This window comes from Marinomonas sp. G8-14 (assembly GCF_055808935.1).
The window spans coordinates 887,501-945,171 of sequence record NZ_CM147891.1 but is presented as its reverse complement, the minus strand read 5'-3'; the positions used below and the strand labels follow the sequence as shown (position 1 = coordinate 945,171).

50 protein-coding genes, 3 rRNA genes and 1 pseudogene (2 of these 54 running past the window's edge) are annotated in these 57,671 nt (G+C 41.8%); 14 read left to right on the top strand and 40 right to left on the bottom strand.

Features of this window, described 5'->3' with window-relative positions; genetic code table 11:
- The 6 genes in view from AC0L6V_RS04715 to AC0L6V_RS04690 are tightly spaced (at most 49 nt apart) and all read right to left on the bottom strand, a layout consistent with a single transcriptional unit that may run on beyond the window.
- Positions 1-132: the 5' portion of a pentapeptide repeat-containing protein gene (locus AC0L6V_RS04715; protein WP_265217690.1), read on the bottom strand. 936 nt of this gene lie to the left of the window's left edge; 132 of the gene's 1,068 nt are visible here — the first part of the coding sequence; its start codon is at positions 130-132; its stop codon lies off the left edge, out of view.
- 7 nt (positions 133-139) lie between these two features.
- A complete protein-coding gene (locus AC0L6V_RS04710) occupies positions 140-2,779 on the bottom strand; it encodes a DUF2169 family type VI secretion system accessory protein (RefSeq protein ID WP_409419446.1) in 2,640 nt (879 codons plus the stop codon).
- A 2-nt stretch (positions 2,780-2,781) separates the two neighbouring features.
- Positions 2,782-4,539, bottom strand: coding sequence for a serine-rich family protein (locus tag AC0L6V_RS04705; RefSeq protein ID WP_418138807.1), 1,758 nt, complete (start codon positions 4,537-4,539; stop codon positions 2,782-2,784).
- A 49-nt stretch (positions 4,540-4,588) separates the two neighbouring features.
- Entirely contained in the window at positions 4,589-5,218 is a 630-nt protein-coding gene (locus AC0L6V_RS04700) for a hypothetical protein (RefSeq protein ID WP_418138806.1), read from the bottom strand.
- Positions 5,187-5,645, bottom strand: a complete 459-nt coding sequence (locus AC0L6V_RS04695; protein WP_418138805.1) for a contractile injection system protein, VgrG/Pvc8 family — start codon at positions 5,643-5,645, stop codon at positions 5,187-5,189. The genes AC0L6V_RS04700 and AC0L6V_RS04695 overlap by 32 nt, the downstream gene beginning before the upstream one ends.
- Positions 5,632-5,883, bottom strand: a complete 252-nt coding sequence (locus tag AC0L6V_RS04690; protein WP_418138804.1) for a hypothetical protein — start codon at positions 5,881-5,883, stop codon at positions 5,632-5,634. Before AC0L6V_RS04690 ends, AC0L6V_RS04695 begins: the two co-directional genes overlap by 14 nt.
- A gap of 565 nt (positions 5,884-6,448) precedes the next feature.
- On the opposite strand from AC0L6V_RS04690, the gene AC0L6V_RS04685 reads away from it, so the two are divergent.
- Complete coding sequence (locus tag AC0L6V_RS04685) at positions 6,449-6,784, top strand: hypothetical protein (RefSeq protein WP_265217683.1); 336 nt, start codon at positions 6,449-6,451, stop codon at positions 6,782-6,784.
- A gap of 85 nt (positions 6,785-6,869) precedes the next feature.
- Here the strand turns inward: AC0L6V_RS04685 and AC0L6V_RS04680 are convergent, their stop codons facing one another.
- The 20 genes from AC0L6V_RS04680 to aceE all read right to left on the bottom strand — a co-directional run bounded on the left by AC0L6V_RS04680 (position 6,870) and on the right by aceE (position 33,134).
- Entirely contained in the window at positions 6,870-8,021 is a 1,152-nt protein-coding gene (locus AC0L6V_RS04680; RefSeq protein ID WP_409419444.1) for a GNAT family N-acetyltransferase, read from the bottom strand.
- 404 nt (positions 8,022-8,425) lie between these two features.
- The gene (locus AC0L6V_RS04675; protein WP_265217681.1) at positions 8,426-8,560 is read right to left on the bottom strand and encodes a hypothetical protein; all 135 of its coding nucleotides are present in this window, start codon (positions 8,558-8,560) and stop codon (positions 8,426-8,428) included.
- Between the two features lie 109 nt (positions 8,561-8,669).
- The gene (locus AC0L6V_RS04670; RefSeq protein ID WP_409419443.1) at positions 8,670-8,999 is read right to left on the bottom strand and encodes a hypothetical protein; all 330 of its coding nucleotides are present in this window, start codon (positions 8,997-8,999) and stop codon (positions 8,670-8,672) included.
- Between the two features lie 44 nt (positions 9,000-9,043).
- A complete protein-coding gene (locus AC0L6V_RS04665) occupies positions 9,044-9,856 on the bottom strand; it encodes an IS4 family transposase (protein WP_409419442.1) in 813 nt (270 codons plus the stop codon).
- Between the two features lie 1,550 nt (positions 9,857-11,406).
- Positions 11,407-11,835, bottom strand: coding sequence for a hypothetical protein (locus tag AC0L6V_RS04660; protein WP_265217679.1), 429 nt, complete (start codon positions 11,833-11,835; stop codon positions 11,407-11,409).
- Positions 11,836-12,098: 263 nt separating this feature from the next.
- Positions 12,099-13,256 (bottom strand): type VI secretion system protein TssA, encoded by a 1,158-nt coding sequence (tssA, locus tag AC0L6V_RS04655; RefSeq protein ID WP_409419441.1) that lies wholly within the window; start codon positions 13,254-13,256, stop codon positions 12,099-12,101.
- 59 nt (positions 13,257-13,315) lie between these two features.
- Positions 13,316-14,623, bottom strand: a complete 1,308-nt coding sequence (locus tag AC0L6V_RS04650) for a hypothetical protein (RefSeq protein ID WP_418138803.1) — start codon at positions 14,621-14,623, stop codon at positions 13,316-13,318.
- A 31-nt stretch (positions 14,624-14,654) separates the two neighbouring features.
- The gene (locus AC0L6V_RS04645) at positions 14,655-17,405 is read right to left on the bottom strand and encodes a type VI secretion system protein (protein ID WP_418138802.1); all 2,751 of its coding nucleotides are present in this window, start codon (positions 17,403-17,405) and stop codon (positions 14,655-14,657) included.
- On the bottom strand, positions 17,390-18,139 hold the full coding sequence (locus AC0L6V_RS04640) for a DotU family type IV/VI secretion system protein (protein WP_409419439.1): 750 nt from the start codon (positions 18,137-18,139) through the stop codon (positions 17,390-17,392). Before AC0L6V_RS04640 ends, AC0L6V_RS04645 begins: the two co-directional genes overlap by 16 nt.
- Positions 18,136-19,533 (bottom strand): type VI secretion system baseplate subunit TssK, encoded by a 1,398-nt coding sequence (gene tssK, locus AC0L6V_RS04635; RefSeq protein ID WP_265217667.1) that lies wholly within the window; start codon positions 19,531-19,533, stop codon positions 18,136-18,138. Before tssK ends, AC0L6V_RS04640 begins: the two co-directional genes overlap by 4 nt.
- Positions 19,530-20,042, bottom strand: coding sequence for a hypothetical protein (locus AC0L6V_RS04630; protein ID WP_162623509.1), 513 nt, complete (start codon positions 20,040-20,042; stop codon positions 19,530-19,532). The genes tssK and AC0L6V_RS04630 overlap by 4 nt, the downstream gene beginning before the upstream one ends.
- A 9-nt stretch (positions 20,043-20,051) precedes the next feature.
- On the bottom strand, positions 20,052-21,155 hold the full coding sequence (locus tag AC0L6V_RS04625; RefSeq protein ID WP_265217666.1) for a type VI secretion system baseplate subunit TssG: 1,104 nt from the start codon (positions 21,153-21,155) through the stop codon (positions 20,052-20,054).
- Entirely contained in the window at positions 21,119-22,963 is a 1,845-nt protein-coding gene (gene tssF / locus AC0L6V_RS04620; RefSeq protein WP_265217665.1) for a type VI secretion system baseplate subunit TssF, read from the bottom strand. The genes AC0L6V_RS04625 and tssF overlap by 37 nt, the downstream gene beginning before the upstream one ends.
- A 91-nt stretch (positions 22,964-23,054) precedes the next feature.
- Positions 23,055-23,444, bottom strand: coding sequence for a hypothetical protein (locus AC0L6V_RS04615; RefSeq protein WP_265217664.1), 390 nt, complete (start codon positions 23,442-23,444; stop codon positions 23,055-23,057).
- A gap of 4 nt (positions 23,445-23,448) precedes the next feature.
- Positions 23,449-24,063, bottom strand: a complete 615-nt coding sequence (locus AC0L6V_RS04610; protein WP_111607601.1) for a type VI secretion system tube protein Hcp — start codon at positions 24,061-24,063, stop codon at positions 23,449-23,451.
- Positions 24,064-24,106: 43 nt separating this feature from the next.
- Positions 24,107-26,044: a type VI secretion system contractile sheath large subunit gene (tssC, locus tag AC0L6V_RS04605; protein ID WP_265217663.1), complete on the bottom strand. Its 1,938-nt coding sequence runs from the start codon at positions 26,042-26,044 to the stop codon at positions 24,107-24,109.
- Positions 26,045-26,089: 45 nt separating this feature from the next.
- Complete coding sequence (locus tag AC0L6V_RS04600; RefSeq protein WP_265217662.1) at positions 26,090-26,326, bottom strand: hypothetical protein; 237 nt, start codon at positions 26,324-26,326, stop codon at positions 26,090-26,092.
- Between the two features lie 236 nt (positions 26,327-26,562).
- Positions 26,563-27,627 carry a sigma 54-interacting transcriptional regulator gene (locus tag AC0L6V_RS04595; RefSeq protein ID WP_409419438.1) on the bottom strand — a complete coding sequence of 355 codons (1,065 nt, stop codon included), beginning with the start codon at positions 27,625-27,627 and terminating at the stop codon, positions 26,563-26,565.
- An 814-nt stretch (positions 27,628-28,441) separates the two neighbouring features.
- The gene (aceF, locus tag AC0L6V_RS04590; RefSeq protein ID WP_265217660.1) at positions 28,442-30,370 is read right to left on the bottom strand and encodes a dihydrolipoyllysine-residue acetyltransferase; all 1,929 of its coding nucleotides are present in this window, start codon (positions 30,368-30,370) and stop codon (positions 28,442-28,444) included.
- Positions 30,371-30,467: 97 nt separating this feature from the next.
- Positions 30,468-33,134: a pyruvate dehydrogenase (acetyl-transferring), homodimeric type gene (gene aceE / locus AC0L6V_RS04585; protein WP_265217659.1), complete on the bottom strand. Its 2,667-nt coding sequence runs from the start codon at positions 33,132-33,134 to the stop codon at positions 30,468-30,470.
- 981 nt (positions 33,135-34,115) lie between these two features.
- Here aceE and nadC point away from each other — a divergent pair.
- The 13 genes and pseudogenes from nadC to AC0L6V_RS04520 all read left to right on the top strand — a co-directional run bounded on the left by nadC (position 34,116) and on the right by AC0L6V_RS04520 (position 44,909).
- Entirely contained in the window at positions 34,116-34,964 is an 849-nt protein-coding gene (gene nadC, locus AC0L6V_RS04580; protein ID WP_265217658.1) for a carboxylating nicotinate-nucleotide diphosphorylase, read from the top strand.
- Between the two features lie 2 nt (positions 34,965-34,966).
- Positions 34,967-36,157 (top strand): acetate/propionate family kinase, encoded by a 1,191-nt coding sequence (locus tag AC0L6V_RS04575; RefSeq protein WP_265217657.1) that lies wholly within the window; start codon positions 34,967-34,969, stop codon positions 36,155-36,157.
- A 46-nt stretch (positions 36,158-36,203) separates the two neighbouring features.
- A pseudogene (gene pta / locus AC0L6V_RS04570) lies at positions 36,204-38,301 on the top strand (phosphate acetyltransferase).
- A 171-nt stretch (positions 38,302-38,472) separates the two neighbouring features.
- On the top strand, positions 38,473-38,841 hold the full coding sequence (locus AC0L6V_RS04565) for a hypothetical protein (RefSeq protein ID WP_265217655.1): 369 nt from the start codon (positions 38,473-38,475) through the stop codon (positions 38,839-38,841).
- A 68-nt stretch (positions 38,842-38,909) separates the two neighbouring features.
- Complete coding sequence (locus tag AC0L6V_RS04560) at positions 38,910-39,362, top strand: pilin (RefSeq protein ID WP_265217654.1); 453 nt, start codon at positions 38,910-38,912, stop codon at positions 39,360-39,362.
- Positions 39,359-40,294 (top strand): GspE/PulE family protein, encoded by a 936-nt coding sequence (locus tag AC0L6V_RS04555; RefSeq protein WP_409419436.1) that lies wholly within the window; start codon positions 39,359-39,361, stop codon positions 40,292-40,294. The genes AC0L6V_RS04560 and AC0L6V_RS04555 overlap by 4 nt, the downstream gene beginning before the upstream one ends.
- Before the next feature lie 99 nt (positions 40,295-40,393).
- Complete coding sequence (locus AC0L6V_RS04550) at positions 40,394-41,359, top strand: type II secretion system F family protein (RefSeq protein ID WP_418138801.1); 966 nt, start codon at positions 40,394-40,396, stop codon at positions 41,357-41,359.
- A 6-nt stretch (positions 41,360-41,365) separates the two neighbouring features.
- Complete coding sequence (locus tag AC0L6V_RS04545) at positions 41,366-42,145, top strand: prepilin peptidase (protein ID WP_409419435.1); 780 nt, start codon at positions 41,366-41,368, stop codon at positions 42,143-42,145.
- Between the two features lie 4 nt (positions 42,146-42,149).
- Entirely contained in the window at positions 42,150-42,782 is a 633-nt protein-coding gene (coaE, locus tag AC0L6V_RS04540) for a dephospho-CoA kinase (RefSeq protein ID WP_265217651.1), read from the top strand.
- Positions 42,755-42,979 carry a DNA gyrase inhibitor YacG gene (locus AC0L6V_RS04535; RefSeq protein WP_409419434.1) on the top strand — a complete coding sequence of 75 codons (225 nt, stop codon included), beginning with the start codon at positions 42,755-42,757 and terminating at the stop codon, positions 42,977-42,979. Before coaE ends, AC0L6V_RS04535 begins: the two co-directional genes overlap by 28 nt.
- Before the next feature lie 26 nt (positions 42,980-43,005).
- Positions 43,006-43,620, top strand: coding sequence for a response regulator (locus AC0L6V_RS04530; RefSeq protein WP_265217650.1), 615 nt, complete (start codon positions 43,006-43,008; stop codon positions 43,618-43,620).
- Between the two features lie 19 nt (positions 43,621-43,639).
- Positions 43,640-44,218, top strand: coding sequence for a tetratricopeptide repeat protein (locus AC0L6V_RS04525; protein WP_265217649.1), 579 nt, complete (start codon positions 43,640-43,642; stop codon positions 44,216-44,218).
- Entirely contained in the window at positions 44,208-44,909 is a 702-nt protein-coding gene (locus AC0L6V_RS04520; protein ID WP_265217648.1) for a sensor histidine kinase, read from the top strand. The genes AC0L6V_RS04525 and AC0L6V_RS04520 overlap by 11 nt, the downstream gene beginning before the upstream one ends.
- Here AC0L6V_RS04520 and AC0L6V_RS04515 read toward each other — a convergent pair.
- The 14 genes from AC0L6V_RS04515 to AC0L6V_RS04450 form a co-directional block, all read right to left on the bottom strand.
- Positions 44,888-45,106: a GntR family transcriptional regulator gene (locus AC0L6V_RS04515; RefSeq protein WP_265217647.1), complete on the bottom strand. Its 219-nt coding sequence runs from the start codon at positions 45,104-45,106 to the stop codon at positions 44,888-44,890. The two genes, AC0L6V_RS04520 and AC0L6V_RS04515, sit on opposite strands and share 22 nt — an antisense overlap.
- A 25-nt stretch (positions 45,107-45,131) precedes the next feature.
- On the bottom strand, positions 45,132-45,509 hold the full coding sequence (locus AC0L6V_RS04510; RefSeq protein ID WP_418138800.1) for a GntR family transcriptional regulator: 378 nt from the start codon (positions 45,507-45,509) through the stop codon (positions 45,132-45,134).
- Positions 45,510-45,522: 13 nt separating this feature from the next.
- Entirely contained in the window at positions 45,523-46,695 is a 1,173-nt protein-coding gene (locus AC0L6V_RS04505) for a benzoate/H(+) symporter BenE family transporter (protein WP_265217645.1), read from the bottom strand.
- A gap of 152 nt (positions 46,696-46,847) precedes the next feature.
- Entirely contained in the window at positions 46,848-47,495 is a 648-nt protein-coding gene (locus AC0L6V_RS04500) for a ZIP family metal transporter (RefSeq protein ID WP_418138799.1), read from the bottom strand.
- 435 nt (positions 47,496-47,930) lie between these two features.
- Complete coding sequence (gene ehuA / locus AC0L6V_RS04495; protein ID WP_111607622.1) at positions 47,931-48,710, bottom strand: ectoine/hydroxyectoine ABC transporter ATP-binding protein EhuA; 780 nt, start codon at positions 48,708-48,710, stop codon at positions 47,931-47,933.
- A complete protein-coding gene (ehuD, locus tag AC0L6V_RS04490; protein ID WP_265217644.1) occupies positions 48,707-49,384 on the bottom strand; it encodes an ectoine/hydroxyectoine ABC transporter permease subunit EhuD in 678 nt (225 codons plus the stop codon). The genes ehuA and ehuD overlap by 4 nt, the downstream gene beginning before the upstream one ends.
- Positions 49,381-50,043, bottom strand: a complete 663-nt coding sequence (ehuC, locus tag AC0L6V_RS04485; protein WP_409419429.1) for an ectoine/hydroxyectoine ABC transporter permease subunit EhuC — start codon at positions 50,041-50,043, stop codon at positions 49,381-49,383. The genes ehuD and ehuC overlap by 4 nt, the downstream gene beginning before the upstream one ends.
- Before the next feature lie 17 nt (positions 50,044-50,060).
- A complete protein-coding gene (ehuB, locus tag AC0L6V_RS04480) occupies positions 50,061-50,909 on the bottom strand; it encodes an ectoine/hydroxyectoine ABC transporter substrate-binding protein EhuB (RefSeq protein WP_409419428.1) in 849 nt (282 codons plus the stop codon).
- A gap of 287 nt (positions 50,910-51,196) precedes the next feature.
- Positions 51,197-51,325 (bottom strand): hypothetical protein, encoded by a 129-nt coding sequence (locus AC0L6V_RS04475; protein WP_265217639.1) that lies wholly within the window; start codon positions 51,323-51,325, stop codon positions 51,197-51,199.
- Positions 51,326-51,397: 72 nt separating this feature from the next.
- Positions 51,398-52,738, bottom strand: a complete 1,341-nt coding sequence (locus tag AC0L6V_RS04470; protein ID WP_265217638.1) for an ATP-binding protein — start codon at positions 52,736-52,738, stop codon at positions 51,398-51,400.
- 79 nt (positions 52,739-52,817) lie between these two features.
- Positions 52,818-53,483, bottom strand: a complete 666-nt coding sequence (locus AC0L6V_RS04465) for a response regulator (RefSeq protein ID WP_265217637.1) — start codon at positions 53,481-53,483, stop codon at positions 52,818-52,820.
- 1,531 nt (positions 53,484-55,014) lie between these two features.
- Positions 55,015-55,129 (bottom strand): 5S ribosomal RNA (gene rrf / locus AC0L6V_RS04460).
- 162 nt (positions 55,130-55,291) lie between these two features.
- Positions 55,292-55,406, bottom strand: a 5S ribosomal RNA gene (rrf, locus tag AC0L6V_RS04455).
- A 197-nt stretch (positions 55,407-55,603) separates the two neighbouring features.
- Positions 55,604-57,671 (bottom strand): 23S ribosomal RNA (locus AC0L6V_RS04450); it runs 822 nt beyond the window's last position.

Below are 57,671 nucleotides of genomic sequence, written 5' to 3'. Positions count from 1 at the left end.
GCCACTAAAATTGCAATTTAAAAATACCGCGCCCTCTAGCACACAACGATCAAACGTCACACCACTTAAATCAACCCCGATTATAGGTTGGCACATGGCGAGTTTTTCTTGAATGATTTGTAATTTATTCATTAGTCACCTAGTTAATCAATGGCATGGGGCTTTGTTTCATATCGTCAGTCAAACAGTCATCAAAAACAGCATCAGTCAGATCATTATTGAAAAATTCACCACCGCGTAAATCCACAGCAATAAACTGGCATTTTCGTAATGAACTGGCGTTAAAACACACCTCTTTTAGGTCACTGCTATCAAATTTAGCTAACGTCATAATGCAATTATGAAACAGAGCATTCTGATAGTGGCTACTCTCAAGTAGGGCTTCGCCAAAATCGCATTCAATAAATACAGAGCCGTTTCCTTTACTCTGGCTCATATCCAATCCACGAAAACCACATGTTTTCCAAAGACCATTAGAAAAATCAGCTTGCAGAAAATCTCCCTTATTACTGAACTGAACTTTTTCTGCTTTTATACCGGCGAAGTCAGCCCCTTCCGCCTTAGTTTCCAACATCATGCAACGCTCTAACGTTATGTTTTGCCAGTTAGCACCTTGCAATTCTGGCTGAAAGAAAATACAGTTTTTTAAACTGCCTTTTTGCCAATCACTCTGAGTTAACTTAGCTTCCATAAAAGTCCCTTTTTCACATTGAATACGATGCAAAACACTCGATTGCATATTGACGTTCACTGCTAATATATGATCTAGAATGGCATCGCTGAAGTCACAGTGATCAAATTCCGCTTTCGTAACATTTGAATGGCTTAAATTGCTATGGTTGAAGCGCGTTTCTTTTCCATAAGTAAGCGCCAAGTTTGCCTTAATCATTGAACAGTTTGTAAAAGTAGCTGAGTTTAATATCGCTGAGGTAAAAACCGCCCCATCAAGACGGCACCCAGCAAAGTTACAAGAGGTTAAATCTGTTTTTTCCAGCATCACATCGCGCAAGTCCAAACCAGAAAAGTCTAAACCAGATAAATCGGCGCCAGCCAAATCCCTACCCGCCAATGATACAGAGGAAGCCATTAGCACTATTACCCATTCCCGCATCTGTTGAGCGCCGTTTTCTGGTAATGGTTGAGCTAAAACAGTTACTTCGGGAGCATTTTGGCGAGCCTCTCTGGCATTTTTCGCAGCCGATTGTTCGGCCTGCCATACCTGTTTTTGTTGCTCGAAGGTGAGTGCGTTTTCGGGCGGTAGCGCAGTCATCCACTCTGGAGGCTGATAAGAAGTAAACGCCTCTAAATCCGTTGCCGTAACATACACCCTATTATTTACCCGAGCTTTCATGCTAGAACTGGATTCACACGCCTTATCCTGTTGTTTCGAGTATTTAGCTTGTAGCTGCTTTAACTCGGATAATTGTAATTCCATGTCAGCGTTTGCTTTTTTAGCTGCCATATTGGCGTACGCTATATAGGGTGACAAATCGATATCACCGCTTTCTAAAAGTTCCTGAGGGATAGGGCCAGGTTCGTCGACATCTGGTGGTGTTTTTTCTAATGAAGGAAGCTGAATATTTGGATTGTCGGCTTGTATTTTTGCCACCTGTAACTCAGTGATATGATCGATTTTTTGCTGATGTAAACGTTTTGCCTCAGCATGGATGTTGTCATAATGTTGCTGCTGATCTTTCGTTTTCATTGGCATTAGCTGCGACTCATTAAACACATGAGCAAGCGCTGTTTCTGGGTCCGTACGTAAGGTTATTACATCTTGATAATATTCAATCGTTCGCGGGGCATCATTCGCGCCTTCGCAGGCCAACATCAATTTTTTCACATCCAATCCATCGGAATCATTCACTTGAGTGACTCCACGGTAAATGCAGACTCCAAGCTCCAATTCAGGAAAAAACCACACCGTATCTATGGCGGTTGAAATTTCTTTAAACACGTCTACGCCTTTAACGTGCTGACAAATAAAGGCACGCACTTTAATGTTAGGAAGCCTACCTTCAGTCACGTGATAGTCGACGTTCATACCTTTAATCGAATAGGCGGTATCTGGCTGGAAAAAATCTTCTATTTGCTGATCCAATGGGGCACTGTTAAATAATTTAGGATTGGTGTCTTTGGGAAATCCAGAACGGTCGTTTTCAAGCCACTGCTTATTATAGCTACCCTGATAACGAGTCCGTTGCGGCCACTGAATACTTAAAGGACCAAAGCCGGCTACGCTACGAACCTCTTTATCCGCCTTTGGACTTTCTTTTTCTAAATAAATATTGGGCAAAGCATAGCTGTCTGTTTCTTTATTTTTATATTTTTTATTAATGACCCCTTTACCCAAAGGGTTCTGTTCATAACCCACTGCGCCATAAGCGTTCTGATAGATCAACGGCATATCTGTAAACTTTACCGGCGTACTGACGGAACTGAACAAACCTCCGCTCCAGTATCTATCACCGATTATCTTTAATGATTTTTTAACTTTACCCAGTGACACAGTCACGGTCATATTGGTGACTGGGATTTTATTTGGAGCAAACGCCCTACCAGCTATTAATAACTCACCATTTGGCTTCGCAAAACCCATATCGAGTAAATCACCATTTTCAAGGTATTTTATGATTCTAGGCCACTGGCTAATTTCAGTAAGCAAGGCGTTGTCTGCGCCAAGCTTAAAAAAACACAATGCTCCTACCGAAAATTGGTGTCCATTAAAACCATAGGTCTTACTAATGAGGCTTAACTTACCAGGCTTAATTATTTGCATAATTATAGTGTCATCGCCATTGTGACCATATTAGCTACTATGCCTTTTTGGGCGGCAGCAACTTCTTCTTGTTTCTGAATAATGGTACTACCAGTCGCTAACTGAATTTTTACGCCTGCATTATTGTCAACGGATATACATAATCCACCTCGAGTTGAAACCGATAAATCTAATCCCATTGTTGAGCTAATCGACGTATTTGCAGACAAGTTGGTTGAAATAGAACTGGATGAACCTATATTAGTGCTTACAGAATTACTCATAGACAGCCTTGTACTCACATCATTAGTGGCTCCAATAAAAGTACTGACTGAGTTGGATGTACCTATGGTCGTATTCGTAGAATTACTTAACGACAGCTTTGTACTGACATCATTAGTAGCTCCAATAAAGGTATTTACTGTATTGGATGCACCTATCGTCGTGCTTATAGAATTGCTAAGAGACAACTTTGTACTGACATCATTGGTAGCTCCGATGAATGTATTTACTGAATTAGAAGCACCTATATTAGTGCTTATAGAGTTTCCAACAGACAGCTTTGTACTAACATCATTCGTTGCCCCCACAAAAGTATTTACAGCATTGGTCGCCGCCACACTTGTTGTTAAGTTATTTCTTGCGCCAATAAACATGTCCGTTTGATTGGTTGCTCCTATCGTTTTACTGTTATTATCCGCATTCCCGGTAACGTTAGTATCACTGCTTGAATTGCCATTAACTGTCGTTTTACTGGTAGAATTCCCATTCGTCATCGATGAATTCGTGCTATTACCATTATGAGTATTGGTATTTTTACTATCACCCGTCTGCTCATTAATATTTTCAGAATCTCCATACATAATAGAATGAGAATAAGAGAGACTGGTGATGCTAGAAGGATCTGCTGTCGGTGGTTCGGCGCCCATTCCACTCAAATTAATGGTTTTACCAGTAATATGACTTCGGTTATAACTAGAACCATCTGGTAACGTATTGCAAATATCAATAATCTCCTGATTGGGAATTTTGCCTTTGATGAAGCTCAAGTTATTTTCATCCACCTTATCGGAGAAAGCCCCCTGATACGACACATTGACACTCTTATTAGATTTAGAAAAGCTTTGCCGCGCATTGTTATAACTGACGCTGTACTCCTGCTCACTATGACTCTCGCTAAAACGACTGCCCTGGGAAACACTGGCACCAGCCAAACCTTGTGCTCCTTTGCCCGTCGTTGAGTAACTAAAAGAACAGCCCATGTCGTAACTCACACCGCCAAAACTAGCCCCTAAGACAGTTGGGTTACTGTAGGCGGTTTGAACGATATTCATCGCCGTTTTTAAATCGGCCTTAGCCTCACTGCCAAAGCGTATACTCATGCTATCACCATAGCTGGTACTACAGCTGCTTCCCCAATTGGTATTAAAGGTCCAACTGTTATTGCGCCAAAAGGCAGGCTGAATGGTTTTCTCTCCGTGAGAAGACACGACCTGCTGAATCTGTGGGATTTCACTTTCATTATCGCCACGCCCCACCAGCACCATAGAATTTACGGCAGGAGCCGTCTGCGATGTACTAGACAGAGCCACCCAATGGCTAATATCTGTTCCCTCGTCCGTGGCAAACTGCACCAAACAACCTATTTGCTTCAGTTTCGTTACCGAATCTCCAGATGATGAGTCACCATACTGGACGGACGTAATTTCGGTTTGAAAGTTATTTTTCTCGAAAAAATAAGGGTTTTTAGGAACCGCACTTTTTAACACTTTAGCTAACACATTGCCTTGATGAGTGTCTTGTATTTCAAAAGGGGTAATAAAGGTTGCCTCAGAGGCTCTTTGAATCAGTGCCGTTTGACACCAATGTCGCTTCTAGCGTCCCAGAATAGGGCGTACTTTCCGTCACCTTATGGGTTATTTTTGTGACCACAAAGGTCTTATCATTAAACTGAATAGGCATCAAATTGTCAGCGGTAACAGGCAATTTCCCGTCTTCATCTTGTTCGGTTGTGTCTTTTGGATTTATCGCCATCTGGCTTAAGGTAAAGGTATATCCTGGGCTGAGCAGAGTTGAGGTACTTTCCCCCGTCAAGGTACCTTGTTGAGTCGCTACTTGTTGAGCAATCTGTCGATGTGTTTCTTCAGATTCGCGTTTATCGACGCCATAAGAATAATTCTGATAAAACAGATAATTCGCCTTTGTCGTGTCTGCTGTAGCAGGAAAACTATTAAAACTCGCCACTTCGTTAGTTTCCCAGTTGGCCTGCTGACGAGTTAACACTGTGCCAACCGTCTGCGGCACCATCTGTACTTGATAGGCTAAGTGACAGAATAAATCATTCTGCTGTAAACCAAGTGATTGTGCATCCGTATAGCTATAACGTAAAGCGAGAGCCCCTTTTTTACAGCCCGGAATGTAGACTTCATTAGGGACTCGTTGTCTGATTAGAAAAAACAAGCGTTAAACCGTTTTCACTATGAATAAAATAAAAATGCACAGCGGCTTTTTTCATGACTCGTTGCAACATAGCAAAATCCGTTTCACCAGCCTGCATCCAATCTTGCACTCTCGTCGCGGTTAAACCAGCGATTTTATAACGTACCGAAAAATGCTTGCCGTAGCGGGATAGCTCGGGGGTAATTAAGGCACCAATAATTTGTTCTAGATTCATTCCCTGATGAACAAAATAGCGATTGCGTAATGTTAAAGGAAACAAGGGAGACTGCATCACCAAGCTATACTCTCCTGGTGCACTTTGACTAACCGAAGATACAATGCCAGAAAAATATCGCGACGGCAGAGGGTCAACACTCGATGTTGCTTGAGCATCAAACATACCATCTCGCTCGCCCATAGCGTTTGGGTAAGATTCAAAACCAATCACTAACTGAAGTCCACTGCGCTAATAGATCTCCTCCAACACCCTGCACTAAAGAAAGTGATTGATTCGGGCTATAAGACGGTTTTGATAGATTGGCAAAAGAACGATTGGCATCTTTAGGGTTAATGGGCGGCTCATTTCGCTCATTGGCACGCAGACTGATGGTAAAACTAAAAGGCTGAGAAACCTGTTCCTGCCCCTCTACTGACACTACTCGAAAATAGTCACTATTGAGCCTCACCGCCAGAAGATTCAGCCACCACACTAAACGATAACGAGGTAGCAAACTGCCGACTGGGTTCTATCGCCATATAATCTAGGGGAAGTTTATTTTCTGTCATACCATCTTCGCTCAACTAATCCATCAAATAAAAAGACACCAACGATCATTTTGGTAACAATGATTTTTTATTCTTCGTCATTCATAATTAAAAGCAGGAATAGTGCCAGATAGTTAACCAGTTGATATTATTAGATTTAATTAAAATCAGCGCATGAAAGTGATTAAGACTGGGTCGGTAATCACCCATTTTCGGGTAGATTTCATACCCAACATTATGAGTTTTTCACAAAAAATAAACGTAAATTATTTTCTTTTAATCATTAAAAATTTGCAAAACGTTTTATAAATCAAATCATTAGTCAAAATATTTATGCCTTTAAATAAAAAAGGCTGTAATGGCATGACCTCTGCTATACATATGCTGGCTACGATTAGTAAACGAAAAGCAATGACTATAAGAAAGAATCCCACTACATCACGTGGGTTTTACTCATCAGAATTTATTTACAAAAGAGGAACCACTATGTCAGATAATATCGCATTCAAAATTCAGCTAGGCATTATGTTACCCAAGTTAAAAAGCACGATTCAAACAAACCTAACCAGCATTATTGAAGACCACATTAATCTAGTTAAAGAAGGCACATTAGAAGGAGAAGAAGCCCCATCGCTTGATGATGTAAAAGTCCTAGTCATGCAAAGCTTAGAAATCTTTCTGGATAACGTCGTACTACCCAGCATCGATGCAAAAATAAACCCAGCGGTGGTGGAAGAAGAGGTCACTATTGAAGAATCCGTAGAAGAAAGTGTTGTAGCCGCACCAGAGCCAGAGCCAGAACCTGAGTCAGAACACGCATAGCAATAAGGTATTCATTATCGATAGGGACAGCAAGCTATCCCTATCGTTTCTCCACCAAAAATAAAATGTAACCCGCTGTCTCGAATCAGCTAAGATGATGCAATAGATAATCTCTGGTGACTTCCAATTTAAAATCAGAGCCCATATCGGTGAACAAGGTTAATAATTCATCACGCCATTGCCGTTGAGTTTTATCCGGCCCAAAATAATACAAAAGCTCATTGTCGTAGGGTGCTGCCAGATAAATCGGTAAAGCCGAAAAGCCGATCTTTTCTAGCGCTTTTTGCGAGTGCAGATTGTTGTCATAGACCTTGGCATAGCAAGCTGTCATGCCTTTATGCAGATCGCCAAGTTTGAGCAAAATAGCCACTGCTCGCGGCCCAAAACCATAGCCTTGAAAATCCTCTCCAAGCCAATAATAAAAAAAGCCGATGCCGTTAAAAACCTCTAAGCAAACTGAACCAATAAAGCCCCACTCCTGATGAATGACCGCATAAAGGTAATGATTGTGGTAATGACGACAATTCTGTAACCAAGTTAACCAGTCATCATCATGACTAAAATTCGGTAGATTACATAAATCTGCTACGCTAGCAGCACCCTCACTTTGCTTGCAGTAAACCCAACGATAAGCATCTATATGGTAGGATTCCAATGGCGTTAACATGAGTCCTGCTGCACAATAATCCTGCCACGGAATAGAGCTTTGATTGGCTCGTTCAGCGTGATATTGCACCCAGCGATAACAGCTAAGCAATTCTGCATTTTGATATTGATTGAGCAAGGCACATTTAACGCTTTGCAGCGCTTGAAAAGACTTACCCGACTGAACGCAGGCTTCGGCATTCGCTACAATAATTTTGCTATACTGCTCATTACTTAAACAGTCAGCATCGAGATTTAACAGAGTGTTACTGATCTCATCAACCATCACCCAATCACAGAGCCGCTCAGCAAGATCTAGCATAAGAAGATAATCTGACACTGGATATTTTGCCGTGACGAAATGACGCTCAGATAGTTCAGTATTTGATAACGTGTTTTGGTATACATAATCCCTTAGCTGCAGCATCCAATAGAGCCTATCCTCAGCATAAATTGGCTGCCGATGAACATCACGCAGCGCTAATACCCAATTCTGCTGACTCGGTTTAGAGCAATGCTCTTCTTCAAGCTTCTCATGGGGCTCAATAGCATTAGACTCTATAACAGAGCTTTGTTTTTGCAGTGCAACCATGATTCCTCTGCCTCATCTGCGATTTGCCAAGATGACATTCAACTAACAAAGAGAGAGCTAGCAGGATCGATGCCAACATAGGAAGGACGCACTATGGCGCATTTTTACTGGCTTTTAGCGTAAAAAAGGGTACAAACAATGTGGAATTGGGTGATTACCTACCCTGTTACTGGGTGGTCTTTTACGGACTTCTAGCGCAGCAATAGTGATGCAGAAAACCAATTATACCAACGTTACATCGAACTAAACCCCGTCCGAGCAAACATGGTTGGCCACCCAGCAGTCTACAAAAGACCAAGCGACTACCCCCCACGTTCTTCAAAAGGAAGAAAGACTCATCGCTAACTTCTGGCATCGCACCCACTATATGTAGTGCTAGGCAAATACCATCAACAATCAAAAAACTACCAATCACTATTTAAAGGACATATCCGACCTGCAAGGTATTCTGGCGCTTGCATTAGCACGGCTTTCGCAGCTCGCTCACCTGCCTTGGTCACTTGTTGTTGTACTTGCTGTTTGTCAGATTTTCTTGACATCACCTTGCTCCTTTATTTACGCAGACTTTATTGTCACTTTAGAATTGGTTTAGATAAAACACTTATTAGATATTTAGGATCAGATGCTGAGGTATCCCCACGAATTTACTCATAAATAGGTTCCTTGTTCGAGCTGCTGAACGAGTTGCCTTATGCCGTCCTGCCATTCCTTTTTTGATATCTGGAAACGAGTCATAATGGCTCGTTTCCCAAGGTAAAAGTGTGACCGAACTCTTCGCTTACGTAGGGTATTCACTTGGAAGCGTTTTGCATAGCCTGCTAGCTCTATGACTTTACCGATTAAAACAAGCAGAAGCGCAGTGACAGTTGTAAGCAGGATTAAGTTGCTCAACCGTTCTATCTTTGATGTCAAACTCAACTCAAATCCTAGGCCGAATCGGCTGCTTTTCATATCGCGAAACCCTTCTTCAATTTGCATTCTCGTTTCATATGCTTTGACGCAACGCTTCGCAAAAAGACGGTTCACAGGAAGAGAGACACTAATAACCAAGGCTCTTTTGCACCTCTGGCTGCGGTAAGCGAAGATAAAGAAGCACGTCTTTTACCTTTTTGATTGATGGAGTGACGCCCTTTAGGTGGGCTCTTGTAAAGGACAAACTGATTGGTGATTGGGCTAGATTGACGATGTTTAAGCTCTAGATGCTTAGGTTTTTGATTAGCACTAGAGAACAAAGTGGATATGCAGCGCCAAGCTTGAAGCGAGTCATCATAGTACTTACGCGGCCTTCTGACTCGCCCGACATAATCCCAGCCCTGTTTCACAACTTCATCTAACCAAGGTGTCTTAAATCCAGCATCCGTTACAATGATGGGCTTTGCTTTACTTGGAAGCAGTGCTTTTAAAACGCTTAAAAATTGTCTATGTGTTTTAGGCTTTTCTTTTGTGAGCTTGTCATGCACTTCTTCATAAAGCGTAATGGATCGCCCCTCAAAAGCCATACTGGCACGAATTAGAAAGTGTTGTCCACGAGCATCTAAATCAGACCAATCCACGCTAATGATTGGACGCGTTTGAATTACAAAGAGTCGGCATATATAAGCGTAAATCGATAATGCTTCGCGGCGTAAATTCGGATTGGAGAGCAATCGGTCTGATCGTTTAATGCAGTGCTTTTCATACGCTTTTGATTGGATGCCTCGACCGATACTCGTCACGGTGCAAAGATTGCCTTGCGCTAAGCTGAGTACACAAGCCGATAACGCCTTGCGGCGAGTTTTATGCATGTTTGGGCTGACAATCGGAAGGATTTTGTTCAGAATAGTGGTCGCGTTCATGGCTCTCGTGTTTGGTTGTTTTTGGCGAAATTATTGATCACCAAGGGCCATGAACGTTCCCTTATTGCGTTAACTAATTGTTATTTATATCAAATTTGTGGGGATACCTCAGGATCAGATGAAAATCTATTTAGCTAATTAACCAAACAAAAACTCAACCCCAAACACCCTTATCTTTAAAAAAGCTCCCAAGCTCACACTTACGTAAAACCTTAAGAACGTCATTTAAATCTATTCCCACCCCACTTCTTACCCATCAAATATCTTCCACGGCTCTGTACATTGCGCTTTGAGCTAAACGGTATGTGACTTTCTCGTTGTAGTAGGTGCATTGTCTAAAGCTATCCGTTCCGCTGGCGTTGATGTTGATCCGCCCGCAAACCCAGGTACTGCCGTCGGCGTATGAGACACACCAGGGTTTCGGGTAAATGCATTATGCGTATGCATTCTATTTGTATCTCCAGTATGAGTCCAAGGCGTCTGCGTATAGGTATTTTTCTCATTATCATATGTTCTCGTACATGTTTCATGACGACGAGATACAGATAAACTTCGGTTCTGACTTCCGGCCGGTGTAAATTCCCGTCGTTGATTAAGCGTCTGAGTGATTTGTCTCACCTCAAACCGTTCCTTTTCTGGCGCTTTTTCTTTCTTGATGATTGGAGCACCACTGCCCCATGAGCCTTGTAGATTCATATTTTTTACCCTCAGTTGTTATATGCCACGTTGTACCGCCTATAAACATTCCCTGCACTGTTACTACCAAGTTTAAAGTGCGCATAGCACTGTCGCGGGACCAGCCAATAGTTGCGGTGCCTGTCCTTCTTGATATTGTGATATTGGGGTCAGATCAAGAAACTAAAGATAGCCCAGTACTCGTTTCACCATATGATGTATGGATGTTTGAGCACCTCTATCCTAGTAGAAATAGTTTTTGATCTGACACCACAATATCTTCGCTCTTTATTTCTAGTTAGACATTCTGGCCCGAAGTATGAGCTGCTTGAATTGCTTGCCCACCTGCCGACTCGCCCCGTACACTTGTTACGACTCCTGTCGTTACAGAGTAGTGATATGAATTATGTGTCCCTGGGTTCGGACCTGGTGTAAAATGTGATTCAGTGATACTGCCTGACCTGTGCCTTGTCATTTGGGCGACATCGCCATTAGGCCTAGTTTGTTGGTATCCGATATCAGCATCTTGGAGGTTCCTCCCTCCCCTGTTTACATTAGCTCGAAATGCTTGGACACCAACACGTGTAGGGTGTGAATTGGGTGCTAAATGATCATATGCACTCATATTAGACATTGACTGTTTCCTCTTAATCTCAATTAATATAAGTCAACTAAGGGGGTAGAGTAATACATCTACCATCCCCATCTGCTGCTTCCACCGAAATTTGGTAACGGATAAAAAATTGCAAGTTTGGGGTCAGTTCTGACGATATTTTGATATTTTTTAGACAGTTCAAAAAACGCCATTTTCATATCTAAAAACCTTCAATTATCAACAAAGCTTGAAATTTCTTGATCTGCAGCCAATTATTCATTTATTTAACTTTCCCAAGTGAGTTCCGTACACTGCTCGCACTCACATCCCCATGCGTGTTCGTATCAGTGTCTCCTGGCCTTCTGCTCCCTGTTGGGGTGTGCCAATCTGGGACCGCCTCATGGGAGTGGAGTCGATCAACATCCCGAGTATTTGCCACTGTGCGTGAGTTCGATACCACCATTGCTCTTCCATCAGTATACGTTGTTCTATCTTCATAGTGATTCGTTGTCGTTTCCCTACGCCCAACGGATACACCGCGTCGTCTAGTGCCACCCGCCACCTCTGGTTTTATAGTAAAGTCTCTTGAATATGCGAATCCTGTGGTGGTTGTCGCTGTAAGGTGGGTGGTTGTAGTTCCTGCCGCCACTTTTTCCCTACGGGCTGCGTTTTTCTCTTGACGTTGCTCTTGAGTCAGTTTTTTCGGCATATTTTCACCTCTTCGTCCTTTTAGGACATTTTGCTACAGATCATAAACTCCATTTTCATATTTAAAAAACCTTCAATTCTCAACAACACTTTGAAGTTTCTTGATCTGACCCTAATTTTCACTTTCATTAGTTTTGCAATAAGATTGCCAATTTAAGAATTCGGCATAAAAAAATAAAAATCTTTATTTTTCAATACACTAAAACCAAAACCGCTCTAACTTTATTCTCTTGGTTGGGTTGTTCTTTACCCAATTGGGTTGGATCAATTCCCTCCCTGTCCTTCAATGCCCATGATTTCAAACACGTTGATCTGACCACCTTTTAGTAGAAAAATTTCTCGATACAGTTCTGGTGCGCTGAGTTTTCCCCAGTCGCAGGCGGTGTAAATAAGGTAAGGCACCATGGAGTGTGGGTCGTCTTTGATTAGGAAGTCAGCCGCCCTGCGCAGAGATGCAAAAGCGTCATCACGGGTGAGCAGAACACCATTAGACCTTTCTCCATTACCTCCTTCTCCATCACCTCCGCTACCGTTATTATGGCCTGCGCCATTCTCAGACTCCCCATCGCCATTCATATCCGCACCATTATCTTCGCCTATTAGCTGACTACTAAAAGACACACCCCGACGAGTAAGCTCTTGATGTAAAGTGTCGTTTATTTGGTGCAAAACACCTTTGATATCACTAAAGCTTGGACTCGCATCACCACAACAGTCGTCTAACCATTTTTGTAGCCGCTCTAATGATTGCAATGCGTCCTCTAATTGGCTAATAAGAGCCAAAAAATACTCTGTATCGGTAGCGGCCAAACGTTGTTTAAAATCTTGGCTGGTTGGGCCTTTCCAAGGCGATTTGAGTTGATTTTGTTTTTTTAATTTTTCAAAATGTTGGGCATTTTCCCAATCATTCCAGCTCAATTCTTCGCCATCTAGATTCGTTTCAGTCATGGCTAAACTTTTGATAATGGGGGTGAGTTTGTCGTTAATCCAATTAAGAGGGTTGGTTCGAAACTCCAAGTCGCCATCTAGCATTTTTGGGTGCATGTCTGCCCAATAGATTTCGCACATTTGTTGTATTAATAAAGCCGCTGGGGCGATGCCTCCTATACCTTCTAAATGCAAATTCGCTTCAAACAGCCAAATACCTAGCTGTAAATCTTTGCTTTTTTCAGCCAAGGCATTAAGAGCAATATTTTTAACTTGCGACCAGTCGGCGGTTTTAAATTCATAGGTCCAAACCCCCATCGGCAAAGTCGGATCGTCGGCCTTACGGGCTTCTTTAATACTAGAATACACACCATTATGGCGTACCGACGCACCCACCCTTTCCTCTCCTATTGGCGCCATTAATTGGGTGAGCGTATAGCCCATGTGAAATTGCATGTAGGCATCGGGGGAATGGGTAGCCGCTTCGAATCTCATAATGGGTTCCTATTTTAATCCTGTCACTATTCAGTATTTGATCATTGGTTATTTAACTATTAATCATTTAACCCTGGCGCCTGAGTGGGAAAATGGCGCGGTAAAACAATGGCATGCTGCTCACCTTTGTCATCACTAACAAACGCTTGTACCAATAAGTTTGATCGACTGACATACGCGGGTTCTTCGAGATACACTCGCTCACCTTTTACCCCCACAGGGACGTAAAACGACAACATACTCTCATTGTCTAATTCGGCAGAATCGCTAGCGTATAACGTCAGCCACTCAAACAACCCCCATGGACCTCGGCTGACAAAACTTGCGGTTAATGCTTTTGCTGTCCCCAATTGGGTAGGATCAGAATGAATACCGGGTAAGCCAATGGGCAAATAGGCTGAGCCAGTCGCCCAGCGCAAATCCAATTGCATGCGACTGCCGGGTGACCAAATGATAGTGTTATTGCCATTAGGGAAAAGCGCCTGTGTTCGACCACTTTGTAAGACCCATTCAATAATCTGATTACTGCCTTCTGAAGCCTTTAATAAATCACCTTGGGCGTCAAAAGTGACCTGCATGTGAACTTGCCACTGTTTATTCTTGGCTTGCCAAGTTTGAGCGAAGAAATCATCGACCACATTCATCTGCTCGATAAATTCACGCCAAGACGCTGGAATACTGCCGTCTTTTTGGTTTTGTTTATCCAGATCCGCTAAGAGGTTTTCTGACTTTTCATGGTAGTCTTTGAGAAACGCCTGCAACGCTTTCGAGTTCAAATCCTGGTTACCGGCTTGGTGTATCTCAGCAAATGGATACCGACCAGCAACCTCTTGGTTGAAGCGTTCAGCTAAATATGTATAGCGTGCAACTAGGGCTTTTTTATCGGCACTGCTACAATGCAAACCAACCTGCTGCTCTATTTGTTCACGACGTTTAGCAAACCAACTTCCAGAACTGTGTGTTGCATCAAAATATTCACTCTGTGGGCATTGGCTATTGGAAATATCGGCCAGTTTTTGAGTGACCAGATCATTCAATAAGACAACCTGATTATTAGGCTCACCACGCTCAAAGCGCCCTAAATCTTGCAAAGTAGCCATCCATATTTGTACTTTAGGATCGCTTAACCCTGTATCACTGTTTTGCAAGTATTGCAATAATGGCTGAGCATAATTAAACGCAAAATAGCTCATTTTTTGCTGCTGATTGGTCAAATAAAGTTCAGCCTGCTTATCATCCTGAATGTTAAACATTGCCTGAGCAAAATCTGGCTTTTGCCATTGAGGAAAAGGCAAAGGCTGATAGAGTTGATAGTCACTCACCAGCCTGTCCAATTGAGTCAGCTGCTGCAAAATGAACTTCTGCACTTGTTGGTTAAGCCTTAAAACATTGCTGGTATCACCAAGTTGTTGAAGAAGTATCTGAATTTGTAACAGGAGGCTCTTGAACCTGCTTAAAACTATTCACGGCGTCTGCGACACTTCTTTCACGATAATCAATAAGATCATTGACTGGTTTTGGCGCTTTTATACGTTGGGCAGGTCGTATCATGGCTGCACTTAATAAGCGCTCTGTGACTTGTTGTAAACGCACATCCAAGGCACTGTTAAATAACGCAGTGTCTCCATGCTCATCAGTGAATTGTTGATAATTCACTAAAACATCGATCAGTTGTTGCAAAGGCGCTTGCTGCCATTGATCAACACCTTCTGATGAATCTATCACCGGAGGATAGCTGTCTTTTACAAACGACAGCTCTGTAATAGCCTCGACCTTTTCGGCTAATTTTTGCAGTTCAGGTGTTTTTATCAATAGCCCTTTGGGGCCAAACTCAAACAACGCCCCAAAAGGAGCAAAACTTAACTCGGCAAAGCTTTCTCGCACGATTTGATCACACGATTGTGGCGAAAAGCGCTCGGCTAATTGCTCTAATTGACGACTGTCAAAACCATGCACTACCAATTCCTGGCGTAATGTATTCATTTGTTCGGCAATGCGGCCACAAGGACTAGTGCTGTTCGAGTTTGCAAGCCAATCATTGCTTGTCTTGACGGTCCATTGCCTTAACTTTTTATAATCTTGGATGACCGTAGACGCAGGCAAACGCCGATCTCTCGCCATCCAAACAGTCTGGGCATTGAAGGCTTCTAGTGGTGCTAGGGGAATATTTTCAGCATGTTGCAATAAAGCAATTTGTAGCTCGCCTGTGAGCGTTTCTAAAAATTGCGTACTAAGCTGACGGCTTACTAAGGATTCGTCGTTACGCATCCAACTAGGACTGTACTCGGCTCGACGTACCGCCCCAACAATAAGGTCACTGGCAAAATTAATACTATTGGGTACCGGGTTGTCATACAGATAATTAAGTAACTTAGCTAATGCCGTACTTAACCCGCGATTATTTTTTAATGGACCTGCGAGCGTTTCAAATGATGCTTGCTCATTTTCAAATTCAATTAAATTTTGCTGGTAATCCTCTAGCTGTTGAGACAATGCCTGATAATTACCCACTGCCAAAGGGGTTTGTGTTGCCAACAGCAGAGCATCAGCTCTTTGCTTTAATCGGCACTCCAGAGCAATAAAAAGGTTTTTTTCGAGCAAATGCTGCGCTACCAATTGCTGTTTTTCTACCTCAATCATGTCCAACCAGGACAACGGCATAGATATCGTCAACAAACGCTCACCAACATCACTCAAACCTTGCATAAGCCTAAAAGTATCGGCGCCTTGAGCACTACAATCTACCAACATAGAATGAAGTTGTTTGAGTTTATCTTGACTAAAAGTATTAAATTGAACGACACGAGTAACATCGAACACAAACAGCAAAGACATTACCAATGCAGTAGCTAAAACCCCAATCTGAAATTGTCGCAACACTTTATTATTAGAAAATCGACGTTTTTCTAATATGGAGCTAAGGTGTTTTTCTGCAAAGATTTTTTGTTGAAAAACATCTTCAATAAAGGCCGTTTTATCGTCTAGCTGCCCACAAAAATAAATACCTCTAAGGGGTAAAGCCTCTTGTAAGCTGCTACGAACAAAAGTCGACGCCATCACTTTTGTAAGCGGCTGCTGCAAAGCTGAAAATTGGTGTATGTAGAGCATAAACCTGTCTATGTCGGCTATTTCTTCACCACCGGATGCCACTTGCAACTGAGTAATTTGTAAAGACGCCAATAATTGCGTAAACGCTTCGTGTATCCACTCGACATTAAATGCGGTTTCTAGGCGATACGGATTTGACCAACCGATCATCTGCTGTTTAACCTTTTCATCTTGTGCTTTCCAGAAAGCTGGAAAGCCTTCAATGCGATCACATTGCGTGATAAAGACATAAACAGGCAGCACAAAACCCGTCTTCTTTTGAGTTTTCCAAAGTTGTTGAAACAGCTGTTCGCCAAGCTCTTCTAATGCTGCAGGCGCATCTGGATGCAGTAGAGATTCTGCAGAAATACATAAAATAATCTTATCAAGGGCACGCTCTGGGCGATACCAATTGAGTTGCTCAAGGTTATCATCCAAGGTATCGATTGAAGATTCGATGACCACACCATGGTCAAAAAAATGCCACCCACTAGCCGCGGTTAATAAGCGCTTCTCTCTTGGTAACAATTGTGCTCGCTTACCTTGTTTAATAGATTGCACTAATTGGCTTTTACCGCTCTGTTCCTGACCAATTATAAGCGACCACTCTACTTGATAGCGCCATTCTCGTTGAGTTGTTAAATACTCTATCGCATTCACTGCGCGGCGTATTTGAGCCATACCAACGAGCTGGCGATAACTTTTCTTCTTATTTTTTGGTTTTTCTTTTCCTCTAAATTTTTTAATCAACCAGAGCACTGGCATACTAAAAAGATCAACCAGCCATGACATAAACCGAACCAAAGACTTGGTCAGTAACAGCAACCATTTAGAGCCTTTTTTAATCAACCATAATCCTACCCCAACGACTATGATCACTAATAAGATGAGGCCAATCATTTGCCAAAGAGGATCCTGCCAAATCGGTTTAAGCTGCTCAATCAAAGGGGATAATCGCGCCACAAGACTTTGATACAATCGCTCTACTTGCAGAGTAATACGATCAAATTTTGAAAGAGATTGCTCTATCCAACGTATCATTCCAGTTAGGTCAGTAGCCATTTTTCAAGCCCCTGATTCAATAACAACCACACCACTGCGCCTATTAAAAAATACAGGCTAATACTGTAAACAGTCCAACGATACCAATTCGATAATGGGGCGAGACGCTGCTCATATTGTGACGCCATGCAATGTTCATAAGCTTGAACATGGATATACTGAGCAGCTATAGGTTGATGTTGAGTGATAATTTTAAATAACTTATGGCGATAGACTTCTAATATGGGCTCTTTATCGCGATAACGCCCAGCAAAGCCGAGCCGCAGCGCAAGCAAATATACGGCACACAGCTGTACTTCAAGTTGATCATATTTGCCATGGGCTAAAAGAGTATTTAAATGCCTATAAAAGGTACCACCAGCTGAGCAACTATCATAAAAATGCTCCTCTAATAATACCCGCTGCCAATAATCTCGCCCTGTCCAATCTAATTCAATAATAAATAATTCATCAGCAAGGGCTACCATAGCAAAACAAGCTTGATCTAATAACACTTGCTGCCTTTCAGTCAATTTATCTCGCCAATACAAACGCTTATCACCCAGCCATTGGCTCAGGTGTAAACTAATGGCGGTCGCCATTTCTTCGTCATTAGGCATAGCCTGAAGTTTCAGGATTTTTTTTGCTTCTAAGGCCAACTGATCATGATTAATCCAACGCTTAACCATAGCAATCTGCTGATAAAACTGATTCATCAAATTAACAAGATTGAAGTCTGTTCTGGCCATCGTCATTCACCCTCTTTCATTTTCACATCATGAGGAAGATGCAAAACAATGCGCTTCGGTTGCATTGGCTTTAACTTACCATTGGTACAAGCCACCACTAAGGGTTGTCCGGACTTTATATACAAAGGGTCAACTGAAATATAAAATAATACGTGTCCAGGCAAAGCGGTAATACCTGTTGCCTCATCATATTCAGTTCGCTCAACACTGGCGCCTAAAAGGCGTTTTATAGAAAGCTCTTTGTGTATTTTTCCTGACGCAATTCGACAATCTGTCATCCATTGGACTAAATCGGACTGTGTTTGTTGTTGGCGGGGTTTTAACTCAATAAGTAACTTATTTCGGCTCCATGCTTTATCAAAAGCAATGGAAAATACGCCGTCTTGGCTTTCTTCAAAGACTAAACTTGAGTAACGTAAGTTCACTTCTTCCAGTCGCTGTTCGATATACTGAATAGCAAATGCCAACCCACTACCACAATCTAAATGTATATAAGGTGGTAATTTAGGAGGAATACGACTTGAATCCAACTCGCACATTGAACCAATCAACCGAGCTAATACTTGATACACCATCCAAGGGGAACTAACACCATTATCCACTATCAATTCCAGCTCCGCTAAATGCTGAACCATAGAGCGAATCCACAATCGATGTTGATCACTAACACGGCTCCCCAACAGTTCTTCGCCATTTTCAGAAAAACCAGCCAAGAGTCGTGCTTTTTTACGAATCATAAAAGCCATATTTTGTAAACGAAGTTGAAGGGGGAAGCGCTCCATTCGAGCTTCTTCATAGGCTATAAAATTGTCGGCTTCTATACGTAACATCGGTGGGCAATAGGATGTTACTTGGTATTGTGCACTATCAATTTTACTGATTTCCAAAAGAGGTAAAGCAACATATTGCTCTCGTACTCGATTGGCTACTTGCAATGACAGGATGGGCTGCAATCGTAAAACCTCAGTCTCCCCATCTCCTGTATTGTCGTCTTTCGCCAGTTCCCCGTCGACGACATTAAAACGCTGAATATCAGAGCTGCTACTTGCGCTACCAGATACGCGAATAGGTACGGTTAGCTGAATCTTTAATGCAACCTGATCGTCAAACTGCACGTCTTTTTTTAAATCAATCTGAATAGGAGCGTGCTCAGTGACGTCATAATTTATTTGAAGACCATCGGGCATAATAGCCCGTAGTTTTTTTAAATAAACCACGCCTTCTAATAACCTTGCCTCGTCAATAGCCATATTTATTATGCCCCAATGATAGGGAATATTTCGCATCAGGCTCTGCAATTGATTCTCCCAATAGATATGATTTTGCTGAAAATGTTGGGGAGATAACAACATTCCTTCATGCCAACAAACAGAAAGAGGCAAACTATCAAATTGGCTCATGGTTTATGTTCCTCAAGCAAATAATTTTGCCTGTTTAAAGTTATTTTCAGCACCTTATATTGAGTAAGGTCTGCTTGGTATTGACCATCTTGGTCAAGATAATTAGCGAAAAGATAAACAGAAACGGCATTAAAATAATTTTTTGGCAAAATCAAAACGTATTCTGCTGTGTATGGCACCACTTCCTGTTCACTGACAACTAACTTTTTCTGATAACGAAGTAATAATCTTTTTTTATTTATGAACCAATCTGGACCGCTTAACGCACTCAACACTTCCGCCGCCTTATCGTTAAAGACGAATACAATATCCAGTGCAACCGGTACATTATTATTACTGTCGACAGAAGACTGTATGTAGACAGACTCTAATAATGTCTTATCAAAATGATAGAAAGGCACAACTTTCGCCATGCCTTTATCAAGACTATTGCCAATGCTTGCAGCCGTCTCACAACCCGACAAAAAAAGTATTGATAACCAAAACACACCATAAAAGGCAATCTTCATGGTATACATTTAACACACCGTAGCGACTAAAAAACGAATACGTTGCACTCGTTGAGTCCGAGCGATTAGTGCTGATCCGTAACCTAATCGATTCGTAACACCTAATTGAGTACTCAGCAAAGTAGCATTGTTTTCTACCTGACTGTCTGGCAAACAAATAAATGTAATCAAACAATCCACTCGTCTTTCACTAATCCAAGCCAATAGATCTCGTAATTGATAATGAAAAATACCACCAGGAACTAATTCACTGATGCGCTGCCTAGTCATCGGCCCTAATTCAAGCTCAAATACGGCTTGTTGGTCCCAAACTCTCTTTCCTAAAGCCGCTTCGCTACCTAGACGATGATTTTTTTTACCGAGACGAGAATGATCAGTCGATTGCACACTAAGCCAACGACCAATCAAACTATTCATCTTCACCACAGGCAACGCCAAGACAATTTCAAACAGTTTTCTAACGGTTGACAGTGTCATGCGACAGTTCGCCAAATGACCGGATAACGCTAATAAAGTATCGTCATGCTGACCGTGTAAACTTCGCTGCGTTGAATAGTAATGACCACTTAACGCCAATAAAAACTCCCCTATAGTACTTTCACTCGCTTTACTATTAGTGAGGGTATAATTAGTTTGAGCGTGAATAACATAACGCAATGCGTGAATACGATTATTAAAAATATTTATAAAGGCGGCCATTGCCCCCTCCCCGTAATATTTATCTTCACGCATCATATCGGAAAATGGCTCAGCCAACGGTCCGTCTAGTCCAGTCAAGTTATAATAAGAACACTCAATTGTGTGTTTCTTACTTTTCAACCAGTTTGTAGAGCCTGCTTTGTTATTTTTTTCTTTTTGTCTCACTGTCTCTTTTAATAAAGCTGTCTCCATCATGTCTTCAGAAAATAACACTTTTCGTATTTCTCCTGGAGGAAGACTACGTTGCAAGGAACCCACAAACGTAATTTTTGCTGTCAGGGATTCTAGTACATCGTCTTCACCCACCTTCATACCAAGTAGCAAATGCGCTAGCTGATGAAATGACCAACCAGCATCAGGTTGGGTATAAAGCTGAGCTACAGAATAACCTTTTCGCCAATGCGTGGTTGCCATTGATGCCACACTCCTTCGCGTTGATCACTAATCAATTGCAGCTGTACGAAATGATTCAGTGTTGTATATAAACCGAAAAAATAGCTCAGTACGCTACCCAACAATAACGGGTTAGCATCGGAAAAATAATCTTCATTTATTTCCAATGAGATTTGATTGCCCCGACAATGTCCACGCCACATATCACCGCCAATTCGCCTTGTCACCATTTGTGATGACATACTGACTAACCCTTCCAATTGTCGATTATGGGATGGAGACAAGGGATCACAATACAAACGTAGAATTTGTTTTAACAACGCCAAACGCTCATTGCCCGAACCAAGGGCGTCCAAGTTAAGCGACAACTGTGATAATAATTTTATATTGTTTTTACCTACTAAACTGGCACCTTTAAACTTAGTAGGTATGCCTAAAATAGAGGCGTTCAACATAGGACCTGAGCCAACTAACTGTAAGTTCTGTCCCTCACGAAGCGCCTCAGGCAAACGTCTATTATTACAAAGTCCTTGAACAATAAGAGTCTGATCGACGGGTTGACTGGGAGAAAAATCTGGATCGTAGATGGATAAAAAAGTGTCACATCCACGCTCTCCTGGTGTTAATAATCCAGATAGCCGCGTAACATAGTATTGATTAACATTACCTTTTCCATTGGGGCCTAACCATGAACTCAGCACTTGACTTCGCCCATTAAAAGAAATGCTTTTCACTTCCGTTATACTGTGTACTTCTCCTTGTAAATAATGCCTTTCATCTGCTAAAAGGCGATACTCATGTTGATTATGCTGAAGTTGAATAGGTTTGAATGTTTTTTCATATAGGTTTATTGCAGGAAAGCAATTTAACCTAAAGCAGCGTTTGTGTAGATAAATTGCATTTGCAGATTGTTCTAGTAAAAAAAGTATTTCAAAACTGTTCTGTGCATGACGAAGTACACCACTATGATGCAATTCGGCTATATCTAAAAAATAAAATTTTTCCACAAAAGAAAAATATTCTTGTAATAATCTATAAGCTCGTTGACTACCAGCATCATCAGGTAAGACATTTTGATCATCATCAAAGCCTTGCCATTTCAATACTTTCGATAAAGGGAAAGTGTCACTGTCCAATCGAGTCACTTTATCACCGACTCGTACAGCAACGCCTATTAAATCATCATTTAATAGTTTAAAAATTTTCGCTCTTTGCTCAATATCAGCAATATAAAAACGTAAATGTTCAATGGGATAATCTTGTATTGACTCTGTACCTATATTAGAAACAGTTAATGAAATTACCGATTGAAGATCGCGTCCAGGTGAGATATTTAGCTCGTCTAATCCAGAAAATAAATTCTTTGGCAATATCTCTGTTTTAATAACATCCAATGGCCATAATTGTGTGTGATAGCAATTTTCAAACCGGCATTCCACTTTTTCTTTTTGACCACTATTTCCTATACGTGACGCCGTGCCAATGAATTGTCGACCTTTATAAAAATAATAACCATTGATAAAATTAGCACCATCGGCCTCTACGTTCGCTTGTAATACCACCATGCACGGTAAAGAGCGCACCAAATTGGGGTAAAGGCTATGTAGTAATTGATTTGGTATCTGGTCTCGCTGTTGCTCTAAATCAGCCCGCAATCGACCCGTCATAAATGCAAAAGACTGAAGCAATTGTTCTACATGCGGATCGTCAGAACGACCAGCACTCAATTTCAATTCTGCGGCAACATCTGGGTAAGTATGGCTGAAGGACTCTACCGATTGGCGTAGATAACGCATTTCTTGTTGAAAAAAGGGGTAATTTTGAGACATAAACTTTTTATCCTGTATCTAAAATACGTCCAGCACTCATCAGAAATGCACCGCTAAAAAACACGGAGCCCCCTTCGTTATTGTTTACTTTTCACCCGAAAATAAAACCTTGTTCAAAATGCTCATTTTCTAGCTCTATTTTTAACTGGCAACGGGATCGCTGGTTGCTAATACCTATGTTCAATACCCAAATTTTTTTGATGCGCGGTTCAAATACTTTCAATACTTGAACAATGTCCTTTTGAAACTGAGTAATTTGTCCCTGATTATCCAAAGACTGATCCACTACCGCAGTCAATCCGTTACGATATATACCTTCCATGGTAGATATCGAACGATGGCTATAGCCATCAACACCCGCATCTAAAAATCCGCCAAAATTTAAAATATATTCTACGTTTTTTATAACAGACTCTTGGGTGCTGATTGCTTGTCCAGCATGAGTAATTTTTTCAAAAAAAGCTTTTGCCATTTTTGACATTACCCTAGCTTGATAGCGCTGCAATAGGACGGTTTTTAGCCACACTCCAAGCCGCTGCCGAGAAACCGCCTTGATTACCAACATTGGCGCCTTGCACCTGATGATGCCAACCTATTTCCGTAAAGTTCAGCTTAAACTGCTCGGTAGGCATGTCATTGGGATGAGATTGAAAGTCAATTTCGCTAATCAATGCGAGACGCAATTCAAAGCGCATAATAATATTAAACTGATCTCCAGAGTTTCGTAGTACCCAGATAATCGTCGGTGTACCACCAACCACATCAAGCGTTTTTGCTCTCAGGCAAAAGTCATACATCTTAGGAGAGGTCTGATCCACATATTTCACACAAGTAAAATCTGTAATCATAGGACGCCCCGATGTTCGAGCATTATTACTCACATCCGTTGTAATCTGTTGTTTAATGCCTTGATTGATAGACACCAGCTCAACGCAATTAGTCCAATCAAATTGTGCACCACCTGCATTCGCTTTTAATTCGCTCCATGCCGGTCCATCGCCCTCGCCAGCAGCACCATCTATGAGCGAGCCAACCCCCGTTGCATCGGTATTGGTTCCATTAAAATTGGGAACGCCAAATTGCAATAGTATTAAATCCATGATCCCTATCTCTCTTCATTGGTTGATGTATTCATTTCTAGCATTAAGGTAACTCCGCCACTAATCGAATAGACGTCGTTAACTCCTCCAATTGAAAATGCGGGCGCAAAAATACAATTGAACGATAGCTTCCAGGTTTACCAGGCACATCTGTCACTTCAATCCGAGACTCCCTTAGCGGATAACTCGCTTTCATTTCTTGCGGAGCACTATCGTCAACTAATACATAATTACTAATCCAGTTATTAAGATAATCAGAGACGCCTTCTTTAGTGGTAAAACTACCCACTTTGTCGCGCATAATGACCTTAATGTAATGGGCAAAACGAGAGGCATTCAACACATAAGGCAACATAGTAGAAATTCGCGCATTCGCATTCGCCGCCTCGGTATTGTATTTTTGAGGTTGCCCAGTTGTCTGCCCTCCAAAAAATGCGGCTTTATCACTGCCTTTACAGTGCAAAATCGCCATAAAGCCTAAATCGTTCAGCTCTTTTTCACGGCGATCAGTAATCGACACTTGAGTAGGACAAGTTAGCTTGATATCACCTGCTGGTGTTTTGAATGTATGTGCCGGCAACCCCTCGACTAATCCACCGCCCTCTACACCACGAATAGCCGCTAACCAACCAAATTTTGAGTAAGCATTGGTAATTCGCTGAGCGAGTACAAAAGCTGGGTTACCCCACAAGTATTTATGTGCATCCGAACCATCCACGTCCTCAATAAAATCAAAGCCTTCCGCAACCACTGTATCAGGGCCATAGGGTAACCGTAATAATACTTTAGGCAGGGTTAAGGACACATAACGTGCGTCTTCACTACTACGGAAGCTACGCCATTTTATTAACTCAGCACTCTCAAAAATCTTACTTAAGTCTCTTGGTTGAGAAAGCGTAAAAAAATCTTCCATATCAAAGAGTTTTGCATAAGCAGAAGAAATAAAAGGAGCATGAGCGGATGAGGCAACACCAGAAATTTTTTCCAATAACTCTATATCTTCTGGATGACGACCAAATTCGTAATCGCCCACGAGGAAAGAGAAAGGATCACCACCATAAGTACCAAATTCTTCTTCGTAGATTTTTTTAAATAAAGCACTTTGATCAAATTCCACCGCTTTCTGCAAATCCTTAAGCAAATCACGCTTAGAAATATTCAAGAGACGAATCTTTAAAGAGGTGCCAGTCTCGGTATTCTTAACTAGGAAATGCAGACCACGCCAAGTCGCCTCCAATGCTTGAAACTCAGGAGAATGCATCACCAAATTAATCTGATTGGTCAATTGATTGTCAATTTGAGCGATTTTATCTCCCATCAAATCACTGGCGAATCGGCCGTTCAATTCAGCAACACCCTCCAATATCGAGACCGAAAATTCACCAATAAGCTCTAAAGCATAAGGAATTTGGCTTTCATCTAACGCCATGCGGCCTTGCTTCAACATTCGATTGACTAAGTCTGTTGGCACCACCGTAGACCATTTTTCAGCTGCACCAAAGAGGTCCTTAAGTTCTTTTTGCAGCGTCTCATCAGCCAATACTTCCGCAAGAATGCCGTCTAAAGGATCATTGCCATCCAGTTTCGCCATCATATCTCGTATTCGATTTCTTGATTCATAGCGCTTATTAGTAACATCTATTTGCTTCACCAAATTGATAGGCTCAAAGGCATCTATGCTATTGAATAGCAACTCAAGATTAAGCGGCCCAGCACTTGTGTCAAAGACGTTATCAACTTTATAAACCAAGCGAACAGCATTACCGGTCATCACATCATTAAAGTTGTCGCGGTCTATTTCGACAAATACTCGCTCTTTCACCGGAGGTAACGAAACCGCTGGCATGCCAGATAAATCAGCTAACACGCCAACAATCAAAGGCAATTCCCTTCGAACAATTGCATCACCTATTTCGACATCATATGTGATGTGTACTCTTGGTGATCTCACCCTGGATAATTTTTTCTGATTACTTTCCAAAATTTAATCTCCAACTTTCAAGTGAATAAATTGAATTACTGTCAGTTATTTATCGTTTAACCTGAAATAGGTTTGGTTATTTCGAGTCACCGAACTTACCTCACCCTGTAATTCTAAAATTTTTAAAGCATTATCTACCGCAGCCATAGAATCCATTATTTTTTGTTGCTTTACCCACCAATCGGTAATACCTAAAACAGTATCCTCACTATTTGGATGTTCCTTCAAATAATTCTTAATCAATCGAGCTACATCTGTTTGATAGTAGTAACTTATGCTCATCAGATTCGTCTCATTACATTTGTGATTTATCTTTAAAGCATAATAAGTGCCAACTCAAAATGAATTTCAAACCTTTGATTTTAAAGAAAAATTTATAATCAAATGTGGTGAAAAATAATTTAAACACCCATCAGGGTTATAAATACCCCATATTAAGTGGGTATAAAAAAACACCACCTTTCTTTAGAAACAAAAAGGCCGTGTTAAAAAACACGGCCTCTTAAAAAAACATAGTATCAGTAGAGGTGTATCTCATTACTTTTTATATGATATTTTTTGACTAGCTTTCCAAAGGCTCTTCTTTCTTTCCCACATAAACTCGCCGCCTTTGTGACATTGCCATTAGTCAGAACAAGTAATCTAGATACAAATTTCGCTTCAAATCTCTCAATTGCTAAACGTTTTGCACTTGAGAAAATTAAATCTGAATCCTGAATATCACTATTAAGATCAGATTCATTTATAATATTATTTTCGTAGGAGCCATTATACTTAGGTTTATCATGTATATATCGAGGTAAAGCAGAAGGGGGAAAATCAAAATTAGCCTCTGGCGTTTCAGAAGTATCTAATAGTTCTCCATTAGCAAGCAAATAATAACGATGCACACTGTTTTCCAATTCTCTAATGTTACCAGGCCAATAATGAGAGTAAAACCAACTCATTAGTCTATCACTGGCCCCTTTCTTATTTAATCCATATTGTGAATTAAGTTTTTCAATAAAATGTTCCACTAGTAAAGCAATATCTTCTTTGCGATCTCTCAACGCAGGCACCTTTATAGACAAGATAAATAGCCTAAAATACAGGTCTTGTCGAAAGTCATGATGTTCAATTTTAAGTTCAAGATCACAGTTAGCGGCCGCGATAAACCTAACATTGGTCTTTAATACCTCATTTGAACCAATCGGCCTAAACTCTGACTCTTGCAACACTCTCAGCAATGCCGCTTGTGACTTTAAAGATAGACTATCTATTTCATCCAGAAAAATCGTACCGCCATTTACTGACGAAAGAAGCCCTTCTTTGTCATTTTTCGCATCGGTAAATGCTCCTTTCTTATAGCCAAATAACTCACTGGCAAACAGCTCATCAGAAAATGTAGAACAATTGATGGCAATAAAGGGTTTATTTGCCAAACCACCTCCATAATGCAACCCTCTAGCAACAAGTTCCTTACCAGTACCGGTTTCACCAGTAATCAAAACGGTTGCCGGGTACTGAGCCATTGTTTTAATAGAGTTCCTCATCTGTACTATAACTTGAGATTTCCCTATGATATTACTATCAATAATATTCATATATCCCTCTTATTCCTTTATAAATACAACACGTTAAGTATTTTTTAGTATCACTCCTCGGAAAAGACACAAATGGAGTAAAATAAAATCTTGGCAATTCATTAAAAAAGAACAGTGATTTTATGTAGCAAAAAAAAGGCCAATCGCTTTCACCCCTAATAGCGCCATTCTACAATACTTAATCTAGCTCAAATTGGTCAAAACGATACTGTTTCGGGTGTTTTTTTACCCGACTGGGTCAATATAACGAAAAACTATCTAATAAAACGTTAACTCTAGATACAGTATCGCTGATTTCCTCTAACAATGATTATAAAATTAGTGTTTCTAACCTAGTACTTTTTGTTTTTTTAAAAATTGCCTTGCAATACTTGACATTGCACTTGATTAAGCAAGTGTCTGGCACTCAAATAAAATCGGACAACAAACTCATTGGGCATATCTCACTCATTGATCATCTCGAATAGACCACGTCACTCGGTAAGAGAAAATACAACGAAAAGCAAAGGCTGAATATTGATAAAATATATCTAGGATCCAGTCAATCTAACGCTATCTGACTCACAGATTACATCTTGATGAGCCATAAAAAGACGATTTCATAGTTTTTTCAAATTAAGAGAAGGCTTTACGAGAGGTAATTCAGAGTAAACAAGTACATAGGAGTAATGCTGGTGATATTGGCAAAAAAGAACCTCATTACCAAACAAATGGTAATGAGGTTTTTTATACTTACTTGAAGATAATGACTACGAGTAAAGCGGAATTAACTTTACCCGTAACTCATTCTCTTACTACAGATTAAGCCGCCTCATTAAAGAGACAAACGACGTACATCGCTTAGCAGTGAATTCAAGAAGGTCATGAACCGACCCGCATCACCACCATTAACGGCTCTGTGATCATAAGACAAGCACAATGGTAACATGGTACGAGGTTCAAACTCTTTACCATTCCAGCGTGGTTCAATATCCGCTTTAGAAACGCCAAGAATACCCACTTCAGGACAATTAACGATAGGCGTAAAGCCAGTACCACCGATTGCACCCAAACTAGAAATAGTAAAACAACCACCTTGCATGTCTGCAGGTTTAAGTTGCTTATCAAGCGCTTTCTTAATCAGTTCACTTGCCTCTTTAGCGATCTGCACAACCGATTTTTTATCTGCATCACGCAAGACAGGCACAACCAAACCAGCTGGTGAATCTACCGCAATACCAATGTGTACATAATGCTTCTGAACATATGTTTCGCCGTCAGCCATTAGCGACACATTGAAGCTAGGGTTCGCCACCATAGCCTGAGCTACCGCTTTAATAAGGAATGGAAGTGGTGTCAATTTAACACCTTGTTTTTCCATTTCCCCTTTCAAGCCCTTACGGAACTCTTCAAGATCAGAAATATCCGCTTTGTCGAACTGAGTCACTTGAGGCACAACGAGCGCGTTACGAACCATGTTCTGAGCCGTTAGACGCTGGATCTTGCTCATCTTAACAATTTCGACATCGCCGAACTTGCTAAAGTCTTGATCAGGCACAGTAGGAAGACCAGAACCTGTTGCAACCGCAGCAGGAGCCGATACAGCCTTCTGAACAGCCGCTTTCACATAAGCATGCAAATCTTCTTTTATAATGCGGCCACGAGGACCTGTAGGGCGAACAAGAGATAGATCAACACCAAGCTCACGAGCAAGCATACGGACAGCAGGACCCGCATGAACCTTTTTCGAAGGCTCAGATAATACAGCCGATTGATCCGCTGCAGGCGCCGCTTTTGCAGAGCTTACTTTAGATTCTTCAGCCGCTGCTGGCGTCGCTTTTTCAACGGCTTTTTCAGCAACTGGCGCAGCTGAAGCCGGTGCAGAACCACCTTCTACTTCAAGTTCAAGAACGAGATCACCTTCAGAGACCTTGTCACCGACCTTAATGGAAACGGACTTGACTGTTCCAGATTTCGGAGCTGGGATTTCCATAGACGCTTTGTCAGTTTCAAGAACGATAATGGAGTCGCCCTCTTTAACCTTATCGCCAGCCGCTACCGCAACTTCGATAACTTCAACGCCTTCAGCACCACCAATATCAGGCACTTTAACAGACTCAACGCCACCTGAAGCAGGCGCGGCTGAGGCTGGAGCTGACGCTTTTGGTGCTTCCGATTTTTCTTCAGACGCAACAGGAGCAGAGGATTCTGTTGTTATCACAAGGATGTCAGCACCCTCAGAAACAGTATCACCTACTTTGATCGCAATTTTGCCTATCTTACCCGTAAACGGAGAAGGGATATCCATAGAAGCCTTATCTGTTTCTAATACGATTAAAGAGTCACCCTCTTCGACAATATCGCCTTCAGATACGCAAACTTCAATCACTTCTACATCCGTTGCACCACCAATATCAGGCACGGACACTTTCTCTTCAGTAGAAGAAGATCCCGTTGTCGCCTTATCAGCAGATTTTACCGGCGCAGATGCTTCTGCTTTTGACTCAGGCGTAGTCGTTTCTGTACCTTCAACTTCTATAACAAGAAGTTCATCACCTTCAGAAACCTTATCGCCTTCTTTCACAGAAATGCTTTTTACTTTACCAGCCATAGAAGATGGAACATCCATGGAAGCCTTATCTGTTTCTAAAACAATAATAGATTGGTCGACTTCGATCATGTCACCAACCTTAATACTGATCTCGATAATCTCGACATCAGTCGCACCACCAATATCCGGTACTCGAATGATTTCAGTACTCACAGAAATCTCCTTTGTCTTATAGACGCATCAAACTTAAAAACTTATCTGGCTTAGGTAGAAAAAATACACTAAGCCAGATACCTAGCTTGTCAGGTAATTAGCAAGTGACAGGGTTTGGCTTCTCAGGATCTAAACCAAACTTAGCAATTGCTCCACTAACTACAGATGCATCAATCACACCGTCTTTCGCCAGTGCATTCAAGGCAGAAACCACTACCCAATAACGGTTCACTTCAAAGAAGTGACGCAATTGAGCACGAGTATCACTGCGGCCAAAACCATCTGTACCAAGCACATTGTATGTACCTTTTACGAATGGTCGAATTTGATCTGCGAACAATTTAATATGATCGGTAGAAGCAATAACAGGACCGTTGCCATTCAAGCATGATTCAACATGAGATACACGAGGTTCAGACTCTGGGTGAAGCATGTTCCAACGGCTTACATCTAGACCTTCACGGCGTAGTTCGTTGAAAGATGTCACGCTCCATACGTCGGAGTTAACACCGTAATCATTAAATAGGATCTCTGCAGCCGCTTCCACTTCACGAAGAATAACACCAGAACCAAGTAATTGAACTTGCTTCTTATTGGTTTTCTTAGCGTGAGATTTAAGCTTATACATACCCTTAATGATGCCGTCTTCAACACCTTCAGGCATATCTTCGTGCGTATAGTTCTCATTCATTACGGTTAAGTAATAGAAAACACTCTCTTTTTCTTTATACATACGACGCAAGCCATCTTGCATGATAACAGCGACTTCGTATGAATAAGTAGGGTCATAAGACACACAATTAGGAATTGTGCCCGCAAGAATATGTGAATGACCATCTTCGTGCTGCAAACCTTCACCGTTAAGCGTTGTACGACCGGCAGTTGCACCAATCAAGAAACCACGAGCCTGAGAGTCACCTGCCGCCCAAGCCAAGTCACCAATACGCTGGAAACCAAACATTGAGTAGTAAATGTACACAGGAATCATTGGAAGATTGCTGTTACTGTAAGAAGTCGCTAACGCCAACCAAGCAGAAAATGCGCCTGGTTCGTTAATACCTTCTTGTAGAATTTGACCGTCTGCAGATTCTTTGTAATACATGATCTGAGTATGGTCATGCGGCGTGTAGCGCTGACCTTCAGATGTGTAAATACCCAGCTGACGGAACATACCTTCCATACCAAAAGTACGCGCTTCATCCGCAACAATCGGTACAACGCGCTCACCGATATTTTTATCTTTAACCATGACGTTCAATGCACGCACAAACGCCATAGTAGTTGATATTTCACGACCGTTTGTTCCCGCGATCTGAGACTTAAAGGCTTCCAAAGAAGGGACTTCAAGTGCTTCACAATCACGACGACGCACTGGGAAATCACCATGCAATTCTTTGCGACGAGAGCGCAAGTATTGCATTTCTGGACTGTCTTCCGCTGGACGGTAGTAAGGTAAATCTTTTAGCTCTTCATCACTAATAGGAATGCCAAACTTATCACGGAACTGAGCCAATGACTCTTCATCCAATTTCTTCGTTTGGTGCGCTGTGTTTTGCGCTTCAGCCGCTTTAAACATGCCGTAACCTTTAACAGTTTGGGCAAGAATTACAGTCGGTTGACCTTTGTGAGATGTGGCTTCGGCGTAGGCAGCATAAACTTTATAAGGGTCGTGACCACCGCGGTTAAGATTCATGATTTCTTCATCTGTCATGTCTTTAACCATTTCAAGCAATTCTGGGTACTTACCGAAGAAATGCTCGCGGGTGTAAGCGCCGCCATTTGCTTTGTAGTTCTGAAGCTCACCATCGCATACTTCATTCATACGCTTGATCAGCAAACCTTTGTCATCTTTTTCGAATAATGGATCCCAGTGACGGCCCCATAAACATTTAATGACGTTCCAACCAGCGCCACGGAATACGCCTTCAAGCTCTTGAACAATTTTGCTATTACCACGAACAGGACCGTCGAGGCGCTGTAAGTTACAGTTAATAACAAAAATTAGATTATCCAATTTCTCGCGGCCAGCCAAAGCAATAGCACCTAAAGATTCTGGCTCATCGCACTCACCATCACCCAAGAATGCCCATACTTTCCGATCGCCTTGGTCGATTAAACCGCGGCTATGCTGATACTTCATAACGTGTGCTTGGTAAATAGCCTGAAGTGGCCCTAATCCCATAGACACTGTTGGGAATTGCCAATAATCTGGCATCAACCAAGGGTGAGGATAGGAAGAAATACCTTTGCCATCCACTTCACGACGGAAGTTATCAAGCTGCTCATCTGTCAAGCGCCCTTCAATATATGAACGTGCGTAGATACCAGGTGAAATATGGCCTTGGAAGAAAACCATATCCGCTTCTTGTTTCTCGCTTGTACCACGGAAAAAGTGGTTAAAGCCGATATCATAAAGCGTTGCTGCTGAAGAAAAGCTCGTAATGTGGCCACCAAGTGTTGAGTCAACACGGTTTGCCTTCATTACCATAGCCAATGCGTTCCAACGAATAATAGAACGAATACGACGTTCCATGAACACGTCACCGGGCAATGGCTTCTGATTTTCAGGAGCGATTGTGTTTCGGTAAGGCGTCGTAATAGACGACGGCATTGACGTACCCGCTTTTGAAGCTTCATTCGTCAAACGATTTAAAATGTATTGCGCGCGATCAGGACCTTCTTCGCGAAGGACAGACTCAAGCGCATCGACCCACTCTTTGGTTTCAATTGGATCGATGTCTTCGAGAATATGCTGCTCAGTCATCGTGTTAATAACTCCCGCTATTAGAACAGATACTTAACCTACCAAGGACATTATGTGTATGTAAGCCTTGGAGGCTACTTAAACGAACCATCAGAGCTTATATGTAAGCTCCAGCCGACCTAGGATAAAACGACACCCTATTAATTTGCGTTTAAAGCGTCGTTTTTATCCGTTCCAATGGCAATTATTATTGTTTTAAGATTATGTCCATTGCATCGACCACCAGTGTATCTAGTCGGTTCGCTTCCATTTTGGGTTTGGTTCATCAAACCCAACATTAAGTTTTCACATGCAAGATAGCCTTACTAGATGCACATAAAAATTCAAAACTGTTTGTCTACTTAGTACATGTAGTACATGCGTATAACACAGCCTCAACCTAGTATTTATTGGCCGTGTTTTACAAAAATCTTACTTTGTACCAAGCTTTTATCTGGGCACAAAGAGTCCAATTCGGGCGTAAGATTAACACCTATTCAAGAGATCGCCTAGCCACCCCCACAAAGATTGAAGTCTCTAAGAGGCTTTTGAATCTTTTTTGCAGACCAAATCTTATCTAAAAACTGACAAAAAGACCACGTTATCGCGCTAAAGTACACATCACCACACCAAAATTCACAAAAAATATGAAGCCTATAAACACTATGAATTTTAAATCCATTTATGTATAAGGTGGCTATTCGCTTTATTCAGCACAGGGGAATTTCCTCACAAAATATCACATAATGACACCCTAGCGCGTCGTCAAGCTGTATTTTTTGAAATATATTCATCGCAATATAGCAAACAAGACACACTATCTAAAAAACAAAGACACATAACAATCATCAAAAAAACAAACATCACAAAAACAATTTATTCGCTCGTTTTTGAGATAAAACAATAGATCTACGACAAGGAATATAAAAAAACAACACTGACGCATTAAGTATATCAAGCTACAATAGTGGCTTTATTTAAGTGGCTTATTTAGGACAACACATGACCCTTCCGACTTCACTATTAATAGAACACATGCAAGAGCAAGTGACTTTTGCGTTAAAAGAAGATATGGGCTTAGGTGACATAACAGCGCAACTTATACCAGATGATCAAGAAATAGTCGCAACAGTCATCAGCCGAGAAGATGCCGTATTATGCGGTCAAGCTTGGGTAAATGAAGTGTTTTCTCAGTTAGGTGGTAAGGTGATTCTTGATTGGCATAACAAAGAAGGCGATCTGGTGAAGCCCAACCAACCTTTTCTATCGTTAAAAGGCCATGCAAGAAGTATTTTAACGGGCGAACGAACAGCATTGAACTTCTTACAAACACTGTCCTATACAGCGAGTGTTACTCGTCAATATTGTCAAATTGTTAAGGACACGCCACTCACAATACTCGATACTCGCAAGACATTACCCGGCATGCGACAAGCACAAAAATACGCTGTCACCATTGGAGGGGGACAAAATCACCGTATGGGGCTTTACGATGCGTTTTTGATAAAAGAAAATCACATTATGGCCGCAGGCTCCATTGCTAATGCCGTCAAAATGGCGCAAAAAATAGCACCAGGCAAGACTATTGAAGTCGAAACCGAAAACCTTGAAGAAGTTGCCATGGCAGTAAGTGCTGGTGCGAATATTATTATGCTGGATAATTTTTCCTACGAAGACATGACCACTGCAGTGAACAAATACAAAGGACAGGTAAAATTTGAAGCCTCAGGAAACATGGATAAGGAACGGCTTTTAAAGGTTGCTGCCACTGGTGTGGATTTTGTGTCCATAGGTGCTCTTACAAAACATGTTCAAGCAATAGATCTGTCTATGCGTGTATCTCAGGAATAATGATGAAAGATAGTATTTTAGTGATTAATTGCGGCAGCTCCTCCTTAAAGTTTGCCGTTCTTGCCAATGCAGGTCAAGACTCATTAATTGAGGGTATAGCCGATAGATTAGGTACAGAAGAAAGTAATATTACCTTTAAATTTGAGAGCAAAAAAAAGACGATTCTTTTAGAAGACGGTAGCCATAAAAACGCTGTGGCTCAAATTAAAGAATGGCTTAACAGTCATCCAGACATCGCTGATTCACTAGTAGGTATAGGTCACCGTGTTGTTCATGGTGGTGAAACATTTAGCCAATCCGTTTTAATTAATGAAACCGTACTAGATGGCATAAAAGAATGCGCGCAGTTTGCTCCGCTTCATAATCCAGCACATATAAAGGGCATAGAGATTGCGTTTGAACTTTTCCCAGGTTTACCTCAAGTTGCGGTGTTTGATACAGCCTTTCATCAAACCATTGCCCCTGAACAATATTTATATCCCATACCGATGCATTTTTATCGACAACATCATTTTCGCAAATATGGCTTTCATGGCACCAGCTACCGATACATTAGCCAACGTTTAGAACAAGTAGCAAAAGGCAGCGATCAACAAGGCGTGCTTGTGGCACACCTAGGCAATGGTGCAAGCACATGTGCAATTGATAAAGGCCTATCAGTCGATACCAGCATGGGGATCACCCCACTTGAAGGTTTAATGATGGGGACTCGTTCCGGCAGTATAGACCCAAGCCTACTGTCTTTTATTAGCCAAGCAGAGGGCATTTCAGCGGATGCGGCTCTTGATATATTGAATAAAAAAAGCGGTCTACTCGGAGTGTCAGAAATCTCCAACGATTGCCGAACGCTTGAAGACGCAATGGTATCAGGAGACCAAAGAGCGAAACTGGCACTGGACATGTTTGCAATCCGAACAGCCAAACATCTAGCTAGCATGTCAACCACTTTGGAAAGTATTGATCACTTGGTGTTTACGGGGGGCATCGGAGAGAATTCATCCTATTTACGTCAAGCTATTTGTGATCATTTAAAAGCACTCAATATCACTATAGACTCGACGCTAAACGAAACAGCGCCACGCGGTGATACGACCAATATTAGCTCAGCAAGCAGTGGAACTAACGTGTGGATAATTCCGACGAATGAGGAACTAATGATTGCATTGGATACGATAAGTTTGATCTCTCACTGATCAAGACTTTGCCCTCAAAAATGGACTAATTTAGGATTCATCAAAAATGTCAATAAATGTATTAATGACCGTTCCTACTGGCCCAGGCGTTGGCTTAACGTCAGTTTCAGTCGGCCTTGTTCGCGCGTTAGAACAGCAAGGTTTAAAAGCTAGTTTTTTCAAACCTATCGCTCAACCTCAGCCTGGCGATAAAGGACCAGATAAGTCAACCGCCATGGTAGCTCAGGGTTCAACCCTCACCCCTGCTGAACCTATCCCACTGCATGAGGCAGAACGCTACCTTTATAATGACAATATTGATGAACTCATGGAAGAAATCGTAGGGCGCTTTCAAGCCAGTGTAGAGCCTGACTCAACGGTTATTGTAGAGGGTCTCGCGCAAATTGCAGGCCACCCCTATGCAACAAGACTAAACAAAGCCATCGCTCGCACCCTTGATGCGGGACTCGTTTTGGTCACAGCACCAAACAACATGAGAGTGAATGAACTAGAGCATCATGTGGAAATTGCAGCTGGATCTTACGGCGGCATTAAAGCCAATGATGTCATTGGCTGTATTTTAAATAAAACCACTCCAGGTTCGTTAGGCGTCAAGTCATACGGGGATTTGTTTGCACAACGAGGTATTTTTAAACGTAACTTCAGTTTACTGGGTCAAATTCCAAAAGCGGACGAGGCTCACCTATCCTCGTGTCAAAGACGTAGCCGACTTTTTGGGGGCTCGCATTGTGAATGCCGGTGAAATTGAATCTCGACGCGTGCAGTCTTATACACTCTGCGCTCGTGGCGTGGAAAATATGCTTGAAGCGTTGCGCCCTGGTGTTTTGGTGTTCACGCCAGGCGATCGCACTGATGTCATCATGGCCACCGCGATTGCTGCATTGAATGACATTAAAATCGCCGCTCTGGTTTTAACCGGTGGTTATCAGCCAAGTGAATCTCTTATGGCACTTTGCGGAAAAGCGATGGCCAAAGGCTTACCTGTCCTATCGGTTGAATCCAACAGTTGGGAAACCGTCATTAATATGCAATCATTCAACCAAGAAATCCCACTGGATGACAAAGAGCGCGTACTCATGGTTAAAGAGCACATTGCTCGATGCATAGATCATGACTGGATCAACTCGTTTGCGATGAACCAAGAAGAAAGAAAACTCTCTCCTCCTGCCTTCCGCTTTCGTTTGATCGAGCTTGCCCGCTCTCTAAATAAGCGTATTATCCTACCGGAAGGGGAAGAAGTTCGTACAATACAAGCAGCCTCTATTTGTGCGGAACGAGGCATTGCACGTTGTACTTTACTAGGGAATGAAACTGAAATTCTGCGTATTGCACAAAACAACGGCATTGAATTAAGCCATGGAGTTGAAATATTAGACCCTAGTAGCATTCGTGAACGCTACGTCGCTCCAATGGTGGAATTAAGAAAGAATCGTGGACTTACTGACATCGTTGCCCGTGAACAACTTGAAGATAATGTTGTACTTGGTACGATGATGTTACAAGTTGGCGATGTGGATGGCCTAGTGTCTGGTGCAGTACACACAACGGCCAATACTATTCGCCCCGCGCTTCAGATCATCAAAACATCACCTAATGCCAGCTTAGTCTCTTCGGTATTTTTTATGTGTTTACCAGATCAAGTATTGGTGTATGGAGACTGCGCCATCAACCCAGATCCAACCGCGGAGCAACTCGCTGAAATCGCCATTCAAAGCGCCGACTCTGCTGCAGCCTTTGGTATAACACCGAAAGTAGCCATGATAAGTTACAGCACTGGTGGATCCGGAACAGGAAATGATGTCGATAAAGTCAGAGAAGCGACTGCTATTGCGCAAAGACTTCGACCTGATTTATTAATTGATGGCCCGCTGCAATACGACGCTGCTATTATGGAAAAAGTCGCAAAACAAAAAGCGCCTAACAGCAAAGTGGCAGGCAAAGCGACCGTTTTTATTTTTCCAGACTTAAACACGGGCAATACAACATATAAAGCCGTTCAACGAAGCGCGGATGTTGTCAGTATCGGCCCAATGCTACAAGGCATACGTAAACCCGTTAATGATTTGTCACGCGGCGCGCTAGTGGATGACATTGTCTACACCATTGCGATTACAGCCATTCAGGCAGGCCAAAATAAAAAATAACTAACCTATACTAGAGAAATATACGTCTTTTTGGTGTCTACTTTTTAACTTAGTTTTAAATTCGGCTCTTGCGCAACGGCCACATTATTTAAACAAGAAAGATGGTTAAAAAGTAGACAGATCATTAAATGACTATTAGTATTTATTGATATCACAAACTTGGTGGACATTATGTCTGGCAGCCTTCCTCACGTTATTGCAGTATCAAACCATACAATCACGAGTACAGCCACTCCTGGCTACACTACTTTTGATTTGCGTTCAGATGAAGACACCAATATGGCGGCTCTAAACGCTCGCAATGCAAAGGCATCCAGCGATCTTATCGTTACCATATCGGAACAAGGTCAAGCCTTATCACAGAGAAATCGTAAAAAAATCGAAGACGATGAAATCAATCGACGCGACAAACTAGAACCAGAGGAAGAGTTTATCGAAGACGATATTCACCCATTGATCAATACAGCCCACAAAGATAATAAAACCCTAAGCTATCAAGAAAAAACTCATGTGGGAGACTTTCTTGATCAAATCGTTTAGCATATAAAAGTTATGATATGAATTTTTCGGCAGGATGCCAATAACCAGAAATCTTCAAGGAGTGAAGAATGCGATCCTCTCGCCTCTCAATGCGTGGCTTTACGTTACTAGAACTAATGGTTGTCATTGCAATCATTTCTATCTTAGCCAGCTTATCAGCCCCCGCTTTCACGCGTCAGATCACAAAAGCAAAATTGATCGAAGTCCAAAATCTGGCGACTCAACACCAGTCATTGGTTGAAGAGTTTATTCTTTTGCATGGCTCTTTTCCTAGCGAAGCGGATTTTAACTTAATAAAAAACCCTCTCGACACAGATTCAATTGTAAAATTGATTACTGTTAATGATCAAAATAAGGGAACCGGAAATATTCAACTCACATTGAATGACAGTACCGGCATAACAGAAAACCAGTATTTAAAATACGCACGTGATACCAATAGAAACTGGCACTGTACTTCAGACTTGGCTGAAAACGTTCTTCCGTTACAATGCAAGAGTTTGGCGGGAGAAAAACAATGACATTAGAAGAAATCATTGTTACAGCCGTCAGCCAGCATGCTAGCGACATTCACATTGAGCATTCAAAGCATGCGACAATTATCTATCAACGCTGCTACGGCGTGTTGCAAAAAGTAGCCGAGCTCCCACAGGATAGTAGCTTAATCAATCGTATTAAGATGCGCTCAAATTTAGATTTATCTGAAACGAGGCGAACACAAGAAGGACAATTTTTATTCGAAGAAAAACATCGTAGCACCTTTATTAGAGTCAGCATCATCGCTACCGTTAAAGGCGAGAAAGTGGCCATGCGATTACTACCAGAAAAGAGCCGTTTGGCACTCAATGACATTGGCATACAAACCGCCCTTCTTAACACACTTAGTTCAACTCTTGGTTATTCTAGCGGCTTGGTTTTGGTCTGTGGTGCGACGGGGGCAGGAAAAAGTACATCACTCTATTCCTGTCTCGACGCTCTAAACACAGGCAATAAAACTATTTTCACCATTGAAGATCCGGTTGAATATGAAATTCCTGGTTTATTTCAATGCGAACCAAACACCGCTATCGGCCTAGATTCTGCTGCTCTTTTGAAATCCTTTTTAAGACAAGACCCTGATGTGATTATGGTTGGTGAGGTTCGCGACGCCGTCACCGCCAACCTTGCTGTCAATGCCGCACTTACTGGACATCTTGTGTTGGCCACACTACATACTAATTCAGCCCTTGATGCTATTCATCGTTGCCACGGTTGGCAGGTAGACTTTTTCTCTTTGGTAAGCTCTCTAAAGCTGATTATTCACCAATCCATGCTCTATAAATCTAGCTCCCAACAACCCATATTTAATGGTTTGCAACCATTATGGGGAGAAGTATTGCCAAAAGATTACGACACCCTGATATCAACGCCTTCTCTTTGGAAAGCATTTCCTTCTCAAAGCAAGGAGACTTGATATGCCTTGGTATAAAATTCAACACTCAAATGGAAAGATTGATTACTGCTATGGTTCATCAGAGGACGCGGTTACCTTTGATTTACTAAAACTTGGCACTTGGCAAATATCAATAGCGGAGTGGAAGCCCAAAAATTAGATTATCAATCATTAAAGACCTTTTATGATGAACTCCAGAATGCTTTACACTCAGGCTTACAGCTTAATCAAGCTATCTCCCATTTTGCACTCTCTTCTCCTCACCCAATTATCTCCATCAACTGCCAAGCATTATTGACCGAATTAGAAAAAGGCCGCCTTTTTAACGATACCCTCAGTAAACTGACCAGTCACTCTGCTGCCCCTTATTGTCAATTACTCAATGCCCAAGGCAGTCGAGAAGACTGTGAGAAAAGTCTAACGATTTCTATACTCCAGCTTAAATCACTACTCGATTGGTCTCATAGACTACTAAAAGCCCTTACCTATCCTTTTTGCATCATTCAAATAGCCCTGATGATACTCATCGCAAACCTTGTCATGCAGCACACCGCTGTCGAGCACTATTATTTTATGTTGATAAGCAATATTTCTCTCTACCTTACCTGTAGTGCGGTTCAGTTAGTGATTATTAACAGTCTTTATAAGGGCTATGCCTGCTCCTGGCTTGAAAAATACAGTCAAAATTTTCGACTCACTAAGCTTTTCTCATTACTTAATACAACAAGACAAACGGGGATCACTTTGCAAGAAGCATTAAAGCACATGCCAACCTATTTCCAACATGAAGTAACAAAAGAGCAAATATACCAAGTTTATTACACCCTACAATTAGGCAAAAGCTACACAAACAGCTTCCCAAACACGTGGTTCCCGAATGAAGCAGAAATTGCCCTAAATTCTGCCGAAAAAGATGGCAATATTGAAAGAGCACTTACTCTTGCCACTAAAGAGCATGAAAGGCGCTGGCAAAAAAATATCGCTTTACTGGAAAAACTCATACCAGCTATTTGTTTATTCATAGCAGGGGGATTTGTTGCCTCAGCACTCATCTCCCTATACACCCCTTTACTTGAAATACATTAAATCAATATGACAATAACTGAATGGTTTTTATACATTTTATTTACTTCCAGTCTAGGTAGTTACGCAGCCGCTTTCGCAACGAGATGGCCTGTTAAAAATGAGTATTTATGGCGAAAAGAAGCTCACCTTCTATTGTCGTTACCCTTCTCAAAAAATGAACCAGAAACAATCCGCCAACGCCGTTCCCAGTGCATGAGTTGTCGTCATTTACTGGCATGGCAAGACCTTATCCCGATAATAAGCTATGTATTTTTGCAAGGAAGGTGTCGCTATTGTAAAAAAAACATTGGTTACCAGTACCCTATCATTGAATGCCTTCATATAATGTGCTGCCTTCCTTTGCCTTGGCTTACCGATGGTACCTTTCAGCTCGTATTACACACTATTGTGATGAGCACTTTGCTGACAGCAGCCTCCATTGACATGAAACACAAACTGCTACCTGATGAATGCAACCTGCTCGTAGTAGGCTGCGCCCTACTTTTGCACTTAAGCTTAGACACACTCGAAAATAGCGTACTAGGCCTACTGGTAGGCTTTAGCCTTATCTGTGGATTAAGGCAATGTTGTCTCGTCATAAGAGGCTATGAGGGAATAGGTTTAGGTGATGCAAAGCTGGTGGCCGCACTTGCCGCGTGGCTTGGATTGTCTAATTTATCAGCGCTTTTACTTTGTGCAAGTTTAAGTGGAATCCTATACACTATATTGATAAATGAAAATGGATCTAAACAAATAGCATTCGGTCCTTTTTTAATATTTTCAGCTATTTTGGTATTTTATTTATAACACTATGACAAATATCCCTCCTACAATCATCGGTCTTGCTGGCGGGATTGGTTCTGGCAAAAGTACGATTACAAAGTATTTCAACGAAATAGGCATTCAAAGTGTTGATGCTGATGACGTTGCCAGATTGGTGGTTCAGCCTAACTCTGAGTGCTTGAAGAGCATCCACCAGCGTTATGGGAACGATATTTTACAAAAAGACGGTACCCTGAACCGAAAAGCATTACGAGAGATCATCTTTGACCAGCCCAAGGAAAGAGTGTGGCTAGAAGCGTTAACACATCCCGCAATCCGAAAAGAGATAAGCGCTCAACTTCAGGCCGCAACGTCGAAATATGTTTTGCTCGTCCATCCTCTGCTATTCGAAACAAACCAAAATGCGTTATGTAAATGGGTGATTGCGATTGATGTTCCAACAGAGATACAGATCCAACGCACCATGAATCGAGATCAAATAACCCAAGAGAGTGTTAAAAAAATCCTCGTCACTCAACTAACTAATATTGAACGAATTAAGAGAGCCGATTTCGTCTTGGAAAACACTGGCAATATTGCTGATATGAATGCTAAAGTCTTAAAATTGCACCAAAAAATTTTAGAGTCACTATTATGCCAAACAGTAACACAGCAACGTTAGTTGCCTGCCCAACGTGCCAAACCAAAACAGCTTGGTCTAAAGAAAATATTGATCGCCCTTTTTGCAGCCCTAGATGTAAATTGATTGATTTAGGAGCGTGGGCGAGTGAATCTTATGCCATTCCACAGCAAACCTCAGAAGAGGATGAAATTTTCTCAGAAGATCTGGTCATCGATCCAAATAAATCCTTTTTATAATTGCTAAACACGGAATGTAATTATTTATGGCTCAACAAGATTTCTCTAAGAAAAAAGCATTACTGATAGAGGATATGGCAGAAGCCCGTATCATGCAGCGAAAAATGCTGTCCGACTTCGGTTTTACTTCCATTGAGATTGCAATGAAAGCAGAAACGGCAGTCGAACTTCTGCGAAGCCACTCGTTCGATGTCATTTTATCTGATTACAATCTAGGCAATGGTAAAGATGGGCAACAACTATTAGAAGAAATCAGACATTCAAAACTCATACCGCATACCGCTACATACTTGATGGTAACGGCCGAAACATCCATTGAGATGGTAATGGGAGCGATTGAATACCAACCAGATGGCTATATTACCAAGCCATTTTCTCAGGCCGTTTTACAAAGACGCCTCAGTAAATTATTAGAAACCAAAGAAAGATTACTTGAAGTCAACCTAGCATTAGATGCAAACAATTTTAATGAGGCTATTCTTGCTGCAAAAAGAGTAGTCAAAAAACACCCATCATTGCTCGGAAAATGTGAAAGAATTATTGGTGAAAGTTTTCTAGAAATAAAAGAGTACAAAAAAGCCCTTTCACTTTTTAATAAAACACTCAAAAACCGCAAAATGCCTTGGGGCTCTATTTGGTAAAGCAAAAACCTATTTTTTCATGGGTGAGCTAGAAAAAGCGGAGCAAAGCTTTCGGCAGCTTATGCTCGATAATCGCTTTTTCGTCAGCGCCTATGATTGGCTTGCTAAAATTCAAGTCAAAAATAATAACCTTGAAGAGGCGCAGGCCACCCTCATCGAGGCGGTCGGAAAATCCCCAAAAAATATTTTAAGACAAATGGAACTGGGGAAAATAAGCCTCTTATTAAATGACTATATAGCCGCCGAAATGGCTTATCGAAGAGCCGTATTCTTAGCAAAATACTCATGCTACAACACGGCCGAAGTTTACATAAAACATTTAGAATCTCTCGCTAGAATTTCGGACAGTGGGCCTCTACTACCTCGACAAAAAGATAATTTTGAAAGTACGCTCAAAAAGATACATGAGTCTTTTTTTGATGATCCAGATAATAAAGCCAAAACCTATAGTTACGAAATTGATGTTTATCTCGCGGATAACGACAAATCAACCGCAAAACAAATTTTCGAAGCTTGGCTTAGTGAAGTAAAATCTGGCAGTGCCACACCACCTAGCAAACAGCAAAGTACTTTTTTTACAAAATCTTTTGGAAGCTAAAGATGAAAAAATCGACATCAGCACCATCTTAGCCAGTGCAATACACGAGAGCAAAAACCAAGTAGGGACCTTGCTTTATCAATTACAAAGCCTTAAAGATGCGATTAGCAATAATGATGCTAATCAAAAGAAAATCATCTTAATTGAAGAGTCCCTAAAAAAACTCAATGATGAATGGGTAGAATATTTATATCTTTATAGATTGGCCTCAGATGGTTACGATTTACACGTAGATACTTTTTTACTCGATGAATTTCTTGATGACCAAGTTTTTGCCCTACAACCTTCCGCTAAAGCAAAAAACTTAGAATTGGACTATGCGTGCGATCCCAGCTTAACAGGTACATTTGATGAACGCCTTATGACTGCGGTCGTAAGCACAGCAGTCTATAATGCATTACGCTTCGCCAAGACAAAAATTCGCATTAGCGCAACCCAAAAGACAGATTACCTAGTCATTTCTGTTGAAGACGACGGACAAGGTTTTAACCTTAGCGATGATCAGCCGGAAGCTTTTCTTGAAGGCAATACTGGGCTAGGATTGTATTTCGCAGAATTATCTGCCACGGCTCATGTTATCGACGAGGTAAAAGGCTTCATTAAAAAAGAGTCTTCTCTTTCGCTTGGTGGGGCAAATTTGAGCGTTTATTTGCCACAACCCTCTGCAGATCAAACTCTTTCCTTTAAATAGCTTGCCAATAAATTTCCAGCATCCTCTATATGCTGCCTCAATAATACGAGTGCAGCATTTTTATTTTTAGACTCAATAAATTGCAATAACATATCATGTTGATCTTCGCTCGTTTGCCGATAAGCCAATGGACCATACTGAAATCCTAAATAACGAACCGCCTGCCGGTTTAGACGTTCTACCGTACTGTGCAACACAGGCCTATCAGCAGGTCGATAAAGGCTATCGTGAAAACGCCAATTGAGCCTCGCCTCGACGAATAAGCGTTAAATTATTCTCATTCAACTCAACAAGAGAAAGCCTGGCCGATAGGATGTCATTCTTTGTAATGCGATCAAACGCTAAACTCAACAACTGACATTCTAATTCCGCTCTCATAAAAGAAAGATCTTCGGCTTCCTGCCAATTCAATTTAGGAACCATTACGCCAGCTTTACCATTTGGAACTAGCCACCCCTCATTTTTTAAAGATAATAATGCGTCTCTAATCGGAATCCGGCTTACGCCATAGCGCGCAGACAACTCATTTTGCCGCAGCGGAACCCCTTTTGGTAATTGGTTGTTCAATATGTCATCTTTAATTTTTTGGCAAATATCCACGTTATCAACCTACTTATTGCCATTTTATCTTACCGATTAGAAGACACACACCCCCTAATAGAATGCCCCAAAAAGCAGACGCAATCCCACCAAATGATAATCCCGAAACCGTTACCAAAAAAGTAACCAGTGCCGCTTCGCGATTAGCATCATCCGCCATGGCATTTTTTAAATTCATCCCGATGGTCCCTAATAAGGCGATACCTGCTAATGCTGCGACCATAGTGACTGGGAAAATTGAAAACAAGGCAACAACCGATGTACCTGCCAGCCCTGCTAACCCATAAAAAATACCAGCAGAAAGTCCCGCAATATAACGACGTTTAGGGTCTTTATGACACTCGTCACCAGAACAAATCGCAGCGGTTATAGCGGCAAGATTGAATGCAAAACCACCTAAAGGCGCTAACACAATCGATGTAAAACCTGTCCAACTGATCAAAGACGACACAGGTGTTTCATAGCCACTGCTTCGCATGACCGCGACACCAGGGATATTTTGAGATGTCATAGTAACAATGTACAAGGGTATGCCTATACCCAATAAAGCACTCAGATTCCACTCCGGCCAAACCCAGACCAAATCACCCACTTCTAAAGGAATGTTAGACACAATGGAAGTATCAGACCTTGCCAAGACATAAGTAACTCCAATCATCAACACGAATAACACAGCATAGCGAGGCACAAAACGCTTGCTTACCAAATAAGTCAGCAACATACTTCCGACAAGGAAAACATCACTCATCATTGAATCAAAAATCGAAAGACCAAACTTAAAAAGAACACCAGCCAACATAGCACAAGCAATTGGCAAAGGAACCAGACGCATCACTTTATCGAATAAGCCTGATACACCTGTTAATAGCGTTAACACTCCTGCGAAAATAAACACCCCTATTGCTTCGGTATAAATAATATTACCCAAACTAGTAGCAAGTAAAGCCGCACCAGGTGTGGACCAGGCTGTAATTACTGGAGACCGATACCATAAGGATAGAAAAAAACAAGTCGCTCCCATGCCAAAGCCCAATGCCATAATCCAAGAAATGATCGTACTTGAATCCGCACCAGCCGCCTGAGCGGCTTGAAATACGATAGCAACCGAGCTAGCAAAACCAATTAACACCGCTACAAAACCTGCAACTAATGCACTTAAACTCATATCATTTAAAATTCTAAGCACAACACTACTTCCTTGGGAATAAGCTAAATAGGACACTAACTATATTGCATTCAAACTATTTTTGTATACATTTTTGTTATCTTAATTATTGAGTAAGCATATAACCCACCAAACCCAACGCAAAACCCAATACCGCACCCATCGGTGAGACCTCAATGCTTTTCTAAAGGAACCTGTGGAGCAATATCTTGAAATACAGCGTATAGAATGCCGCCAGAAGCAAACAACATAATACCCGACACAATAGCGGGCCAATCAGATAACCACAAATACGCGATAACGCCAGACACAGGGCCACACAAAGCCAATACGGAAAAGCACAGGATAATAGTCCAAGGACCATAATCGGAAGACAATTTCAATTCTCGAAAAGCATTAAAGCCCTCAGGTAAATTTTGCATTGCAATCAAAACGGCAAGCAATGCGGCATTGACACCACCCAAAGCCAATGCGGCACCTAAAGCTAGTGATTCTGGAATAAAATCAGCTAACATTGCCACTAGCTGACTCATAGCGGTCTTCTTGTGAGATAAAAAGATATCTAGGCACATAAACATCATGCCACCTAAAAGAAACAATATAGCAGCAGCCCAAGTGGAAAAATGCCCAATCCCTTCAGGTACAAGGACTAGGGAAATGGCAGACAACAATGCACCACCACCAAAAGCCGTGATGCCGTGCATCAACTCTGTTTCTAGCCATTCTGGCGTTATACGCTCAAAATGCGCAATTAATGCCCCCAAAGGCATAGCCAAACCCGCAAATAAAGTCAGCAAAAGTAAACCATACAAAGGCGTCATATATTTGATACTCCATAATATATAGCGCCATTATCAGTGGAGAATGAGGGATTTGCTATCGTTATAAAATAAGGCGCTCGGTAGACGCCTTATTGAGTTATTAACACGAATAGACGCCTTATTGAGTTATTAACACGAATATAGGAAGGTCTTGCTAGGGAAGGTACGAATAAGTCTACTAAGACTCAGTCTTTCAGAGAAATCGTCAAATAAGGCGCGACTCTGAAGGAATGTAGATACCTTTCAAAGAGTCGCAACGATATGTGGCCTGTTACTTCTAATAGCAAGCTCCGAAAGACCCGCAGGGCATGGTCTAAAAGTCTGCATTCTTTGTTGAGCACCTCGAAAATAGAACCACGATTCACATTCGGCACTCACCTCGAACAACAGGCTTTTATCCACATGCTGAGGCAAGAGGGCTTGTTCGCATCGTCCCTAACTATTGTTACCAAGATAGGCATTTAGAAAGGCTTTTGTACGCTCTTCTTTAGGCTGCGTGAAAATCGTCTCTGGTGCCCCTTCTTCAACAATCGCACCATTGTCGAAGAAGCAAACTCTGTCACTAATTTCACGAGCAAAGTACATTTCATGGGTGACAAGTAGCATGGTAAAACTGTCTTCTTTAACCAGATTTCGAATAACATCCAAAACCTCATCAACAAGCTCAGGATCTAAAGCGGAGGTTATTTCATCCAGTAACAAAATGGATGGCTTCATGGCCAAAGCTCGAGCAATACCTACCCTCTGCTTCTGACCTCCCGATAAATCATTGGGGTAACTATCTGCTTTATCAGACAACCCCACTAATTTAAGCAGTTTTTCCGCTGATGCCTCGGCCTCCTCACGTGAAATACCTTTCACACGCATCGGCGCTTCAGTGATATTCCTCTTCACTGTCATATGTGGAAATAAGTTAAAATGCTGAAACACCATACCAAGATGGTGTCGCATTTTATGCAAGTGCTTACCGTTGGCAGGGACATATTGCCCCTGCCAAGGCATATGCCAAAGTGACTCACCCGCCACATTAATATAGCCACCATCGATGCCTTCTAAAGTCATCAAGATTCGCAATAGCGTGCTTTTACCAGAACCACTAGGTCCAATAATCGAAACGATTTCATTTTCTTCTACTTTAAAATTAAAATCACTGAAGATAACGGTATCGCCAAAGCACTTTTTAACATTTTTAAACTCAATAATTGGCGCGTTCATTTCAAACTAAATCCTTCTTTTGGAAAGCGTCTTTCAACCTGATGGATGCCGTAGGCTGCTGCTATACTAAATACAAGATACAAAATACCCACTAAGGTAAATGGTTCTAAATAGCGAAAATTTTCAGAGCCAATGATTTTTGCTATCTGCAACATTTCTAAGAGCGTAATTGCTGAAAGCTGAGGGGTTTCTTTAAACATCGCGATGATATAATTCCCTGTTGCGGGAATCATAGGACGTATAGCTTGAGGCAATACGATGTCTTTGTAAGTATCGAGCAAAGAAAGATTTAACGCCCTTGCGGCTTCCCACTGGCCTTTCTCAATACCATCAATCCCACTGCGAAAGACTTCTGATAGATAAGCGCCATAATGAAGGCCTAAGGCCAATACACCCGTTGCAAGCGGAGATAAACTGACGCCAAATTCTGGCATGACGTAATACAAAAAGAAAATCTGCACTAATAAAGGCGTACTGCGTATAAACTCGACTACCCAGTAAACACTAATACGCAGTAAACCTCTGTTGCTGCGACGAAGTAAGGCAAATACCAAACCCATAAAAATAGCAAAAATGCTGCCTAGCAAGGTGGCCAATAAAGTGACTTTTGCTGCGGACAAAATCATCGGTAACACTTCCCAGGTAAATGCCCAATCCCATTGAAATCCATTCATGAGTTAATGCCTCCACGACCTAAGCCCTTGCCCAAATGTGTTTCTAAGCGCCTAATGAAAAATACTAAGCACTGAGCAATTACAAAGTAAAATAATAAAACAACACCAAATATTTCCCCCACTTGTAAAGTAGTATCGGCCAATGACTTGGCTTTAAAGGTTAAATCACCGATCGTAATCAAAGAGACTAATGAGGTTGCTTTTACTAACTCAATAGCCAAATTACCAAAAGGAGGAATCATATTCACAAGAGCTTGAGGCATGATTATGCGCCATAAACGCTGAGAAGCCGTAAAATTGAGCGCAATTGAAGCCTCATACTGCCCCTTTGGAACGGCTTGAATAGCACCTCGAACGACCTCAGTGCCGTAAGAGCCAATATTTAACCCCAAAGCCACCACAGCAGCCGTCATTGCATCAATTGTGATACCAAAAAACGGCAACACGAAATATATCCAATACAACTGAATTAAAGCGGAAGTACCGCGAAAAAATTCAATATAAAAAATAGCAATTTGTTTGAAAGGGGCTGGTGCATAAAGACGAATCAATCCGAAACTAAAAGCCATCACCACAGCTAGGGGTAGAGCCATCGCCACAATCTCTATTGTGACAATGGCTCCCTGGAGCAACACGGAGACAATTTCTCCAAATTCCATACGCTATTTCCCCAGTATTATTGGCATAATTCTTTTGCAGTCATACCACCTGGTGAGGTGTGTTTACCAAAACCATAGGGCTCAACCATCGCAATGTGTTCTTTAGTATCAACAAAGCTCGCTATTTTTTCATTAAATGCATCGCGCAAACTCGTATCGGCTGGGCGGAAGCCAAAACCACCATAACCCTTAATTTCTTCACCGTTGATAACCAAAGTTTTGAATGGCTGAGCTAACTCCACACGATCATCTTTTTGCCCTAAAGAGGCCATGGTTAAACTTGTTCCTGCAAGCGCATCAATGCGACCAGACTTCAATGCCGCCACACCAGAAGGATAATCAGGCAATGTAACGATTTTACTCATTTCAATACCAAAATCTCGAGCGTAGCCGTATTCTACCGCTCCAGACATAACACCTAATTTAACAGGCTTACTTTTAATATCATCATAACCATTCAATCCTTCTGGATTGCCATTTTTCACTAAAAAGCCCTCGCCAATACTGTATGTTGGGTTGGAGAATAAAATTTGTTCACAGCGCTTTGGCGTAATATACATACCGGCCGCAATAACATCGAAACGCCCTGCACGCAAACCAGGAATCAAAGAACCAAACTCCGTTACCACAACGTTTACATCATCCACGCCTAATTCATTTAAAACATGGACAGCAATGCTAGGCGCTTCACCCGCAGGCTTTCCATCTGATGTGGTGTAGCCATAAGGCACTTCGTTCGCCACCCCGATCGTTACCGTGCCTTCATCCTGTATTTTATCTAACGTATTTGCCACAACGGCAGTAGAGCAGAGAGCGAACACAATATTCGTTAGAGATATAATGTATTTTTGTAATGGTTTTTTCATAATAAACCTCATGTCACTTAGAAAAATGGTTAAAAAATCGCAATAAGTCTTTTTACCCTAAATAAAATGCACCAAATGATCAAGCATTATTTAGATCTGTAATCATTAGATCTCTTTTAAAACCCAATAAAAAAGGCAAACAATAAGGTGTTTTCTAAAAGAAACTTACCGAATTTTGGGCGCACATTGCGGGAGGGAATAACGCTAAGAAAGTAAATTTGAAAGGACAAGATTAGACGTTTGAAGCGGCCTAGTGATTGAGCCACTTCAGACCAATTGGGATGTTATCAATGTATTCTATCAATGCTGACCCAAGCATCCCAACCCTGCCATTCCTCTTGCAAGTTGGTATCAATAGAACGTCTTAGAGACAGAAATCCAGTCAATTTATGCAACATATTAACAAGCTCTTTCATTTTACTAATCTCTTCAATAATAGACAGATTCCAGCATAATAAGAGATCAAAATTAAATAAAATCGATACTGGCTAAGAGCCTAATACAGGTAAGCTATCTCTCTTTTGGTTGTCAAAAATTACAGACAAAACAGGCAACCTAACACATACGGTTAAGCCGTTAGGTTTCGTCTCCTGAAAAAATAATGAGCCTTGGTATTTATCGACAATATTCTTTACAATCGATAGCCCTAGGCCAGCCCCTTCAACTTCGCCACAACGGAAAAACCGTTCAGTCAACCGCTGTAAATCACCTTGATTCACCCCCTTACCAAAGTCGATAACGTTCAATTCGACTTGATTTCCAGATTGAGTCCAAGCGACGTGTATCATCGATTCATTAGGTGAAAACTTAATGGCATTACTGATTAAATTTTGCAGCAATATCTCGATATGATTAGGCTCTACATGACAATTCCACGATTTATCATCCTCAACGTCTAAGCTGATCTCAATATGTTTTTTCCATGCTAAAGGAAGAATCCCTGCAATCATTGAGCGACTAATGGCTAACACATCAATTTTTGTTTTTATGACAGTTTTTTGATGCTCAAGTCGAGCCAACGCAAGGAGTTGAGATACAATTCTTGTTGATCTATCCACCCCGAGTGTCAACTGCAATAAGGATTGATTTCGCTCCAGATCATTCTCTGCTGATGCGGCGTTCTCGGCATGCACTCTAAGAATACTCAGAGGTGTTCGTAATTCGTGAGCCGCATCGGCAATCCATCGCTTTTCCCTTTCCATTAGAGAATCAATCTCCATAAGCAACCCATTTAAAGCGTTTTTTACAGGCAGCAACTCTTCAGGAACATACGACATTTCGATAGGCTCTAACTTATTCGGCGTAATCTTTTTAATTCGTTGAGCAAGCTGTTGGAGTGGCTCAAGGCCAAAGCCCACCGCAGCCCACACTAAAATAGCCAAAACAGGCCAAGCTAAAATTTCAGGGAAAAGTGTTTGAAAGACGATCTGATCGACAATTTCTCCTCTCACATCAGAACGCTCTGCAACAATCACCTTAAGGTTACCCGCCATTTGGCTTAAGGTAAATGTACGCCATTGATAATGGTCTGCTATGGCATTACCGTAGCCATCAGTGTCTTCTTCTTGTTGCAATAATGTCATTGAATCTGACGCGATTTTTAGCTCATCATCACGCCAAATTTGATAAAAAATCTTGCTTTCATATTTATGACCAACGGATGGGTCTGTGTTTGCTTCATCAATTAACAATGGTGATATGGCATTTACGTTCGAATCAAGCTTTTCAATATTCCCTGATAAAGTAAGCAATAACCTAGCTTGCTGAGCCAATCTTGCATCGAACAGCTCCTCAACTTCATGATTCGCAAACAATAAACCTATCAGCATAACAACAATACTTGTTATGCTAAAAAGGCACATCACAAAGAAGAGCGTTCTTTTCCTAATCGAACTCAGAATTTGCTTATTAACCCATTTCTTGATCAACAACATAACCTATACCTCGTATGGTGCGAATCAAATCAGGCGATAGTTTCTTACGCAAATGATGAATATGAACTTCTAATGCGTTACTTTCAACATCATCTCCCCATCCATACATCAGCTGCTGCAGGATGTCTCTCGTAAATACATGTCCAGGCTGACTGATAAGCTCATGAAGCAAAGCATATTCTCGACGTGTTAAACTCACCTCTTTGTCGAGATAGGTGACTTTATGGCTCGCAGGATACAAAACAAGTCCCTTATAAGAAATCTCACTGATCGCTCGACCATAACTGCGGCGTAGTAAAGCTCTAGTCCTTGCCTTCAACTCAGTGACATCAAAAGGTTTTATAAGATAGTCATCAGCCCCCAGATCTAAGCCAGCTACTCGATCTTCTAATGCATCTCTGGCTGTCAATATTAAGACCGGCACCGCATTTTCATTTGCTCTTATTTGCTTCAATACTGCTAAGCCATCTAATCTTGGCAAACCTAAATCTAATACCACTAAATCAAAGACTTCATTAACTAACGCTTCTAATGCATGGATACCATCATGAAGCAAATCTACCGTATATCCTTCACGCTTTAATGCCGTCACCAAACCGTCAGCCAAAGAAGTATCATCTTCTACTACAAGTATACGCAAACCCAATCCTTCTCTCATAAATACGCCAAAGCAGAGCCAAAAACACGATTTAATCGCACTTTTCCTATCGCTCTTTGACATGCGTTAATCAAACCACTATAAGTAAAAAAGGATAGTAGAATTGAAATTCCTAAAGACATCATAATTTGACAATAACAGCGGCTGTAAACCGATATTTTCGACTGAATCGAAAGTTGAACACTTCATCTTTTTACCTCTCCCCAAATCACCCATACACTAAAATCTTATATAAAAGACAAACTATTGAAACAAACCAATCATAGCAACGCCAAAGCAGGCAAACTGAAGACTTGAGGCTCATCAAAGACGATAATAGAAAAATTATCGCTTTATACTTTATGGCAGAAGCATTCCGCACTATAACCAAACAAGCTTAAGCAGAACTTAGCATTATCAGTCTGAAGATTTAATCTTCCCTTAAGAAACATATCTTATTATTTCCATGATAACGTTTTTTTTAGCAAAATGGCTAGCAGAAAACGTGTCACTCTCAGCCAACTTAGAAGTATATTGTAATAGCAACTATCCTAAAGTCCTGAACACACAGTGAAGCGTAAAGTCAGTACCTGCCTTTCACAAAACGCACCATATGCTTATCACCCGACGAGATACAAAGGCCTATGAAACGACATGATATAAAAAAGCCCTGACAGTATGAACTATCAGGGCTTTCTTAATTAGATCTTGATAACGACCTATGCTTATCCCCTTGTGGGACTCTTACATGCTAAGCTCTTATAAAAAGCCCCACACATCGAGCGCTATAGGTTCACTAAGGGTATTTTGAACAAAAAAACCCTGACAGTATGAACTATCAGGGCTTTCTTAATTAGATCTTGATAACGACCTATGCTTATCCCCTTGTGGGACTCTTACATGCTAAGCTCTTATAAAAAGCCCCACACATCGAGCGCTATAGGTTCACTAAGGGTTATTTTGAACAAAAAAAACCTGACAGTATGAACTATCAGGGCTTTCTTAATTAGATCTTGATAACGACCTATGCTTATCCCCTTGTGGGACTCTTACATGCTAAGCTCTTATAAAAAGCCCCACACATCGAGCGCTATAGGTTCACTAAGGGTTATTTTGAACAAAAAAAACCTGACAGTATGAACTATCAGGGCTTTCTTAATTAGATCTTGATAACGACCTATGCTTATCCCCTTGTGGGACTCTTACATGCTAAGCTCTTATAAAAAGCCCCACACATCGAGCGCTATAGGTTCACTAAGGGTTATTTTGAACAAAAAAACCCTGACAGTATGAACTATCAGGGCTTTCTTAATTAGATCTTGATAACGACCTATGCTTATCCCCTTGTGGGACTCTCACATGGGATCTCCCACACTACCATCGGCGATGGCGAACGCCGTGGCATGTAAAAAGTCACTTCTGAGTTCGGGATGGGATCAGGTGGTTCAACGCCTCTTGTTTTGTATTAAAACTCGCTTTTTGAAAACAAAAAAAAGCCCTGATAGCTGAAGCCATCAGGGCCTTCTTAATTAAATCTTGATAACGACCTACTCTCACATGGGATCTCCCACACTACCATCGGCGATGGCGCTTTTCACTTCTGAGTTCGGGATGGGATCAGGTGGTTCAACGCCTCTATGATCATCAAGAAAACTGGTTTGCTTTATTAGCAACTGTCTAATAAAACCAAATTCTCAACTGCCTAATATAATAGGACTTAAAATATAAAGCTTGACGATAAACTAGTGTCACATGCTTATCTATCAAAAATAGACCCACATTACAGTGTGGATCTATTTCTTAAATATAAAGCTTGACGACGACCTACTCTCACATGGGATCTCCCACACTACCATCGGCGATGGCGCTTTTCACTTCTGAGTTCGGGATGGGATCAGGTGGTTCAACGCCTCTATGATCGTCAAGCAATTCGTTTTGCGTTTTGTTCTGGCTGGACTCTTTTCGTCTCACCACAACACGCGAATACGTGCTTGGATCTTTAACAATTCATTTTGAAATAGTGATAACCAAGTATCAAACCGATGCTCATCATTGCTGATGCTTTATCGTAATCTGTGTCTGTGATTGTAGCGTTTCCGCTTTAAAAACCACTTTGGTGTTATATGGTCAAGCCTCACGAGCAATTAGTATTGGTTAGCTCAATGCCTCACAGCACTTACACACCCAACCTATCAACGTCCTAGTCTCGAACGGCTCTTTAGGGAACTTATGTTCCAGTGAGATCTTATCTTAAGGGAGGCTTCCCGCTTAGATGCTTTCAGCGGTTATCCCGTCCGAACATAGCTACCCGGCAATGCCACTGGCGTGACAACCGGAACACCAGAGGTTCGTCCACTCCGGTCCTCTCGTACTAGGAGCAGCTCCTCTCAAATCTCAAACGTCCACGGCAGATAGGGACCGAACTGTCTCACGACGTTCTAAACCCAGCTCGCGTACCACTTTAAATGGCGAACAGCCATACCCTTGGGACCGGCTTCAGCCCCAGGATGTGATGAGCCGACATCGAGGTGCCAAACACCGCCGTCGATGTGAACTCTTGGGCGGTATCAGCCTGTTATCCCCGGAGTACCTTTTATCCGTTGAGCGATGGCCCTTCCATACAGAACCACCGGATCACTAAGACCTACTTTCGTACCTGCTCGACGTGTCTGTCTCGCAGTTAAGCGTGCTTTTGCCTTTACACTCTATGCATGATTTCCGACCATGCTGAGCACACCTTCGTGCTCCTCCGTTACTCTTTGGGAGGAGACCGCCCCAGTCAAACTACCCACCACACAGTGTCCTCGATCCGGATTACGGACCTGAGTTAGAACCTCAAACATACCAGGGTGGTATTTCAAGAGTGGCTCCACGGTAACTGGCGTCACCGCTTCAAAGCCTCCCACCTATCCTACACAAGTAGGTTCAAAGTTCACTGTGAAGCTATAGTAAAGGTTCACGGGGTCTTTCCGTCTAGCCGCGGATACACAGCATCTTCACTGCGATTTCAATTTCACTGAGTCTCGGGTGGAGACAGTGTGGCCATCGTTACGCCATTCGTGCAGGTCGGAACTTACCCGACAAGGAATTTCGCTACCTTAGGACCGTTATAGTTACGGCCGCCGTTTACTTGGGCTTCGATCAAGAGCTTCGCTTGCGCTAACCCCATCAATTAACCTTCAAGCACCGGGCAGGCGTCACACCCTATACGTCCACTTTCGTGTTTGCAGAGTGCTGTGTTTTTAATAAACAGTCGCAGCCACCTGGTATCTTCGACCGACTAGTGCTTACGGAGCAAGTCCTTCACACCGGCCGGCGTACCTTCTCCCGAAGTTACGGTACCATTTTGCCTAGTTCCTTCACCCGAGTTCTCTCAAGCGCCTTGGTATTCTCTACCTGACCACCTGTGTCGGTTTGGGGTACGGTTCCTGCATATCTGAAGCTTAGAAGTTTTTCCTGGAAGCATGGCATCAACCACTTCGCCCAAAAGAGGCTTCGTCATCAGTTCTCGGTCTTAAAAGGTACCGGATTTGCCTAAGCCCTAAACCTACCGCCTTAAACACAGACAACCATCGCTGTGCTGGCCTAGCCTTCTCCGTCTCTCCATCGCAATATGCACGAGTACAGGAATATTAACCTGTTTCCCATCGACTACGCATTTCTGCCTCGCCTTAGGGGCCGACTCACCCTGCCCTGATTAACATGGGACAGGAAACCTTGGTCTTCCGGCGGGGGAGTTTTTCACTCCCCTTATCGTTACTCATGTCAACATTCGCACTTCTGATACCTCCAGCCTGCCTTACAGCTTGACCTTCAACGGCTTACAGAACGCTCCTCTACCATGCCTAGTAAACTAAGCATCCGTAGCTTCGGTGTACAGTTTTAGCCCCGTTATATCTTCCGCGCAGGCCGACTCGACTAGTGAGCTATTACGCTTTCTTTAAAGGATGGCTGCTTCTAAGCCAACCTCCTAGCTGTCTAAGCCTTCCCACATCGTTTCCCACTTAACTGTAACTTTGGGACCTTAGCTGACGGTCTGGGTTGTTTCCCTTTCCACGACGGACGTTAGCACCCGCCGTGTGTCTCCCGTAATTGCACTCATTGGTATTCGGAGTTTGCATGGGGTTGGTAAGTCGGGATGACCCCCTAGCCCAAACAGTGCTCTACCCCCAATGGTGAGATACGAGGCGC

What these genes read in the sequence shown, in the direction of transcription:
- coaE (WP_265217651.1), top strand. Translation starts at nt 42,150, where the DNA reads ATGACAAATATCCCTCCTACAATCATCGGTCTTGCTGGCGGGATTGGT.
- AC0L6V_RS04555 (WP_409419436.1), top strand. Translation starts at nt 39,359, where the DNA reads ATGACATTAGAAGAAATCATTGTTACAGCCGTCAGCCAGCATGCTAGC.
- AC0L6V_RS04525 (WP_265217649.1), top strand. Translation starts at nt 43,640, where the DNA reads ATGGGTGAGCTAGAAAAAGCGGAGCAAAGCTTTCGGCAGCTTATGCTC.
- aceE (WP_265217659.1), bottom strand. Translation starts at nt 33,134, where the DNA reads ATGACTGAGCAGCATATTCTCGAAGACATCGATCCAATTGAAACCAAA.
- AC0L6V_RS04610 (WP_111607601.1), bottom strand. Translation starts at nt 24,063, where the DNA reads ATGGATTTAATACTATTGCAATTTGGCGTTCCCAATTTTAATGGAACC.
- AC0L6V_RS04475 (WP_265217639.1), bottom strand. Translation starts at nt 51,325, where the DNA reads ATGAAAGAGCTTGTTAATATGTTGCATAAATTGACTGGATTTCTGTCT.
- AC0L6V_RS04665 (WP_409419442.1), bottom strand. Translation starts at nt 9,856, where the DNA reads ATGAACGCGACCACTATTCTGAACAAAATCCTTCCGATTGTCAGCCCA.
- AC0L6V_RS04600 (WP_265217662.1), bottom strand. Translation starts at nt 26,326, where the DNA reads ATGAGCATAAGTTACTACTATCAAACAGATGTAGCTCGATTGATTAAG.
- AC0L6V_RS04710 (WP_409419446.1), bottom strand. Translation starts at nt 2,779, where the DNA reads ATGCAAATAATTAAGCCTGGTAAGTTAAGCCTCATTAGTAAGACCTAT.
- AC0L6V_RS04660 (WP_265217679.1), bottom strand. Translation starts at nt 11,835, where the DNA reads ATGCCGAAAAAACTGACTCAAGAGCAACGTCAAGAGAAAAACGCAGCC.
- ehuB (WP_409419428.1), bottom strand. Translation starts at nt 50,909, where the DNA reads ATGAAAAAACCATTACAAAAATACATTATATCTCTAACGAATATTGTG.
- AC0L6V_RS04685 (WP_265217683.1), top strand. Translation starts at nt 6,449, where the DNA reads ATGTCAGATAATATCGCATTCAAAATTCAGCTAGGCATTATGTTACCC.
- AC0L6V_RS04470 (WP_265217638.1), bottom strand. Translation starts at nt 52,738, where the DNA reads ATGCTGATAGGTTTATTGTTTGCGAATCATGAAGTTGAGGAGCTGTTC.
- ehuD (WP_265217644.1), bottom strand. Translation starts at nt 49,384, where the DNA reads ATGAATGGATTTCAATGGGATTGGGCATTTACCTGGGAAGTGTTACCG.
- AC0L6V_RS04630 (WP_162623509.1), bottom strand. Translation starts at nt 20,042, where the DNA reads ATGAAGATTGCCTTTTATGGTGTGTTTTGGTTATCAATACTTTTTTTG.
- AC0L6V_RS04675 (WP_265217681.1), bottom strand. Translation starts at nt 8,560, where the DNA reads ATGTCAAGAAAATCTGACAAACAGCAAGTACAACAACAAGTGACCAAG.
- AC0L6V_RS04500 (WP_418138799.1), bottom strand. Translation starts at nt 47,495, where the DNA reads ATGACGCCTTTGTATGGTTTACTTTTGCTGACTTTATTTGCGGGTTTG.
- AC0L6V_RS04680 (WP_409419444.1), bottom strand. Translation starts at nt 8,021, where the DNA reads ATGGTTGCACTGCAAAAACAAAGCTCTGTTATAGAGTCTAATGCTATT.
- tssA (WP_409419441.1), bottom strand. Translation starts at nt 13,256, where the DNA reads ATGAGATTCGAAGCGGCTACCCATTCCCCCGATGCCTACATGCAATTT.
- AC0L6V_RS04535 (WP_409419434.1), top strand. Translation starts at nt 42,755, where the DNA reads ATGCCAAACAGTAACACAGCAACGTTAGTTGCCTGCCCAACGTGCCAA.
- ehuA (WP_111607622.1), bottom strand. Translation starts at nt 48,710, where the DNA reads ATGAACGCGCCAATTATTGAGTTTAAAAATGTTAAAAAGTGCTTTGGC.
- AC0L6V_RS04595 (WP_409419438.1), bottom strand. Translation starts at nt 27,627, where the DNA reads ATGAATATTATTGATAGTAATATCATAGGGAAATCTCAAGTTATAGTA.
- tssK (WP_265217667.1), bottom strand. Translation starts at nt 19,533, where the DNA reads ATGAGCCAATTTGATAGTTTGCCTCTTTCTGTTTGTTGGCATGAAGGA.
- AC0L6V_RS04625 (WP_265217666.1), bottom strand. Translation starts at nt 21,155, where the DNA reads ATGGCAACCACGCATTGGCGAAAAGGTTATTCTGTAGCTCAGCTTTAT.
- AC0L6V_RS04670 (WP_409419443.1), bottom strand. Translation starts at nt 8,999, where the DNA reads ATGCAAATTGAAGAAGGGTTTCGCGATATGAAAAGCAGCCGATTCGGC.
- AC0L6V_RS04615 (WP_265217664.1), bottom strand. Translation starts at nt 23,444, where the DNA reads ATGTCAAAAATGGCAAAAGCTTTTTTTGAAAAAATTACTCATGCTGGA.
- AC0L6V_RS04640 (WP_409419439.1), bottom strand. Translation starts at nt 18,139, where the DNA reads ATGACGATGGCCAGAACAGACTTCAATCTTGTTAATTTGATGAATCAG.
- AC0L6V_RS04560 (WP_265217654.1), top strand. Translation starts at nt 38,910, where the DNA reads ATGCGATCCTCTCGCCTCTCAATGCGTGGCTTTACGTTACTAGAACTA.
- nadC (WP_265217658.1), top strand. Translation starts at nt 34,116, where the DNA reads ATGACCCTTCCGACTTCACTATTAATAGAACACATGCAAGAGCAAGTG.
- tssF (WP_265217665.1), bottom strand. Translation starts at nt 22,963, where the DNA reads ATGTCTCAAAATTACCCCTTTTTTCAACAAGAAATGCGTTATCTACGC.
- AC0L6V_RS04565 (WP_265217655.1), top strand. Translation starts at nt 38,473, where the DNA reads ATGTCTGGCAGCCTTCCTCACGTTATTGCAGTATCAAACCATACAATC.
- AC0L6V_RS04645 (WP_418138802.1), bottom strand. Translation starts at nt 17,405, where the DNA reads ATGGCTACTGACCTAACTGGAATGATACGTTGGATAGAGCAATCTCTT.
- AC0L6V_RS04575 (WP_265217657.1), top strand. Translation starts at nt 34,967, where the DNA reads ATGAAAGATAGTATTTTAGTGATTAATTGCGGCAGCTCCTCCTTAAAG.
- ehuC (WP_409419429.1), bottom strand. Translation starts at nt 50,043, where the DNA reads ATGGAATTTGGAGAAATTGTCTCCGTGTTGCTCCAGGGAGCCATTGTC.
- AC0L6V_RS04530 (WP_265217650.1), top strand. Translation starts at nt 43,006, where the DNA reads ATGGCTCAACAAGATTTCTCTAAGAAAAAAGCATTACTGATAGAGGAT.
- AC0L6V_RS04545 (WP_409419435.1), top strand. Translation starts at nt 41,366, where the DNA reads ATGACAATAACTGAATGGTTTTTATACATTTTATTTACTTCCAGTCTA.